The sequence below is a fragment of the Asanoa sp. NPDC049475 genome (genome assembly GCF_040676915.1).
In the GTDB taxonomy this organism is placed as follows: domain Bacteria; phylum Actinomycetota; class Actinomycetes; order Mycobacteriales; family Micromonosporaceae; genus Asanoa.
Genome location: NZ_JBFAPY010000015.1, coordinates 57,672 through 114,620 on the forward strand (window position 1 = coordinate 57,672; position 56,949 = coordinate 114,620).

Genomic DNA, 56,949 nt, shown 5'->3' on the forward strand with positions numbered 1-56,949 from the left:
CCCAGGGCCACGACGACCGCGAGGATCCAGACCAGGATCGGCACACCGAGGAAGCTGTCCGCGGCGATGCTGTTGATCGTCTGGTTGCTGGTCTGCTGGGTCTGCTTGTTGGACATCTGCGCCGCCAGACCGCGGGCGGCCACGAGCATCGCCAGGGTCGCGATGAACGGGACCAGCTTCCCGTACGAGATGAGGAAGCCGTTGACCAACCCGACCCCGAGGCCGACGGCGAGCGCGGTGAAGATCATGCCGCCCGCGCCGAACTCCTGAGTCGCGACCGTCGTGCACCAGACGCCGGCGAGAGCGATGATCGCGCCGACCGAGAGGTCGATGCCGCCGCCGATGATGACGAAGGTCATGCCGACCGCGACCACGCCGACCGTCGAACCCAGCTTGAGGATCGCCCAGACGTTGTCGATCCACCAGCCCTCACGGCCGTAGAGGTCAGGCCGGGTGATGATGCCGATCACGATCAGGCCGGCCAGCACGCCGATGAGGGCGAGGTTGCGCCGCGTCGACTCGCCGGCGTCGCTGCTCCACCAGCCGTTGCCGCCCTTGCCCTGCTCCTCCGGGCCGCCGCCCAGTGCCTCCTTGACGGCCGGCGCCGTCTGAGCGGGAAGCCCGGTCATCGCTGGTCTCCGCTCGCTCCGCTGACGGTCATGACGGCTCCCCACTTCGTGGTGACCCGCCCTGCCCGGGCGGCCTCTGCTTCTGGATGCCCTCGCCACGGCTCGGTCATGCGGGCGCACCTTCCATCAAGGACCCCGCCATGACGAGGTCGAGCACAGTCTCTTCGTCGAGCTCCTCGGCACGCGCGTGGCGCACGACCCGGCCTTCACGCATGACCACGACCCGGTCGCTGAGACCGAGGACCTCCGGAACTTCGCTGGAAACCAGCAGCACCCCGACGCCTTGCGCCGCGAGCGCGTGAATTACCTGGTAGAGCTCGGCCCGGGCGCCGACGTCGACGCCGCGGGTGGGCTCGTCGAGCAGCAACAGGTCCGTGTCGCCGAGCAGCCAGCGCCCGACCACGACCTTCTGCTGGTTGCCGCCGGAGAGGGTGCGCACCGGACGGCGTACGTCGCGGGGGCGCAGTTCGAGCCGCTCCGCGACCTTCTCCGCCTCTTCCCGCTCCTTGCCGGTGTCGGTGAAGCCGAACCTGGCGATCTTGCTGAACGTCGAGAGGGTCATGTTGCGGTAGATCGGCTCGCCGAGCAGCAGGGCCTGCGCCTTGCGCTCCTCCGGGGCCATGCCCAGACCGGCGCGTACGGCGGCACCGACCGCACCGGGCCGCAACGCCTTGCCCTTCACGTAGATCTTGCCCTGCTCGGGCTGGCGCGCGCCGAAGATGGTCTCCAGCAGCTCCGACCGGCCGGAACCGACGAGCCCGGCGATGCCCACGATCTCGCCCTTGCCGACGGTCAGCGAGATGTCCTCGAACTCGCCCTGGCGGCCGAGCCCCTCGACCCGCAGCAGTTCCTCCGGATCGGTGGGCGCGTCCACGCGCTCGGGGAAGACGTACTCGATGGTCCGTCCGGTCATCCGGCTGACCAGGTCGCGGGTCGGCGTGCTGCGGGCCGGCAGGCTCGCCGCGGTGGTCCGGCCGTCCTTGAGGACGGTGACCCGGTCGCCGATCTCGCGGATCTCCTCGAGCCGGTGCGAGATGTAGATGACGGCGATGCCCTGCGCGGTCAGCTCCCGGATGATCCGGAAGAGGTTCTCGACCTCGTCGTGGGCGAGCACGGCACTCGGCTCGTCCATGATGATCAGCCGCGCCTCGTGCGACAGCGCGCGGGCCATGCTGACCACCTGCTTGCCGGCGGCGGGCAGCGTGCGCACCATCCGGGTGGCCGCGATCTCACCGTGGCCGAGCCTGGAGAGGATCTCCTTGGTACGCCGGTTGATGGTGCCGCGCTTGACGAACCCGGCGACCTTGGGCTCGTGGCCGAGGAACGCGTTCTCGGCGATCGAGAGATCGTCGACGAGGTCGAGCTCCTGGTAGATGGTGGCGATGCCGGCCTTGTTGGCGGCCTGCGGGTTGGCGAACCGGACCTGCTCACCGAGCCACTCGACGACGCCGGAGTCGGGCTGGTGGGCACCCGAGAGCACCTTGATCAGCGTCGACTTCCCGGCACCGTTCTGACCGAGAAGACAGTGCACCTCGCCGGCGCGGACCTCGAGCTGGACACCGTCGAGGGCCCGGACGCCGGGGAAGGTCTTGACGACGTCGGTGAGCCGCAGGACGACGGGGCGCTCGGCACCGTCGTCGGTCTCCCCGGACGGGCCGACCCGATCGGGCGTCACGGCGGACACGTCCTGGTCCCCGTCCGCGGCACCCGCGACGCCCTCCTCGTCGGCAGGGGCAGTCACAGCGTCCATTTCGTCCGGTGCGGCATGCCTCGCTCGCGGGATCCTGACACTGGCCGCGCTCGGCGCCGCCGACGCGGACTCAGCCGCGTCGCCGGATCCAGCCGGGTCCGTCGCAGAGACTGCCTCGGCCTGCGAAGCGGTAGCCGCTGCCTCCGGCTCGGCCGTTCCGTTCGCGGATTTCGCGGACCGGGCGCGCGAGGAGGTGGTGCGCGGCGCACGCGCGGCGCGCTTGCGCGCGGGCGCGGTCGCGGCTTCGCCGGCTTCCGCCGACGCGCTGTCGGCCGAGGTGCCAGCGGCCGAGGTGTCGGCTTGCTGGGGGGTTGCGCCGTTGGGGGTCGGTTTCTGGTCGCCGGTGGCGCCGGATGGCGTGCCGGTTTCCGGGGCGGTGCTCTCGGTCATGACGCCTCCATGAAGGCCATGTCACTGGCCAGCACCGCCGCGCCGGTCACGCCTGCGCGGCTGCCGAGTTCGGACAGGACCACCGGTAGGTTGCCGGTGGCGAGCGGGAGCGAGCGCCGGTAGACGACGCTGCGGATCTCGGCCAGCAGGATGTGGCCGAGTTGTGCGAGGCCTCCGCCGATCACGATCATCGACGGGTTGGCGAAGCTGACCAGGCCCGCGAGGACGCCGCCGACGCGGCGGCCGCCGTCGCGGATCAGGCGGATGCAGACCACGTCGCCCTCGATGGCGCCCTCGGCGACGTCGACAGCGGTGACCGAGCCGTTGGCCGCCAGCCGTTCGGCCAGTGCGGGCGAGCCACCCGCGCGGGCGGCGGCCATCGCGTCCTTGGCGATCGCGGCGCCGCTGAACAGGGCCTCGAGACAACCGACGTTGCCGCACGAGCACATCGGACCGTGCGAGTCGACCTGGATGTGGCCGATGTCGCCGGCGCAGCCGTCGGTGCCGCGGTAGACCTCTCCCCCGAGGTAGATGCCGCAGCCGACCCCTGTGCCGATCTTGACGAAGAGGAAGTCGTCGACCGAGTGGGCGACGCCGCCGTGCCGTTCGCCGATCGCCATGATGTTGACGTCGTTGTCGACCACCGCGGGGCAGCCGTGCTCGCGGGTCAGCAGCTCGCGGACCGGGAAGCGGTCCCAGCCGGGCATGATCGGCGGCGACACCGGCACACCGTCGCGGAAGCTGACCGGCCCGGGAACGCCGATGCCGACCGCGTCGAGGCGCTCGTAGGCACCGTCCACTTTGGCCTTGTGCAGCAGCTCGTTGACCCGCAGCAGGGTGCCCTTGGGTCCGCTGCGGATGTCGGCGGGCTCCGCGTAGGCCACGACCGGCTCCAGCCGCCCGTTGACGATCTCGACGTCGATCGAGCTGGCGCCCAGGTCGACCGCGGCGAAGCGGAGGTTGGGGCTGAGCTCGACCAAAGTGGAGCGACGGCCACCGCGCGAGGCGGCCAACCCGGCCTCGGCGACGTATCCCAGCGAAACCAGGCGTTCGAGCTCGGCGAGCAACCGGGGCCGCGGCATCTCGAGGCGGTCGGCGAGCTCGGCGCGGGAGACCGCACCGTTGTCTCGCAGCAGCCGCAGCAGCCGCAGGTGCAGAGGCTCAACAGCCCGCACGGCACCCATCCTTTGGTCGACCCGTTCACACCGGCGCAACGTCCGGGTGTTGTGGACGACACAGTATGAGCTTCCGCTGTAGGTGTAAAGAGCTTCGGATCTCTTGGCGATAACTTTTGCTGGGAGCAACAAAAGCTGTCGGCCTACCTAATGAATCTTCGCGGCACTGCGGTGGAGATGCCGGTTTCGTCCGGCCAAAACGCGCTGACGTGCGGTGATGCGCTACTTACAAAGCAGAGTTGTCATGCGCCGACCGGCGATGGCGAGGCTGACCACCGTGACGAGCAGAAGATAACCGACGTCGATCAATCCGCCTAGAACTTCCTCGGAGCCGATCGATATGCCCCGGATCAGGTCGACCGCACGGTAGAGCGGGGTGACCTCGACGAGCCATCGCAGCACCGGGTGGTAGCTCTCCGCGGGCACGAACGTGCCCGAGAACAAAAACAGGGTGAACTGGACCGATCCCATCAAATCGAAGTCCTGCCAGCTACGCGCCCACGTGGTCAGCGCCATCCCGAGCGCCCCGAACGCGAAGCCGGTCAGCACGGCGGCCGGGAAGGCAAGCAGGGCCCGGCCGGCGGTCGTGAGGTCGAGCGCGACCATCACGCCGAGGAACGCGGCCGAGTAGAGGGACCCACGCACCATCGCCCAGGCCAACTCCCCGAGAGCGATCTCGAACGGCCGCACGGGAGTCGCCAGCATGCCCTCGTAGAGGCGCATGTACTTCATCTTGCCGAAGAAGTTGAACGTCGTCTCCGACAGCGCACCGGACATGGCGGCCGACGCGAGCATCGCCGGCGCGACGAACGCCGCGTAGCCGATCACCTCGCCCCCCGGCAAGGTCAGGTCACCGACCAGCGCACCGACACCGACCCCGATGGACAGCAGGTAGACCAGAGGCTCGACGAAACCGGAGATCATCACCAGCCAGTACGCGGACCGCAGCGCGGTAGCGTTGCGCTCCGCAACCGACGCGGAGCGCCGAGCGGAGCCCTCGAAGCTGACCAGCCGAGGCAACACCAGCGCGACCATCGACCCTCCCTCGTCTCGTCAGACCACCACGCGAGGCCCGAATGCAACCCGGGCCAAACCACCAAACCACCAACCACCACGCCCGCATGCAGGCGGCCGGTGCAGCAACATGCCCGGCCCAGCCACCGTCACGGGCGCCAACACTGAGCCAGGCCACGCTCAACCGGAGAACAACCCGCGCCGCCAGGTAAGCGAGAGCCACACCAGCTCGGGTCCGACCGCCAGTCGGTGGCGGCCTGGGGTGCGACATGGCCCCTCCCCCGCTCAGAGCACCAGGCGCCTGCGGAACCGGGCTCGGGCGAGCCACCACCCACCAGCGACCCAGAGCGCGAGATAGGCGACGTGCCCCGGCACCGACCAGTCCGGCGCGACGCCGAGCGTCGCCGCCCGGCACACGTCGACGCCGTGCCACAACGGCGTCGCGTAGGCCACCACGCGCAACCCGACCGGTAGCTGGTCGACCGGGAAGAACACCCCCGAGAAGAGCGACATCGGCAGCAGAGCGAAGCGGAACAGCAGCGCGAGATAGCTGTCCGTCCTGATGCTCGCCGTGAAGGCGAAGACCGGCGCCGCCACCGAAGCACCGAACAGCACGACCACCGGGAGCGTGACCAGCCCCCAGAGCGAGTGCACCGTACCGAACAACGCGGCCACGAACAGGAACGCACCCGCTGACAAGGCAACCCGGAACAGGACGAACAGCAGGTGTCCGCCGAGGATGTCACCGACCCGCAACGGCGCGGCCGCCTGGGCGAAGTAGATCTTGTGCCATTCGAAGTTGCCCAGCACCGGCCAGCTGCTCTCGCCCGCGGCCACCTGGAACGCCGTGGAGACCATCAGGCCCGGCACCAGGTAGTCCAGGTAGGGCACACCGTCGACGCCGCCCGTGACGTAGGCGCCGAGGCCCACGCCGAAGCCGAGCAGGGTGAGCACCGGCAGCAGGAACGTGCCGAACACCGTGCCCCGCCAGGTGCGGCGATAGCCGACCAGGTGGTATTCAAAAACGGCCACGGCAGGCATCAGTCGACCAGCGTCCGGCCGGTCAGGTGCAGGAAGACGTCTTCGAGCGAACTGCGCCGGACCAGCACGCTGGCCGGTTGCAGGGCACGGTCGTGCACCGTGGCCACGGCGGCATCGCCGTCGTCGACGTAGAGCAGGACCCGGTCGGGCAGCGCCTCGACCCGCGAGCCGATGCCGGCCAGCTTGTCGACGAACGCCTCCTGCGACTCGGCGGCGAACCGGAGCTCGACGACCTCGCGGGTCGAGTGCCGGGCGATCAGGTCACGCGGCGAGCCCTCGGCGACGATCCGACCGCCGTCCATCACCACGAGCCGGTCGCACAACTGCTCCGCCTCGTCCATGTAGTGGGTCGTCAGCACCAGCGTCACGCCCCGCTGCTTGAGCCGGAACAGCCGCTCCCACACCAGGTGCCGGGCCTGCGGGTCGAGACCCGTGGTCGGCTCGTCGAGCAGCACCACCTCGGGCTCGTTGATCAGCGCGCGGGCGATGGTCAACCGGCGCTTCATGCCCCCGGAGAGCGGGTCGACCTTCATGCCGGCCCGCTCACCCAGCTGCACGAAGTCGAGCAGCTCGGCCGCCCGCGCGCGGGCCACCTTGCGCGGGATGCCGAAGAACCGCGCATAGGTCGTGAGATTCTCGAGCACCGTCAGCTCGGGGTCGAGGTTGTCGGTCTGCGGGCACACGCCGAGCCGCCCCCGGATCGCCGGCCCGTCGCGCGCCGGGTCGAGGCCCAGGATGCGTAGGCGGCCCGCGGTCACCGGCGACACGCAGCCGATCATGCGCATGGTCGAGCTCTTGCCCGCCCCGTTGGGGCCGAGGAAGCCGAACGCCTCGCCGGCCCGCACCGCCAGGTCGATGCCGTCGACCGCGGTGAAGCCGCCGAACCGCTTGACCAGCCCCGTCGCCTCGATGAGAGGCCTGCCCTCAGTCACAGGGCGGACACTAACGACGGGGTACGACAAGAGACAGCGGATATCGGCATCCGCTGATGAAATTCGGTCAGAGGTCCCGAGGCGTGGTGGCGGCCTGAGCCTCCGCGACCAGCGCACCGGTCGCCGACACGACGTCCGCTGTGGACGTCTCGGTCCCGGGGTCGTAGCGCACCGACCAGGCCAGCCCGTCCCGCCCGCGAACCTTGCGCGCGACCACCCGCACCCCGCCGCCGTCGACAGCATGGTGCGAGGTGTACGAGACCGACCCGGTCACCCGAGCCCGCACCTGCTGCGGGATCTCGCGCGGCTCGAGCAGCAGCACCGACCGCGGCGGAGCGTCGGCCATGACGGAGTAGCCCTCGCGCTCCTCGACCACCGACGCCGGGGTCACCGTCAGCTCCCGACCGGACCAGACCGCCTTGTGGATCTGGTGCCAGTCGAGCCGATCCCCCTCGGGAAACCGCAGCCCACGGTCGGTGGCCACGACGTAGGTGCCCGCCGAGGCGCGCGACCAGGCGATCACCCGCTCGTCCGGATCGAGGGTCACCGCCGCGTCACCCGGCAGCTTCGGCGCTCGCCGGAACAGGTCCCACATGCTCATCGCGTCGTCCTCACAGCCCGCCGGCCGCCTGCTCGCGCAGGGCACGCGCGTGCTGCTCCAGGGAGAACAGCTCGCCGGCCAGGGCCAGGTATTGATCCTTGCTGGTCACCGGGTTGATCCGCTGCACCTTCGACTTGAGCTCGCGGATCCGGGTGTCGGTGGCGCCCCACTGCAGGCGGGCGAGCAGCACCGAGACGTAGTGCGGGTCCGGGTCGGTGTCGCGCAGCATCGGCTCGACGGCGAGCTCGCCCACCAGGGCCTTGCCGGTCAGGTCGCCGCAGGCGTCGCGTACGCGCTCGATCCACACGACCCCGCTCGTGCCCGTGACCGCGCCCCCGGCCTCGGCGATCGCGGCGCGGACGGTGCGCAGCTCGACGGTCGAGTACGCCTCCTCCCCGATCGCGTCGAACATCGGCCCGGCCAGCACCGGCACCTGAATGGCCAGCTTGAGCGCCTCACGCTCGACCCGGGCCTGCGGCGTGTCGGCGCGCCCGGCGGCGGCGTTCGCGGCGGCCGTCGCCGTGGAGGCGGGAGCGGCCGCGTTGGCCACGGCCCGCTGCACCGGCTCGATCTCCATGCCGAGGTCACCGGCGAGCTTCCGCACGTACTCGGGACGCTTCTCCCGGTCCTTGATCTTGGCCACCAGCGGCGCGGCGCGGCGCATGGCCTCGACCCGGCCGTCGACGGTGTCGAGGTCGAACTTGCCGAGGATCTGCCGCAGCGCGAAGTCGACCATGGGCTCGCGGCGGGCGACCAGGTCGCGCACGGCGAGATCGCCCTTGGCCAGGCGCAGCTCGCACGGGTCCATGTTGTCGGGGCTGACCGCGATGAACGTACGCCCGACGAAGCGTTGGTCCTCGTCGAACGCCCGCAGTGCCGCCTTCTGCCCGGCCGCGTCGCCGTCGAACGTGAAGATGATCTCCCCGGCGAACGCGTCGGTGTCCATCAGCAGCCGGCGCAGCACGCTGATGTGGTCGCCGCCGAACGCGGTGCCGCACGTCGCGACCGCGGTCTTGACGCCGGCCAGGTGGCAGGCCATCACGTCGGTGTAGCCCTCGACGATCACCGCTCGCCCCTGCCGCGCGATCTCCCGCTTGGCGTGCTCGATGCCGTAGAGCACGTGGGACTTCTTGTAGAGCGGCGTCTCGGGCGTGTTCAGGTATTTCGGGCCGTCGTCATCGTCGAACAGCTTGCGCGCGCCGAAGCCGATGATGTCGCCGGAGAGCTCGCGGATCGGCCAGACCAGCCGCCGCCGGAAGCGGTCGATCAGCGAACCGGACCGGGCCTCGCGGGCCAGCCCGGCGGTGACGAGCTCCTGCCCGGTGAACCCCTGTTGGCGCAGGTGCTTCGTCAGCGGGTCCCAGCCCTCAGGTGCGAAACCGCAGCCGAAGTCCTGCGCGGCGGCTCGGTTGAAGCCACGCTGGGCGAGGAACTCGCGGGCCAGTCGAGCGCCCGGGGTGGTCAGCTGACCGGCGTAGAACTCGGCGGCGGCGACGTGCGCGGCGACCAGCCGCTGCTTCTGCCCCTGCTGTTGCGCCCGGATCGGCGCGGGGCCGCCTTCGACGTAGCGGAGCTGGATGCCGGCCCGGGACGCGAGCCGCTCGACCGACTCGACGAACGTGAGGTGGTCGACGTCCATCAGGAACGAGATCGCGTCGCCGCCCTTGCCACAACCGTGGCAGAAAAAGACATTCCGCCCAGGCGCGACGGTGAACGAAGGGGTCTTCTCGTCATGAAACGGACAGAGCCCTTTGAGGTTGCCGCCACCCGCGCTCTTGAGCGTCACGTGCTCCGAGATGACGTCGGCGATCGCGGTCCGCTCGCGAACCAGCGCGATGTCTTCCTCGCGGATCCGGCCTGCCATGCGCTCCCCTCACCCTGTCCACCTCCATCCTGCCCTGCCGTGCGGATCTTGGTGGGGGTGGGTGTGACGCGTATCCCGAGCAGGGGGCGTGACCGTCGGGGGGTCGGTCACGTCCCCTGTGTCTCCCACCACCGCAGCCTCTTGGCGGTACGTCAGCGAGGACTTCGCGCTCGGTTGTCACAAGCCTGCCTCCGAAACGCCACCCGGACATCCGCCAGGTGGCGCATGTCTGGAAGGCCAATTGCATACGTACGCCATTTCGGGGTGCGGGCGGGTGCCCCGATGTCAGCGCGCTGGCCGTTATCTCCGCCACCCGCCGAGACGAAGCTTTGTGTCAAGCGCTGGGACCGCCGGCGCCGGAAACGGCGGAGAAGGTGTCTTCATTGAGCATTCTTGGTCGTGGTGACGAGCACCTGCACTACAGCGACAGCTCACATCGCTGGGTGGCGCCACCACACATCGAGCAGGGAGTCTGGGAGGCGAGCCTCCGCGCCCACCTGGGCCGCCACCTGCTCACCATGGGCGGACGGGACGAGGTCGACCAGATCGACCTGCCGCGCGCCTACATCCCGCGACAGCGAGGCGCCTCCAAGCCGACCCCCGAGGCGCGGGTCACCAGGTCATGCCGCGCCGGCTGACTCTGGGTCGCGGGTACGGATCGGTGCCGGCCGGGCGATGGCTCGGCCGGCGCCGCTCCACCACGGCGGGCCGCGCCTGCCAACGCTGCGGATGCGCGACCAGCCCTCCCCGACTGGGCGCCCTGCGCACCCGCCGCCGCTTCGGCGGCTGGACGTGCGCCTGCCGGCCGCCGCGCTGGCCCGGCATCCCCGGCCAACGGGACGCACCGCCGCTGTAAGTCGCACGACTCCACGGACACGGAACTGACGCCACATCGGGCCGCCTCCACCCGATGTGGCGTCTCCGCATTTGAAACCCCTTATTTCCTGCTCGGGTCCGCGGTGGTCCGGACCGTTCCTCCCGCGAGAGACCGCTTCGCTGCCAGCTCCGCGCAACCCGGCCGCGCGTGCACCAAGCAACCTCGCCCCACCCGCCGCGGGGGGCGAACCGAGCGGAGACCCCAGCGCTCGACCGATCCCCCGGCACGTCAGGTGCCGCAACACCCACCTCGGCGGCGCTAGAACCGAAGACCACAGCCCCGGCAGCGGCACCTGTGCTGCGGAGAGGGTCAGCTCACCACGTGGTTCTGGGCTCGTTGGCTTGCCTCGCGGGCCACGTCGATGCGGGAGCCGAGCTCCAGCTTCGCCAGGATGTGGGAGACGTGGGTCTGGACCGTGCGGGGAGACAGGTAGAGCTGCGCCGCGATCTGAGGGTTCGACATCCCCTGGGCGACCATGCCGGCCACCCGGACCTCGGTCGGGGTCAGGGAGTCCCAGCCGCGCCGGGCCTGGCGGTGGCGGACGCGCGGGCCGCGGCGGATGCCGTACTGGCGGAAGGCCGCTTGCGTGCGGGCCAGGTCCCACTCGGCGCCGAGCTTGGCGTAGAGGCTGTAGCTGTCGGTGAACAGGTTCCTCGCCTCGGCCAGCTCGCCCCGCTCGGCCAGCGCGAGCGCCGCCGCCTCGAGAGCCTGCGCGCGCGGCAGCGGGCGGCCGGCCGCGCGGTAGCCGTTGGCCGCTTCCAGCAAGCCGGCCGGGTGGTTGGCCATCAGGCTCTGGCAGTGCAGGGCCACCGCGCGGCGGTGGGGGATCTGCGAGTCGCCGCCGATCGCCGCCGCGCGTTCGGTGATGGTGCGTGCCGTGGCTTTATCGCCGATGGCGATCGCGAGCCGCACGGCGTCGGCCAGCAGGTCGACCGCTTCCTCCGTGTCGGGCGCTTCCGACAGGCCCTCGAGCAGGATCTTGAGTGCTTCGGTCGGCTGCTCGTCGCGCTCCATGTGCAGGCTCTTGGCCACGGCGAAGGCCCGGCAGACGCGCACGCCGTCCTTGCCGGTGATCGACTCCGCCGCGCTCAGGTGGCGGTCGCTGTCGGGGTCGCCGCGGTGCAGCTGGATCGTCGCCAGGAACGAGTGCTGGGCGCTGTCGATGACCGGGTTCTTGGGTACGTTGAGGGACTGGTCGATCTCCGTCAGCGCGGCGTCCCACTTGCCCGAGTCGAAGAGCAGCTCGCCGAGCGTGCTCTGGGCCTGGGCCAGGCGGAACACGTTGCCCGCGCGCTCGGCCAGTTGCCGCACCTGCTCGGCGATGCGGATCGCCTCTTCGTAGCGGTCGAGCGCGCCGAGGGCGTTCGCCTGGTTGATCTGGAGGATCAGGCGCAGGTCGGCCAGCGACGGGTCGCCCTCGGCCACCGCCAGGGCGCGCTCGTAGAGCGGCAGCGCGATGGTCGACTCGCCGCGCATCCCGTGGATCATCGTCTGCACGAAGAGCGCCCAGCCCATGCCCCAGCGGTCGCCGACCTCCGTGGCCGTCTCGAGGGCCTCGTCGGCGGCCAGCGCGGCGGCGTCAACCCTGCCGAGCGTGCGGTGGGCGCGGGCGATGAGGACGAGCAGCCTGGCCCGGTGGTGCGGGCCGATGCCGGGGCGCTTGAGCGCGCGCCGCAGCGGGTCGAGGGACTCCTGGGTGCGGCCGGCCAGGGCCTGGCACTGGGTCAGGGTCCACAGCAGATCGACCATGAGGTCGGGGCGCTGCACGTCGACCAAGGCGGCGGCGGCCACCTCGGCGGCGTTCTGCGGGTCGCCGACCCGGTAGAGCGCGTCGGCCAGCCGGCACGCCAGCAGGTCGTGGGCGTCGGCGCCGGCCGGTGAACCGCGCAGTGCCCACTTGAGCATCGGAATCGCGACCAACGGCGCCTGCCCGACCAGGTGCGGAGCCGCCTCCGCGAGCCAACCGACCACCCACGCGTCGACGGTGCCGCCGGCCTCGTCCTCGTCGACCGTCGGCCGGAGCTGGCGGGCGACCCGCTCGGCCGGCGCGCCGTCCTCGGCCAGCGCCCGGGCGGCGTCGCGGTGCCAGGCGGCGCGAATGGCGGCGGGCATGCTGTCGTAGAGGCAGTCCCGGATGAGCGGATGCCGGAACGACATCTCGGCGCCGTTGGCCAGGACGACCCCGGCCAGGATCGCCTCGTCGAGCACGGGCAGCAGCTCCGGGAGCCGGCGGCCGGCCACGACGGCCAGCTCGCGCACGGAGAAGTCGATGCCGAGCAGCGCGGCCACGCGCAGCACTCCGCGCGCGTCGGGTGACACGAACTCGAGGCGGTCGCTGATCGCCGCCGCGAGCGAGCTCGGGGTGGTGGTCTCCTCGGCCTCGACCGTGCCCTCGACCTCGCGCAGCGCCTCGGCCCGCACGAGCACGTCGATCAGCTCGGTCAGGTAGAGCGGGTTGCCGGCGGCGCCTCCGGCAAGGGCCAGCAACCGCGGCCCGGGCTCGCCGTCGACCAGCTCGCCCACGAACGCGGCGACCTCGTCGGGCCGGAGGTTGGACAGCCTGAAGACGCCGGGCTCGATGGTCCGGCGGAGGGCGAGCACGTCCTCGCGCCGCGGGACCGTGCGCGTCGACGCGACGAGCATGAGCGGACGTTGGTCGATGCCGCGCATCAGCCGGCCGAGCGTCATCACCGTCGCGGGGTCGGCCCACTGAAGATCGTCGACGACGAGCAGCACCGGGGTCACCGCACACAGGTCGTCGACCAGCGACAGCATCTGCTCGGCCGCCGCTGGGACCACGTCGCCGATATTGCCCACGCCGGGGTCGGCCCGCAGCGACTCGGTGATCTGGACATGCCGGTCGCTGGCCACCGCGGCGGATCCGCTGAGCCCTTCGAGCAGGGGCAGCAGGGGGAAGGCCTGGCTGAGCTCGTCGCACACCGCCCAGATGACCTCGACGCCGGCGGCGCGGGCGTCGGACGCGGCGGCGCGGAGCAGCGAGGTCTTGCCGATGCCCGGCTCGCCTTCGACGAGGACGGCGCTGCCGACGCCGGCCGCCAGCCGGGTCACGCGCTGGCGGAGGTCGTCGAGTTGGCGGGCTCGGCCAATGGGTGCCTTGGCGTTCGGCGACTCCGACACCGTTGACGTCCTTCCTCTGCGCCGGCTCCGTTCAGTCGGTTCGGCCCATTAGACGGCAATCACTAAATCATCCGTTTACGGCGATTACAGACATGAAAGTTGCAGATTGCATGCCAGAACGCACACGAAAGTATATTTAGATATCTGAATTCTGGCATCCAGGTGACAATCCGCCAGGTGGCGTAATGCCAACTGTCTGTAGTTGGGCAGTCACTGAGCGCTTGTCGAGCGGGCGATGGTGCTGCATTCTGTGTCTGACCTGGCCAGGGGTCTATCCACAGCTCAAGTAGGAGCCCGCCATGCATCCTGAGCGTAGACTCCGCGCAATCGTCGTCAAGACCCTTGCAACGGGCGCGACAATCGGAACTATTGCCGTAGCCAGCCTCGCTGGCGTATCCGCCGCTTCAGCGGCGTCTCACTTTTCCGCTGGTAAAGCAGCCCCCTCGGTGTCCATCAGCCAGATGTGGCAAGACATGTAACTGCGAACCACCCGATCCGATGGGGTCCAGCCACCGGATCGAATGGCACACAGGGTTAGCGGCCGGCGCACCCTTACCATGGGCGGCGGCAACCCCTGATCGAATCGGCGCCTGCGGAGGCCGGTCGACCTGGGGCTGCCGCCGCTCATAGCTGTGTGGGGCGGCCGGTTGGCACGAGAACCAGCCTCTACGCACATCGCCACCGAGACATCAGCCACCTGGCGGATATGAAAGTGTCAGTGCCGTGACGCGCACCCTGACCGGCCCGGAGACCAACCGGACCGTTCTGCACCGCCAGCTGCTGCTGGAGCGCTCCCGGGCCGAGCTGCCCCAGGTCCTGGAGCGCATGGCCGGCCTCCAGGCGCAGTACGCACCGGCTATCTACATCGGCCTGTGGTCCCGCGCCGAGCCCGTCGAGCGCGCCGCCGTCACCCGGCTGCTGCACGATCGCGAGATCATCCAGGGCACCCTGCTGCGCTCGACCATCCACGTCGTCAGCCGGCGCGACTACTGGCCATGGGCGCTCGCCGTCCGCGAGGACCGCCGGGTCCAGGCCCTGCGCGCGTGGCGGGGCACCCTGTCGCACGACGAGATGGAGGCGGCGGCCAGCACGCTGCGGGCCGCGCTCACGGCCGACGGCCCGCTCAAGCAGGGCGAGATCGACAAGCTCATCGGTGCTGACCGCCGACGCGGCATCGGGCTCTGGCTCGACCTCGTGCGCCAGCCGCCCAGCGGCACCTGGGAGCGGCGCCGCGCGGACCTCTACACCCTGGCCGACGAATGGGTCGGCCCGCCGGAGGGCACCGTCGAGGAGGGCCGGATCCAACTCGTCCGCCGCTACCTGACGGGGTTCGGCCCGGCCACCCGCAAGGAGATCGCGACCTGGGCCGGCCTGCCCGTCGCCACCGTCACGGCCACGCTGGCTGAGCTCGACACCACTACGTACCGGGACGAGGCCGGCACCGAGCTCGTCGACCTGGCCGGCGGGACGATCGTCGACGGCGATGCGGACGCACCTCCCCGCTTCCTGCCCAACTGGGACGCCGCGCTGCTGGTCCACGCGCGACGGTCGGGACTGCTCCCCGAGGAGTTCCGCAAACGGATCTTCCACGTACGCGCGCCGCAGTCCTTCCCCGTGTTCCTCGTCGACGGCGCGGTCGCCGGCACGTGGAAGGCTGTCGACGGCGCGCTCAGCTATGAGGAGTTCCGGCCGCTCACGGCGACCGAGCGCGAGCAGCTGCATGCGGAAGGCGAACGGCTCGCGGATTTCCACGCCTAACCCCTAAGGTCGTCGGGGTGCGAATGATCCGCGCGACCGCCGTACCCCTGCTGCTCGTGGCTCTGTTGGCCTCGGCCTGTGGCGGCGAGCCGTCGCCTGCCGGAACCGCCGCGTCCCAGACGGAGGCCACGGCCGGCCCGGAGGCGACCACCACCGCGCCGCCGGGCAAGGGTGGCATCGGTCGTGGGCCGACCCCGAAGCCGCCGGCCAAGCCGGCCAGTTTCGGCAACCCGGGCGGCAAGGCGACGATCCCGGCCGAGGGTCGCGCGGAGAACACCAGCAAACCGACCCGCACGATCGGCACGGGTACGAAAGCCAGCTGCACCTCGGCCGCCGTCGTCAAGGCGGTGGCGGCCGGCGGCATCATCACGTTCGACTGCGGCCCCGACCCGGTGACCATCACGATGACGGCGACCGCGAAGATCAAGAACGCGAACGGCCCGAAGATCGTGCTCGACGGCGGCGGCAAGGTCACGCTGAGCGGTGGAGGCAAGCGCCGCATCCTCTACATGAACACGTGCGACGAGGCGCAGGGCTTCACGACCTCACACTGCCAGGACCAGGACCACCCGCGGCTGACCGTGCAGAACCTGACGTTCACCGGCGGCAACTCGACGGGCGAGACGGTGGAGGGCGGCGGCGGAGGTGCGATCTTCGTACGCGGAGGCCGGTTCAAGGCAGTCAACACGAAGTTCACGGACAACCGCTGCGACGCCTCCGGTCCCGACCTCGGCGGCGCGGCGATCCGGGTGCTGAGCCAGTTCGACGGCCAGCCGGTGTACGTCGTCGGCAGCACCTTCACCGGCGGTGTCTGCTCGAACGGCGCGGCGCTGTCGAGCATCGGCGTCTCCTGGGTCGTCCTGAACAGCGTGTTCACGAACAACAAGGCGATCGGCAGCGGCGCGAACCCGGCCCGCTCGGGCACGCCGGGCGGAGGCAGCGGCGGCGCCATCTACCTGGACGGCAACCTGTTCACGCTGCGCATCGCCGGTTCCAAGCTGCAGGGAAACACGGCCAAGGAGGGCGGCGGCGGCGTCTTCTTCGTGAGCAACGACCGCACGGGCACGATGCGGGTGGAGAACACGACCTGGTCCGGCAACCGCAGCGCGGGTTTCGAAACGAGCGGCTTCCCGGGCATCTTCTTCCTGGGCGCCCGACCGCCGACGGTCACCGGCCCGTCGCTGAAGCGATGAGGGTCCCGTTCGACGAGGCGGCCTACGAGCAACGGGTCCGCACGGGACCGTGCTTCGTCTGCGCGACGCTGCGCGAAGACCCGGACTACCGACACCACCTCGTGTACGAGGACGAAACCTGCGCGGCGTTCCTCAACCGCTATCCGCCGTTGGTGGGCTACACGCTCGTGGTGCCCCGCGCCCACGTGACGGACGTGACGGGCGACCGCGGGTTGTTCCGGCACGTCACGGACGTGGTGCACGACGTGGCGGAGGCCTTGAAGCGGGTGGTGCCGACGGAACGGATCTATCTGATGTCCCTGGGCTCACACCAGGGCAACGCCCACGTCCACTGGCACGTCGCACCCCTCCCGCCCGGGGTGCCGTACGCGGCGCAGCAGTTCGCGGCGCTCATGAACAGCGGCGGCGTCCTGCCGGTGACCGACGAGGACCAGGCAGCCCTGGCCGAGCGGCTGCGCGCCGCACTTGCCGCCATCCGGCCGGCGTAACCACCGCGGGCCGCCGCCACCTGCTGGGAGCGCCGCGCTGGCGGCATTCGTCGATCGGGCATAACCGCGTCGCGACCGTTCGCGAGGTCGAGGGTCGCCGGAGCAGCGGCGCAGTGGTCTGCGGCAGAGCCAGTCAGCAGCTAAGGTTTCTTCCAGCTGTTCTAGCTGGGCAGTGGACTTTAACCCACAGGGCCTCCGGGAGCGCAGCCCGCTGAACAGCCAAAACGACACATTGGATCATCCATCCTGGACCTGAGGCGCTCCTCAACGTCTCGTCTGTTCGTGTTCTGTCGATGTGTCTCGCGGTCAGCCCGGATCCACGCGAGTCCGGCTGGGTCCCCCGGACAAGGCGAGTTCGTGCCCCAACTTTGAACCGTGGGGAAGCACCGCCTCGGACCTACGCTGGGTGTGCATGTGGCGTCCAGCGCTCGGCGACGTCCACTCATGCCGATCGGCGGATGTCTATGCCTGCGCGCTCTCCGGCGGTTCGACGCGCTGCTGTACTGGATGGCGACGCTGGCCGTCGGGTAGATCGGCCTGCGGCTGGTCTGATCGAGATGACTCAACGGGACCGGTGCGTCGGTTGTTCGGTATCGCCTGGATGGGAACGGATGTCGGGCGGATCAGGGTGATGCCGTAGGCGACGATCCACACGACCCAGATTAGCCAGCCGACAAGGCCGAGGAGACCGACCGTACCGGGGTCGTCGATGGTCAGAGGGCTCAGCGCGGCCGAGCCGAGTTGGAGTGCGGCGGCCAGCAGGCCGATCCCGCTGTGCCAGCGGCGGATCAGGCCGGCGCGTCGGCCGCTGATGGACAGGCCGGTCATGGCCAGTGCCAGGAAGGTGCCGTTGAAGACGAACAGCGCGTTGTGTAGTGCCCAGAGCCCGGCGATCGTGCTGCTGTCCTGCGCCGTCGTTGATGCGAGCGCGAGCCGGGTGGCCATCACGCCGGTGAAGGTGATGTTCTGCATGATCACCCCGGCGAGCCCGACCAGGGACCAGGCTGTGCCTTGCTCGCGGTCGGAACGCCACAGCACGGCGACCGCGCCGGCGCCGAACACGGTGGCCAGCACCCAGGCGATCGGTGCGAGCGCTGACGCGAGACCGACGGTGTCCTGTTGGGTGGTGAAGAACTGGACAACGTCGTTGGTCTCCGCACCGGTGTGGGGCAGGCCGGCTGGTACCAGGAAGGTGTTGATGGAGACGATCAGGATGGCGAAGCCGAGTCCAGCGAGTCCCGCGATCCGTGAGAACGTCCAGGTGCTTCGTTCGACGCCGAGTTTACGCGACATATATTCAATATAGGGTGCGGAAAGCGAAGGGGGCAAGCCATGACCGCCGAAGCAGGCAGGCGCAGGTACGAGTCGCTGCGCCGGGCGGCGCAAGCGGCAGAGACCAGGGGTGAGATCGCCAGCACAGCTCGTCGGCTGTTCCTCTCCCGGGGGTGGGCGGCCACCACGGTGCGTGACGTGGCGCGGGAGGCCGGGGTCTCGGTGCCGACCGTCTACGCGGTGTACGGGAACAAGACCGGGCTGATCCAGGCCCTGGCCGACGCAGCAGACATCGCCGCAAATCCATCGCAGTCGCTCGCCGAACTGGAAGGGGCCGAGAACGATCCGGCGCGGCAACTCGCGGCGATGGCCGGCTACGACCGGCGGCTCTTCGAGCGTGCCGGTGACATCATCGCGCTCGTACGCGAGGCGGGCCGCACCGAGCCCGCACTGGCGAGCGCCTACCGCGACGGCCGTCAGCGTGGGGACGAGACCAGGATCCAGGTGTTCTCGTCGTGGCCGGGCGGCGTTCTCCGGCAAGGACTAGACATCCGGTCGGCCGTCGATATCTATGCGGCGATCTGCAACATCGACGTCTACACCACACTGACCGGCGAACGCGGCTGGCAACCCGATCAAGTCGAGCGCTGGTGGACCGAGGCACTTGCCCGCGAACTCCTGACCTGAAGTGTCATGAGGCGCCTCATGACGGGCCGTCCTGGTACGGAAGAAGAATCCGCGGCCCGTAGCATCTTCGGGCATGCCCGGCGTGGGTGGCACAAGGCCACCCCACCGAGTCCGATACGCCTATGCGCGGCCGATGACCTCGTCAGGAATCTGCGCCTCCTGCCACGCGCGTCGGAACTGGCTCACCGGTGGCACCTCGAGCCAAACTCCGTAAACGCTGACGAACGAGCAGGCCCGTCTGCTCAAACCCGTCGGCGGCCGAGGGGCCATCTGCGACCACGCCGAACCGACGGATCGCCGGCCGGCAAAGCCATGGTCGGCGAGACGCCGGCAAATTGCGGAACGCGATCGCGCCGCATCTGGAAGCTGGCTCCAAGGTGGGTCGGGGCGGTGTCGTGGTCGGCGGCCGCGCGGCTCGCGGACGCGGCGGCGCCGCGGCCATTGACCGGGAACAGAACAAGGCCATGGAGGCCTGGGCGAAGAAGGAAGGCGAGGACATCTCCGACGGGGGCCGGACCCCGCAGGAGATCGTCAATGAGTACCAGGCGAAGGCCCGCCGCTGACCCGGCGGGCGTGGCCTGGCACACAACAACCTTGCTCCACCCGGGAGCTGCTCGGGTGGAGGGCGCCGCCGAGACGCCCTGACCTGCGACCCGGCCGCGCGGGGCGCCGAAGCACAAACCGCTGATCAGCCTGAACGGTTTGGCGCCACTGGCCGTCTCGTGTGTTCGTGTTCTGTCGACGTATTGCCTATTCAGCGGCCGTTCCGATGCGTCCGGCTGGCTACTCGCACAAAGTCGCGCGGGCTTTCGGCATCGTCCAACGGCGCCAGCCGCGGTGCCGCGATGGCGCCCTGCTCGGGCCTTTGCCCTGCTGCCGATCGGGAGTCAGGTGCCCGGGAAATACACGTCGCAGACTTTCCAGCCCTGCTCGTCGACCAGTCCGAACTGCAGCGCGTCTGGGAACTCACGCCGCTGGCCTTGCGGATTCAGGGCGCTGATGCGCACCTTCAAAGAGGCGTCAGCTCCGAGAACGACCTCATCGCTGATCCGCCAGCGCGGCTGGGCGTCCGTGCGGCTAAGTTCTCGCTGCAGGCCCTCCCACTGTGCGTAGTAGCTGGTGCCAGACAGGAAGTTCGAGCGCTTCCGCTGGCAAAGATAGAGGTTGATCTCGGTGAAGTTGCCTGCCTTCGCCGCGATGAGAAGGCGGACCACCACCTGGGCAGGACTCGGCGAGGCAGGGGCAGACCGGTGCGGTGGTGGCGGCGACGGCTCGGCAAAGACCTGCCACGCCCATGCGAGCAGCGCAACGATCACTCCGGCGCCGGCGAATAGACGCCCCACTTGGCCCACGTATCGGCATGAGGGGCCAGCCGGGGGGCGGGCGGGTCGGGAGCGACCACTGTGGGCTGTTCCTCCGTGGTTTCCTCGCCGCCGTTTCCGCCAGCGGAAGCAGCACAGTCGTCAGGACCCGCGTTGGTCGCCGCCACCATTCGCCCCTCAGTCTGCCCACAGATGGCCCCAAGCATATGACGCTCTTACACTGCTCGATGGCTCGATCGGACTCAGCTTCGCCGAAGTGTTCGCGCACCTCTGCGACGCCGCTGACCATGGTCGGACTCTGGTCACCTGCCGCTACCTCCTACCGGGCAACGGCCTGGACCTGGTCGAGGTCAAGATCGCCCCGATGACGGCCAGCGAGCTGCGACGGATGTTCCTGCGCCTGCCCCAACTGCGCGACCTAACCCTCGACGAGCGAAAGGTGCTGATCAGAACCGTCGGCGGTCACCCGCGGGTGATCGAGTCGTCGACGCGCTCCTGCGCCACGGCAAGGGAAACCTCAGATCGATCACTGCCAAACTCGAGAAGCTCGCCGATGCCGATGGCGGCGTCGACCTCGCCGCGAGCCGCGACCTGCCCGCCGCTGTCGACACAGCCGTCCTGCTCGGAAGCCGCGACATCGTCCTGACCGAACTCCTGGACCTGTGGGACGAAAACCAACGCGAGCTTCTCCTACAGGCGGCGGTCTCCACCACCCCGATGACAATCGACGACCTCGCGGTCGCTAGGTACGGCACATCGCCGACTGAGGAACAGACCGCCGAGACGCGCAAGGACGTCGGCCAGCTCACTGCTCTCACCTTGACGACGACGGTGAACGACGGCCTGGTGATGGTGCATGCCTGGGTCGCACAGGCACTTCTCAGTCACCAAGGCGCGCAGCTCGCCGAACGTCACAACCGCGCCTTCGACCTGCGCTGGCACCGCCTCACCAGCGGCCCGTGGCGATTCGACGACCTCACCGACGCCTGCCTCGCGCTGGCCGCCAACGGACGTTACGACGACCTCGTCCAGGTTGCGCGCTCCGGAGCCGACGCAGCCATCGGCGAACTCGCCGCCGCGGCTCCTCGGCCAGATCGTCCCAGCCATCCCGACGACAGACCCCGACTACCTCGTCGTCGCAGCATTAGCCACGGACGTCTCCGGAACCTGACGGGCGTACGCGAGACCTCGGGCTGTGACCACCCACCACCTGGCAGATCGCAAGCCAAGCACCATGACTCTTCGGATTAGCATGGCGCGGCCGCTGTCGTCTTGTTCTCGCGACCGTTCGTCATGCCCGGCCGCTCGAACACCATAAAAACCCTTATGGTCGTTGCCAAGCGGCAAGCGCGAAGCGGTGGATCGCACGCTGCTAGCTGCTCACCAACGGCCGCACGGCCGTCTTCAACAGCACCCGAGCAGCTGTCCGCTCATGCCGAGAAGCGGATGCGGTACGGTCGCGCCGCGAGGTCAACTGAGTTGAGGGGTTGCGGCGATGGCGTGGTTAGGCCGTTCCCGACTTTTGACATCTGCGGCCGGACCGTTCGATCGGTGGTTGACGCCTCGCTTGGAGATGTCGTGGCGCGCCAGCATCGCTCCGATCGATAAGCCGATCGCGAAGCTTGGTGGGCAGCCGTTCTGGGTCGACGAGCCCTTCTGGCCGGCGTCGCGCGGCTCCGGGGAGCCGATGACGTTCATTGGGCAGTTTCCCTTGCCGGGATCAGGCATCGGGATGGCGTACCTGTTCCTCAGCGACGAGGATGGCACCTTTGAGTTGGAGGGTGGGGAGAACGCGTTGCTCGTCCAGCCGGGTGGGCGTGTGCCGCCGTTTGTGAGCGGCGAAACCAGACGCACGGGTCCGGCATTGTGGCGGCGAGGCACGGACTGGAACGAGCGGGTGCCAGTGGAACTGCATCTCGACCTGCGCGCCCCGGACGAGTCGACGGTGTCGGCGTTCGAGCGGCTAGTCGTCCACCGAGACGCAGCGCTCCGCGGAATGTCGGTGGAGGACGACAGCGATTTTCCGGACGTCGACTGCCGTAGCTACGTCGGTGGTGAACCGCTGTTCTGGCAGCCTTGGACGCCGGTGGAGATCGATGATTCGTGGCGGTTCTTCTTCCAGTTGGACGGCGCCGAGGGCTGGGGTGAGGACGCTTTCGCGCTCAACTTTGGCGGGGGTACCGGATACGCCTTCTTGAGCGAGGATCAGCGGGAGGGTCGGTTCTTCTGGGACTGCGTCTGACCGTCCGCTCTGCCGCAGTGCGCGCCCCGTCGACCGTCCTTCACCAGGTGCCAATTCGGTTGTGGCAATGAATCGGCGGGCGCCGCGCTACCGTGCCGGGTGTGGTTGAGGGTTTCGTGTTCGTCAGTGACGACCGGCCTGGCGCGATGGCGGATGCGAAGGTGGGCAGACGGATGAGAACCCCGTCCTTGGACCCGCCGTGGATCGTGGTGGATCACCAGCTTGACTCCGTCATCGTGACACGGTGGCCGGGCCGGCTGTTTCGCGTAGCAAGCGTTCCGCCCAGCAGCGAAGAGGAACGGCTCGCTGTGGCACGGGCCGCCGAAGGCCTGCATGCGCACGCGCGCTTCACCCGGGTCTTCGCCGTGGATGTCCTGGCCGAGCTCCCCACCGGGACGCTATTCGGCCCACACGGCGACGCTGTCGTCGAGATCCTGGAATGTGCCAGGATGCTCACCGAGCCCGTCGCCCGCAAGCTGGCCGCCGCCCGAGAGCCGGACGCTGATCAGGCATACAGCCGCGGCTGGCAGCGCTGGCTGAACAGGCAGCCCAACGGCGCGCCGTACGGGAACAGCGACAACAGCCACGTACTGGCAGTGCCCGGCGCTGGTCCAAACGGTTCTCCGGTCGGTCACGGCCTGACGGTGTTGTGGACGTGCGTGACCGATAGCGCCCGGCGGTATGCCGGCTCGGCGGCGTTCGCTGCGGATACGGAAGGCGACGAGATACTTCTGGATCCCTGGTCGACAGCTGCGTCCGCGCTGCTGGACGTAGCCATGGCTGTCGGCGCACCCGACTTGGTTGATTCCGCGGATGCGGCCCGGCTCACCGCCGGTTGGCGGGCCACGACCCGCTCATGAGGGTTCGGACGTGCTCGAACAACGTTCTGGGCAAACATCACACAGTTCATTGCTCCAGACGCTAGACGCCCTTTGCCGCGATCCGCGTGCGCCGCGACTGTGATACCAGCGCCTCGACTCCAAGGCCTACACCGACATAGACCGCCGCCAGGGCGGAAAGTATCGATAACCCGCGTCCATCCTGACGGGAGCGTCTCGCCACGTGCCCTGGCTTTGGGTCCGTATCCGTTAGTCTCCGGGGGCGCCGGCGATGACGACCGTTAGCTTGAGAGGTCCGTCCGCGCGGAGTCCACCCATGTTGTGAGCGTGCATGCGTTACGGACCCGCCAGCTGGCGACGGCTCCCCGCTCTGGGACCACTGCGCTCGCTGTGGTGATGACGCCCGGGATCGAAGTCGGGGCGTGTCAGCGACGGCGTAGTCCGGCGGCGCCTCATCCGCGAAGCGACCTAGCGGGCCGCAGTCGAGTCGCGGATGATCAGCTCGGTGGCCAGCTCCACGTGGTGCGAGTCCAGTTTCTCGCCGGCCGCCAGCCGCAGTGCGGTGCGCAGGGCGACGCCGCCCATCTCGCGTAACGGTTGCCGCACCGTGGTCAGCGGCGGCGAAGAGAAGCGGGCGACCTCGGTGTCGTCGAAGCCGACCACACTCAGGTCGTCGGGCACCCGCAGCCCGCGGATCCGGGCCGCCTCGATCACGCCCGCCGCGGTCTCGTCATTGCCGGCGAACACGGCGGTCGGCCGCTCGGGTAGGTCGAGCTGCGCGGCGCCGCCCGCGATCCCGTCCTCATAGCGGGGATCGCGCGTGCGCTGGTAGTCGTCGGGCACGGGCACGCCGGCCGCCTCGAGCGCCGCCCGGTAGCCGTGCATCCGGGCCTGGTCGCGGGCCGACCGGCTTGAGCCGCCGACGTAGCCGATCCGGCGGTGGCCGAGGGCGAGCAGGTGCTGTGCCGCGGCCATTCCGCCCGCGAAGTTGGTGGAGCCGACGCTGGCCACTCGCTCCCGCCGCAGGTTGAGCGGGTCGATGACGACCAGCGGCAGGTGCACGCGGGAAAGCGCGGCCAGGTCGGTGGAGGTGAGCTCGTCGCGAACCGCGATCACCGCCCGCCGGCCCGCGGCGGCCAGGTCGCGCGCCCAGCCACGGGGATGGCTGGCGTTGGCGCCGGCCACGGTGCGCGGCCGGGTGCTGATCGCCACCCCGATGCTGGTCTCGCCGCCGGCGTCGAGGACACCCTGGATGATCTCTGTGGAGTACGCGTTGAGGTCACCCTTGAAGACCAGCTCGATCCGCGCCGTGGCCGGGCTGCCCTTGACAGCGGGCGACCGCCGGCCGATGTAGTCGTGCTGCTCCAGCAGCGACTCCACCAGCGCACGGGTCTCGGGGCCGACATCGGAGCGTCCGTTGACCACTTTGGACACGGTGGTCACCGAGACGCCGGCTAACGTGGCGACGGTGGCCAGCGTCGCGCGGCCATCCTTGGGCGGCACGGACCTTCCTTCCGTCACGGACCAGCATCACCGGTGACCGGCGCCAGGTGCACCGGAGCTCCGAAGCGCCGCACACTCGGTCGGACCGACCACGACGATTGCCACCCCGAAGGCGAGGACAGCAGCGTGCCCGTTTACTGCACAACCGCTACGTCGAGGGTCACCGCGACCATGACAGCCACCATCGCACCCGCAGGCATCCGGGCTCTGTGATCACCTCGATCATCAGGACGTTATCGCGGTGCGACACCGGGGCGTGACCACTGGGCGGTGGGGCGGCCGTTGAGACGCCACGGGTGCCCTGTGACCCGCGGCCAGCCTTCGGGCGAGTTTTCCCAGTTCTCCTGCCGGCCGTACACCGTGAGGTCCAGGGCGTGGTAGCTGGTCATCAACGCCTCCACGCCACGCCCGGTGGTCCAGTAGGTCTCGTAGACCTCGTCGCCGTCGCGCAGGTAGCACGCGATGAACCCGAAGTCGCGACCGTCGGCCAGAGTCGGGTCGGAGTCTTTCGCCGAGTACCAGGGAAACGTGTAGCCCATGAAGTCCGCGAACGGGGCACTCTCGTCGTAGGAGCCCTGACAGAACACGGCGTAGGTGACGTCCCGAGCGTGCAGGTAGTCCAGCGTCTGCATGTGACAGGTCGAGAAGGTGCACCCCTCACACTGATGCTCGTACGGTTTGCCGTCGTGCCACATGTGGAAGTAGGCGATGAGCATCCGGCGGCCCTCGAACACCTCCACCAGCGGGGTGTCCCCGCCAGGGCCCCGCACCGTCACCGTCCGCATCAAGGTCATCGGCAGCTGACGACGAGCGGCTGCGATCGCGTCTCCTTCGCGGGTATGGGCCTTCTCCCGGGCCAGCAGTTCGTCGCGCTCACGCAGCCAGGTCTCCCGGTCGACGACGGGGGGCGCGGCGGCGCTGGACGCGGGGGTTGCCGTCATGGCTATCTCCTCGTGGAGTGGCGATCGGTCACAGGTACAGACGACCGAGTCGGCGATCGTCATCGGTGACCGATGACGAATGGGGTCCGCGGTCGTCAGTACGGTTGTGAGGACCACTGCGCCCCGGGGAGATCACATGTCCGAATCGCCTGACGAGCAGGCGGTCTGGCTGCAGCGGGCCTTCGACGAGCACCGGCGTGAGCTACACGTGCACTGCTACCGCCTCGCCGGGAACGTCACCGACGCCGACGACCTGGTGCAGGAGACGTTCCTGCGTGCGTGGCGGGCTCGCGACCGCTTCGAGGGCCGGGCGTCGGCGCGCACCTGGCTCTACCGGATCGCCACGAACGTCTTCCTCGACAGCCGCAAGGCGGCCGGCCGCCGGACCGTACCGTATGGCGACCCGCTGGAGTGGTCCACCGAGCTCGGTCCCTATCCCGACGCCCTGCTGGCCGACGATCCATCAACCGGTCTCGCCGCCCGGGAGACCGTCGAGCTGGCCGTGATCGCAGCGCTCATGTACCTGCCGCCACGACAGCGGGCGGCCTTCGTGCTGCGCGACGTCCACGGCTGGACGCCGCAGGAGATCGCCGCCGCGCTCGACACCGCCGTAGCGTCCGCCAACAGCCTCCTCCAGCGGGCACGCCACACCCTCCGGCGCCGCGCTCCGTCGGACCCGAAGGACTGGCGCCGCCCGCGGCTCACCAGCGAGGACGAGGAGATCCTGCGCCGCTACGCCAACGCGAAGGACTCGGAGACGATCCGGGCACTGCTCGCCGAGGACGTACGGATCACGATGCCGCCCGAGCCTCCGGTCGTCGGGATCGACGCGGTCGCGGAGTTCCTCGGCCGACCGCTCGACTGGCGCGTGTTCCCCACCTCGGCCAACGGGCGCCCGGCACTGATCAACTATCTCCGCCGGCCCGGCAGCCAGCACTACGAGGCGCTGGTCGTCGACGTACTCCGCATCGAGAACGGGAAGATCGTAGAGAGCAACGCCTTCGTCGGTGCCCGGCACGTCGCCGCCTTCAGCATGCCCGCCACACTCGAGCCGTAGACGATTAAGTCTCAAGCCAGGTGGCCGAGTCTGCACTGGTAGCGGGATCGCCGTGCTCGGACTCGCGATGTGCGACGCCAGGTAACGGCAGGGCAAGGACGAGGGGCGTTGCGGAATCGGCGAATATCGGCTTATGTTGCGCCCCGGCGTGAGGCCAGCGCCAGTTCCAGATCGCCGCTAGCCGAACATGATCACAGCCCACCGCTGGTCTGGTCTGAGTCCGCCGAAGCATAGACCAACTCGGGGTCTGGCCGGCCGACGGCGTGCCCGTACCTTGATGCCGTGATCAACATGCCTGTAAGGCGCAGTTGCCGGTCCGCCGCAGCCGTCGTCGCTGTCGCCGCTCTCCTGCTGGGCCTCCTGGCAGCGTGTGCGCGTTCCGAACCGGTCTCCGGTGAAGGACAAGCCGGCTCTCCCGACCATTCCGTGATCGTGCACTACCCATTGCCAGGCGATGGGCCTGGAGAGGTTGACGTGGTCGAAGCGATCCACGGGCTCGAGGACCGCTTGGAGAAGGCCATCACCGAGGCCGGCGTCGGCGAGTACGACGGAAACGAGATCGGCGGCGGCGAGGCCGTCCTCTTCGCCTACGGCCCTGACGCCACCAAGCTGTTTGCCGCCATGGAGCGCGAGTTGCGCGCCTTCCCGCCCAGACCGGCATACGCCATCCTTCGGTTCGGAGCGCCGGACGATCCCGCAGCGGTCGAAAAGCGGATGGATCTATGACTGACCGCAACCGATCTGTACGCGGAGGCAACCGGGGTGCGTGTCGGCGCGGTCCTGCACGTCGTGGACGTCGATCGGGAAGAGCCGGGCGGCTCGCGCTGCCGCGGTACGCCGAGGCTGCGGCCATGAGAGGGACATTGGCCGGGGCGCAATCTCCACAAGCCTCGAACCGTTATCCCAGGACGTCGTCATCGTTCGGCTACCCGACCACATCTGAGCGTCCACCCTTCCGACTCGCCTGCGGGGCTCAACGGCCGTACACGCTGCCGTCAGTCTCATGGGAGTCATACAGGCGGCAGGCGCTAAGCCGCAGCGTGGATAGCGTTAGCGTCGTGACAGGTCACCGCTACAGTCCCGAGGACATCACAGTCATCGATTTCGACGACGCGGTGCGCCGGCGGCCAGGTATGTACTTCGGGGCGAGCATGGCAGATCCCCGTCTGGCGACTTGCGTGCTTGGTGCGGTTGTGCGTGACGCCTTTCATCCTGCGACCAGGGTTGCGGCGAGCCACGTCCCAAGTGTGGTTGTTGAGATCACCGCGGACCTTGCGTTTTCGGTTGCCGATGACCAGGCCGAGACTCTCGCCGGCCGGGACCTGCCAAAGTTCGGGTACTTCGGATCGCTGCTGACGCCTGTGCGGTTGGCCAGTGCTGCGGCCGCAGCGGTGAGCACGGAGACCACCGTCGAGGTGTGGCGAGACGGCCGGGGCTTCCGGCAGCGGCTCCTCGGGTTACGGCCGGCCGAGGAGCCCGCGCCGTTCGCGGCTCCGGGTGGATCCGGCACCCGTGTGGCGTACCTGCTCGACCCCGCGTACTTCGGTTCAGCCCTGATCACGGCCATTACCGCAGGCCTCGACCTGCATGGCCCGCAGTGCACCGAACGCGCTGGTCCTGGCATGGTCCTCGTCCGAGACCTCCGAGATCCCGATCAACCGGCCGAACATCGACTTGCCTGACCCGAACAACATCCGACGGCTCCGGGCTCCGGGTCCTGCCCGGAATGGTGGGCAATCATCGATGATCGCCTGGCGACGCGGACTCTCATCGAGGGCAACACCGTCGCAGCCGTCCACGTCAAGCGAAAGCGTGGGCTCAGGTGTTGTCGAGCACGAACGTCCGCATGAGCTCCGCGCATTCGGCCGCGTGGGTTTCCAGCAGGAAGTGGCCGCTGTCGTAGAGGTGTGCGTCCATGCGGTTGAGTACGCGGTGGTAGGCGAGGACCTCGTCGACGTCGAAGAACGGGTCGTGTCGTCCCCAGAGCACGAGGGCCGGTGGCTGGTGGGTCCGGTGGTAGTCCGCGATCGTAGCGAAGCGGGCGACGTGGCTGGCGTAGTCGGTGAACAGCGCGAACTGCGCGTCGATGTTGCCTGGTCTGGTCATGCGCTCCCAGTCGAGGTGCCACGACTCAGGGGGCAGCAGGATGCGGACGTGTTCGGGCATGCCGGCGACGTACTGGTCGCGGGTGCCGGCGAAGTTCAACCAATCCGGCAGAGCCGCGCGCGTGTGGTCGGTGGGGTCGGCCCAGTATGCCTTCGCGGTGTCCCACTGCTTGCCGAGTCCGTCCTCGTGCGCGTTTCCACTCTGGACGACAAGGCCACGGATGCGATCCGGGGCGCGGGTGGCCAGGTGGTATCCCACCGGTGCGCCGAAGTCGTGCAGGTAGACGAAGAAGCGCTCGACCCCGAGCTGTTCCAGGAGGTGCTCGATCGTCCGTGCGAGGTTCTCGAAGGTGTAGTCGTACTCGTCGACGGTCGGTGACGAGGACATGCCGAAGCCGGGAAGATCAGGCGCGATCACGTACGCGACTTCGGCCAGCGTCGGTATGACCTTCTGGAACGTGTGCGACGAGCTCGGAAACCCATGGAGCAGCAGCACGGTCGGCTGGCCTGGGTTGCCGGCCTCACGGAAGAACACCTCCAAGCCCCCGACCTCGGTCTGTCGATGGCGGATCTTCCGGATCGCCTGCATCGCACTCCAATCCTGCGCGTCGGTTGAATGTCAGCTGTCGATGGCGTCCGCCATGCGGGTGACGGCGGCTTCTAGGATCTCCGCGCTCGTGCCGAAGTTCAGACGGACGTGGCCCCTGCCCTGGGCTCCGAAGCGCGGGCCGGGTTCGAGGGCGACCCGGCCCTTCTCGAAGAAAAGGTCGCGCGGGTCCGGGTCGATCGCGGAGCAGTCCAGCCAGGCCAGGAACGTCGCCTCCGGTGGCCGCCAGGAGACCGCGGGCAGGCGGTCCGCCAGCAGGTCGCCGAGCAAGGCTCGCCGCGCGTCGAGGGTGGCGAGCAGTTGGTTCAACCACGGAATGCCGTCCCGGTACGCGGCCACGCTGGCCAGCACCCCGAAATGGCCGACGCGCCACGGGGTGTCCGGTGGCAGCCGGTCCGTCAGCGCGGCCATCGTCGGTGACGCGGTCACCAGAGTCGCGCACTTGAGGCCCGCCAGGTTCCAGGCCTTGCTCGCCGACACCAGGCTCACCGCCACCTCGGCCGCACCCGGAAGGGTCAGGATCGGGGTGAACGTCGCGCCCGGCAGGACCAGCGGCGCGTGGATCTCGTCGCTGACGACCGGCACGTTGTACGCCGTCGCCAGGCGCACGACCTCGCCGAGCTCTTCGCGGCTGTGGACCCGGCCGACCGGGTTGTGCGGGTTGCAGAGCAGGAACGCGGCCGGGTGCAGGGCGAACGCGCGCTCCAGCCCGGCCAGGTCGAGCCGCCCCGACACCAAGGGCACCTCGTGCACGCGGCCGCCCGCCTCCGGCACCCAGCCGAAGAAGGGTGGATAGACCGGCGGGCAGATCACCACCGGGTCGCCCGGGCGCACCAGCACCCGCAGCAGTTCGACCACGCCGACACCGACGTCGGCCACCGCGGTCACCGCCGCCGGGTCGATCTCCCAGCCCCACCGGTCTCCCGCGAAGCCGGCCAGCGCCTCCGCCAGCGTGGGGAGCGGTGCCGGATAGCCCGTGTCCGACCGTTCGACCGCCGAGCGCAAGGCCGCGAGAACCGGCGGGGCGAGGTCGAAGTCCATCTCGGCCACCGGCAGCGGCAGCACGTCCGACGGGTGGAAGCGCCACTTCGCGCTGTGGCGCTGGCGCAGCGTCTCGAGCGGGGCGACCGGCAGCAGGTCCATGTCGCTCAGCCTGCCAGGAAGCGCTCGATCGCCTCTACGACCAGCGCATGGTCGTCGGCCTGGGGCAGGCCCGAGACCGTCACCGTGCCCACGACGCCCACGTCGGTGATTCGGATCGGGAACGAGCCGCCGTGCGGCGCGTACAACGTCGGCTCGATGCCCTCGTCCTGGCCCAGCGTGCGGCCCGCTGCCGCCAGTCGCCGGCCCACCAGGAACGACGCGGCGTTGAAGCGGTCGACGACGCGGATCTTGCGCTCGATCCAGCGGTCGTTGTCCGGCGCGGTGCCCGGCAGCGCCGCGTGGAAGAGCTGGTGCCCGTGCCGCCGGATGTCGACCGTGATCGGCAGGCTCCGCTCGCGTCCCAACGACACGATCAAGGAGCCGAGCCGCCACGCGTCGTCGTTGTCGAAGCGGGCGAACACCAGCCGCCGCTCCTGCTCCTCGAGCTCGGCGATGAGGTCGTCCAGCGCGGTCATGATCTCTCCTTGCGTCTGGTGCGGGTCGAGATCACCGTACTAGCGTCATTCGCGAACGCCGTCCGCGTCGACGACCTCGGCGGCACCGGTGAGACCCGGGCCGCTCAGCGGTAGCGGGCCGCCAGGTCGACGGTTCGCTGGGCGGCCGCGACCATAGCGCGGTCGGCGAACCGGCCGTCCGGCAGCACGACCGTTCCCGAGTCCCGCCGCGCGGCCGCCGCCACCGCCGACAACAGCTCCGCCGCCCGGTCGACCTCGGCGTTCGACGGCCGGAAGGCGGCGACGATCACCGGCAGCTGGCGCGGATGGATCGCCGACCGGCCGAGGAAGCCGAGCCGTCGTCCGAGCGCGCAGGACGCGGCCAGCCCGTCGACGTCGGCGAGGTCGGCGAAGACCGACATCGCCGGCGGTGGCAGGCCGGCCGCGCGGGCCGCCACCACCACGCGGCCGCGCGCCCAGAGCAGTCCGTCGTCGTCGCTCACGCCCAGGTCCGACCGCAGGTCGGCCTCGCCGAGGCCGAGCGACGCGACCGCCGGGTGGGCGGACGCGATCGCGAAGGCGTGCTCCAACCCGACCGCCGACTCGACCAGCGGATGCAGCGGCACGTCGACAAGGTTCGTCACTGCCGTCACGGCGGTCGGCGACTCCACCTTGGGCAGCCGCAGCCCGTCCAGCCCCGGAAGACCGGCCACCGCAGCCACGTCGAGGTCGACGTCCTCGCTCACCCGGACCTGCACCGGCACCGGGTGCGGCGACGCGAGGAACTCCGCGACCGCCGACCGGCCGTACGCCTTGCGGCCAGGAACGACCGCGTCCTCCAGGTCCAGGATCACCGCGTCCGCGCCCGACGCCACCGCCTTGGCGAACCGGTCCGGCCGGTCACCCGGCACGTAGAGCCAGGTCAGCAACATCAGATCACCCCACGCGCCCGCAACGCGGCCAGCTCGTCGGCGGTATAGCCGAGTGCGCCCAGCACCGCGTCCGTGTCCTGGCCGTGCCGCCGACCGGCGTGCCGGATCTCCCCCGGCGTCTCCGACAGTCGGAAGGGCACGTTCTGCATGCGGACCGAGCCCAGCTCCTCGTCCGGCACCGCGAGCACCGTCCCCAGGGCGTCGTACTGCGGATCGGCCAGGACGTCCCGCACGTCGTAGACGGGCGCCACCGCGGCCTGCGCCTCCTCGAACGCCGCGACCACCTCGTCGCGGTTACGCTGCGCCACCCAGGACCCGACCGCGGCGTCGAGCTCGTCGGCGTGCGCGGCCCGCCCGCTGCCGGTCGCGAACCACGGCTCGGAGACGAGCTCCGGCCGCCCGACCAGCGCCATCACGCGCTCGGCGATGCTCTGCGCACTCGTCGAGACCGCGACCCAACGACCGTCAGCGCACCGGTACGTGTTGCGCGGCGCGTTGTTGTTCGACCGGTTGCCGAGCCGGGGCTGCACGTAGCCGAGCTGGTCGTACCACGTGATCTGCGGTCCGAGCATCGCCATGATCGGCTCGATGATGGCCAGGTCGACCACCTGCCCGGTGCCGTTGACGTCGCGGGAGCGCAGGGCCAGCATCACCGCGTACGCCGTGGCCAGCGCGGCGATCGAGTCGGCCAACCCGAACGGCGGCAGCGTCGGCGGGCCGTCCGGCTCCCCGGTGGCGGCGGCGAAGCCGCTCATCGCCTCCGCGAGCGTGCCGAAGCCGGGCCGGCGCGCGTAGGGCCCGACCTGCCCGAACCCGCTGACCCGGGCAACCACGAGCCGCGGGTTGAGGGCGTGCAGCTCGGCCGGCCCGAGGCCCCACCGCTCCAGCGTGCCGGGGCGGAAGTTCTCCACGAGCACGTCCGCGTCGGCCAGCAACCGCCGCAGCACCGCCGCGCCGTCCGGGTCGGAGAGGTTGGCGGTGACCGTGCGCTTGTTGCGGCCCAGCACCTTCCACCACAGCCCGATGCCGTCCTTGGCGGGGCCGTGGCCACGGGCGGGGTCCGGCTTCGCCGGATGCTCGACCTTGACCACGTCGGCACCGAAGTCGCCGAGGAACGCCGCCGCGAGCGGCCCGGCGAACAGCGTCGCCAGGTCGACGACCTTCACTCCGTGCAAGGGCGCGCTCGTCATGGCGTCCCCTTCGCGGGATCGACGGCCGCGAGGAAGACGTCGCCGTTGCCCAGCGCCCCGCCGCCGACAGGTGACCCCGCGGTCAGCCCGGTGACCAGCAGCCGACCGTCGGCGGCCCGGGTCGCGTAGACGTTCTCCTCGCCGAACGCGTCGGCGGCGTCGTCGCGGGCCGTGCCGTACTGGGCCACGCCCGCCTGCCGCCCCCGCGCGTCCAGCCGCAGGGTCAGCACGTCCGCGCCGCCGACCGGCAGCCCGAGCGTGCTGCTGGTGAAGCCGACGACCGCGACACCGCCGTCGGACAGCGGCACCACGTCCGCGCCCGCGTCCTGACCGCGGCCGCCCACCACCGTGCGCCACTTCTGCTTGCCGGCCTTGGTGTACGCGACGGTCAGCACGTCGCCGTCGGTGGAGCCGGTGGCCACCGCCGTGCCGTTCGCGGCGATCGCGACACCGCCGAGCAGGTCGTCGCCGGTGCCGCCGACGGCGGTCACCCAGTCGCGCGCACCGTCCGGCGTGAACCGGGCGAGCCAGCCGTCCGTGCCGCCGAGCGCCGTCGTGCCGGCCAGCGCCGCCGACGTGCTGCCGGCGACGTAGACGCCCTGGGCGTCGGCCGCCACCGCGTACGCCTTGTCCTCGCCCGGCCCGCCGAACTGCTGACTCCAGACGACCTTTCCGGCGGCGTCGAGGCGCGCCAGCACCGCGTCCTTGTCGCCGGCCGCCGAGCCGCCCGAGAACGAGCCGCTGGTGTAGCCGGCCACGTAGGCGCCGCCGTCCGGAGCCGCGGCCAGCCCGTAGAACCGGTCCGCCTTGGCCGGGTCGCCGACCTGCGTGAGCCAGGAGCGCTGGCCAGCGGCACTGAGCCGCGTCACGAAGCCGTCGTCCGCCGGGCTGCCCGCATGCGCGCCGTCCAGGTCGCCGCGCGTGTAGCCGGCCGCGAGCACACCGCCGTCGGCCGTCGGCACCACTCCGTAGAGGCGGTCGTTGGCCGGTGTGCCGAACTGGGTGGTCCAGCCGCCGACCCGGCTCACGACCGCGTCCAGCCCGCCGGCGTACGGCTGCCCGGCCACCGGACCGGACGCCGCGTACCCGACGGTCGTGGTGCCGTCGGGGTGGGCCGCGACGCCGCCCGCCCAGTCGGCGCCCGCGGTGCCGAGCACCGGTCCGGGCAGCCCGACCGGTGGGGTCGCGCTGAGGGTGGGGGCGAGGTGCTGGAGACCGTCCACGAAGGCCGGTCGCCAGACGTCCCAGTCGTGCCCACCGTCGACGACGCGGAACTCGGCGGCCACACCGTCGGCGCGCCGCACGGCGTTGTAGAGCGTCGCGGCCTCGTAGTCGAGGTCGTGTGCCGCGTCGGCCGGGTCCGGGTTGGCCCACTCGTCGTCGCCGACCGCGATGTACATCCGCACCGGTGTGTCCGCGTCCCGTCCGGACAGCAGGGCCGGGTAGTTGAGCCGCTGGTAGACCTCGTCGGAGAAGCGCTGGTCACCGTCGCCGAAGGCGCCGAACTCGCGCGCCGACGAGTCCGCCGGCGGCAGCGGCTTGTAGACGGCCGGGCTGAGCACCAGCGCGTTGGCGAACAGGTCGGAGTGTGCGAGGGCGAACCGCAGCGCACCCGCGCCGCCCATCGAGTAGCCACCGATCAGTCGCGCGCCCCGGTGGGCCGCGGTGCGGTACGTGGCGTCGACGTGCGCGACCAGGTCCTTGGTGAACGCGGTCTCCACCGGCCGGCCCGGGTCGTCGGCGCCGGTGTAGGCCGAGTCCACGTAGTAGTTGCCGCGGTCGCTCCAGGGCGCGTCCGGCAGCACCGCGATGACCGGCGGAACCTCGCCGTCGGCGATCAGCTTGTCCAGGTCGTCCTTCACGCGGGTCCAGGCCTGCATGGTGTCGCCGCGCCCGTGCAGCAGATAGAGCACCGGGTAGCGGGTGGCCGCCGCGGCGTCGTAGCCGTAGGGCAGGTAGACGGTGTAGTCGATGCTCCCGCCCAGCGCGGGCGACGGCGCGACGGCGGTGCTCAGGGTGCCGGCACGGAGCCGTTCCGCCCCGGCCGGGCCGGGCAGCGCGCCGGCCAGGCCGAGCGCGAGGAGGATGACGGCCACGCCGCCGACGATCCGCCAGGGTCTGCTCATCGGGTCACTCCTCGGTGGTCGGAAGGTCGGCCGCGCAACGGAAGCCGATCTGGTCGGAGCGGGTCATCCCGGCGCCGGTGAGCAGGAGCTTCACCGAGACGTCGGCCGGCTGGGGTCCGCCGTCGAAGTACCAGTCGGAGCCCTGCGCCTCGTACGCGGCGCCGCCCTTGAGGATCACGAAACGGGTGCGGCCGTCCGAGTGCTCGCTCTCGGTCAGGTTCCACACCAGCGGCTCGCGGCGGGCGAGCAGGCCGGCCTCGGCGGCCACCTGCCACTCGTCCTCGGTGGGAAGCCGGAGGCCGGCCCAGGCGGCGTACGCGCGCGCGTCCGCGAGGTCGACGTTGGTGACCGGCGCGTCGGCCGGACCCTGCCCGGCGGTGAAGCGCTCGGGACGGAGGGGCGTGTAGCCGGTGGCCCGCCAGAACTCGGCGTACTCGGCGTGGGTCACCTCGTGCGTGGCGATCGCGAACCGGCCAAGGTGGACACTGCGCCGCACCGTGGCGGTGTGGTGCAGGCGGGGCGGCAGCGGCTTCCACTCGTCGACGTAGGGCGCCTCGCCGTAGAGCCCGGTCTCCCGCACCCGATGCCGCACCACGAGATCCCGTCGACCGGCGTCGACCGCGACCAGCCCGGAAGGCACCCGCGCGTGCGGAGCCCACGGCGTGCGCGTGCGCACTGCGACGCGAGCCGGGAACGACGGGTCTCCGGCCGGCGCCTCGTGCGCCTCCACCGGAGCATCGGTGCGCCGCACCGCGGCGATCGCGCCGGCCGGCAGTGGGCCGCCGACCACGAAACGACCGTCACCGGCCGGCGCGACACTCAACTCGGCGCCGGTGACCAGGTCGACGAACCGCCCGGAAGGGCCGTCGACGACCAGCCACGGGCCGTCGTGGTCCCCGCCCCGGTTCACCACCGTCCACAGCGGAATGTCGTCGTGGGTCCAGCGGGACGCGTACACCTGGCCGGTCCCGGGGTGGTTCGCCAGCGGCACCCAGTCCTCGGACCGCAACCAGGCCGGGTGGCTGGTCTGCACGCGGCGCATCGCGCGCAGCACCGCGCGGTCGCGCTCGTTCCAGCCGACCCAGACGCCGAAGACGCCCTCCCAGACCAGCACGCCGACGCCGTTGAGCCAGGCGGAGTGCAGTTCGTCGAGGTGGTCGCGGTGCCAGCGGCGGGTGTGGTGCAGCACGTGCCGCCGCTCGAACCACTTGGCCCGCAGCACGCCCGGCACCTCGGAGTCGGCGAACCACTGCGCCCAGGACATCGCGTGGTCCTCGATCCGGGCCAGCGGCACGCGGCTCTCCCCTTCCAGCACCAGGCCGGGGCGGATCTTGTCGAGCGTCGCGCGCAGCTCGCCGGCACCCTCCTTCAGGGTGTCCAGGAAGACGCCGTCGACGCCGAGTGTCTCGACCAGGGCGGCGACCTCGGCCGCGTCGGTGCCCGGCTCGCGGCGGGTCCCGGTGTCCCACGGGTTGTAGTCGACGAACACCCGCACGCCGCGGTCCTGGAAGGCCCGCACGACCGACGGCAGCTCGGGCACGTCCCGGTACCAGTCGAACTGGTTGCGGTCGTCCAGACCGATCACCGGGTACGCGTGCCAGAGCACCACCCCGTCGAAGCCGCCGAAGTCCGTGGCGGCGCTGTCGAGGAACGCGTCGACGGTGAAGACCCCGCGCTCGTGGTCGTAGAGCGTCTCGTCCCACAGCCAGGCCAGGCAGACCGTGAAGCAGTCGCCGGGGATCTCGTCGTAGTGGCTGCCGGTGTAGCCGAGCCGCGCGCGGGCGCCGGCGCGCCAGCGGGTGAGCTGCGCGCGCCAGGCGGGCCAGTCGGCGGGGTCGGACGGCGCGGCGAAGATCTTCGCCTCGTCGAGCTCGGTGAGGTCCGCGTGGCCGGCCAGCGGCACCTCGGTCGGCAGGTCGATGGGCCGCGGGACGTACGGGTTGAAGCTCACGGAGTTCCTCGGTAGGTCGCGTCGTGCAGGGCGTCGATGGTGGCCCGGTCGGGCAGGGCGGAGGAGGCACCCGCGCGCTGGGCGCAGGCGGCACCGGCGGCGCAGGCCCAGCGCAAGGTGTGCGCGACCGCCGCCTCGCCGCGCTCGGCCCAGCCGACCGCGAGGGCACCGGTGAACGCGTCGCCGGCCGCGGTGGTGTCGACGGCCTCGACGCGTGGCGCGGGCACCTCCAGCCGCACACCCGTCCGGTCGGCGAAGAGCGCACCGCGGGCACCCAGCGTCATGACGACCCGGGGCACCAGCTCCAGGAGGGCGTCGACCGGCTCGGCCGACCGGGCGACGACCGCCGCCTCGTGTTCGTTGACCACCAGCAGGTCTACCAGGTCCAGCAGCTCCGGCGGCAGCGACGCGGCCGGAGCGGCGTTGAGCACCACGGTCGTGCCGGCGGCCCGGGCGGCGCCGGCGGCGGCCACCACGGTGGGCAGCGGCACCTCGAGCTGGAGCAGCAGCACGTCGGCGGCGGCGATGTCCGCCCGGTCGTCGTCGGTCAGGTCGGTGAGCGCGCCGTTGGCACCGGGGGCGACCACGATGAAGTTCTCGGCGGCCCGGTCGACCGCGATCAGCGCCACCCCGGACGGGCCGGGAACCGTGCGCAGGCCACGGACGCCGACCTCGGCCGCGACCAGGCTGTCACGCAGCCGCACGCCGAAGTCGTCGGAGCCGACCGCGCCCACGAACTCGCACGCGGCGCCGGCCCGGGCCGCCGCGACGGCCTGGTTGGCGCCCTTGCCGCCAGGCACGGTGCGGAAGTCCTCGCCGAGCATGGTCTCCCCCGGCCGGGGCAGCTGCGGCGTCGTCACGACCAGGTCCAGGTTGGCGCTGCCGACCACCACGACGCGCGCGCTCATGCCGCCACCGCCAGGGTGCGGGCGGCGAGCGCGTCGAAGCCGATGCCGTCGAAGCCGGCGATGCTGCTGGCCAGCCGGTTGTGCAGGGGGCCGACCCAGCGTTCGGGCAGCGCGGCGGCTCCGGTCAGTGCGCCGGTGACCGCGCCGACGGTGGCACCGGTCGAGTCGGTGTCCCAGCCGCCGCTGACCACGGCGCAGATCGACCGTTCGAGATCGCCGTGGCCGTAGGCGAGGGCGGCGGCCACCAGGGCCGCGTTGTTGCGCACGTGCACCCAGTGCAGGTGGCCGTGCCGGGCGTGGAGCGCGTCGACCACGGCCTCCCAGTCGTCGGAGCCGGCGCCGAGCGCCCGCGCCTCGCGGACCGTGGCCGCGAACCGGCTGCGCGGCGGCAGGACCGCCTCGGCGGCGTCCAGCACCTCGTCGACGCCGCGGGCGACCACCGCGGCGGCACCCAGGGCGGCGGCCCACAGTGCCCCGTGCACCCCGCCGCGGACGTGGCTGACCACGGCGTCCCGCCGGGCCAGCTCGGCCGCCCGGTCGGGCCGGCCCGGGTTGACCCAGCCGTAGACGTCGGTGCGGATCTGCGCGCCGATCCACTCCCGGAACGGGTTGTGCCGCCGCGCGCTGAGCGGCGGCGGGTAGCCCAGCAGCAGGTTCCGGTAGGCCACCCGCTCGGCGGTGAAGACCCGCCCGCCGGGCAGCCAGTCCAGCCACGCCTGCGCCACGTCGGCGCTGGTGAAGCCACGTCCGTGGGTCTCCAGCACACGCAGGGCGAGCAGCGCGAAGTTGAGGTCGTCGTCCTCGGGCATGCCGTCGATGTTCTCGGCGAGGCTGGTCGGCGCGCTGCGTCTGTTCCACGGATACCGCTGCGCGACCTCGGCCGGCAGCCCCCGCGCGGTGAAGTACCCGCGCAGGGGCCACCCGCCGGTGGCGGTGAGGATCTCCCGGATCCCGTCGCGGGAGATCTTCTCCACCGGCTTGCCGAGCAGGCAGCCGACCGCGCGGCCGAGCCAGGCACCGTGCACCCGGTCGACCGACGCGGCCGTCGGTAGCTCCCAGGTCGTCGGCCAGGTCGCCCGCAGGTCGGCCAGGTCGTCCGGTTCGTCGGCGGCGGCCACCGGCGGCAGGGCGTCGGCCTCCTCGATCAGCTCCACCGCGAGCGCCCGCAGGGCCGGCGACGCCGGCTCGGCCGACGCACCGCTGACCGGCGGGGTGAGATCTCCGCCGGCCGCCGCCCACCGCTGTTCGAGCGCGGTCACGTCGCGGCCCTCGTCCCGGCTGGCCGCGAGCTCGTGCGGCAGCAGATCCTCGGGCTGCACCCAGGTGATCCTCACCGGGTGCCGCCGGCGAGCTCGGCGAAGCGCTCCGCCCGCCGGGCGAACCGGGCGCGGTCACGGTCGAAGACCTCGGTGGCCACGGTCGCGAGCACGCGGGCCGGCTCCACCAGGTCGGTCTTCGAGGCGGTCGCGACCACCTCGGACCACTCGGCCGGCACCGCCTCGGCGCCACCGAGCGCACCGGCGATCGCGCCGGCCATGGTGGCGGTCGAGTCGGCGTCCCGGCCGTAGTTGACCGAGCCCAGCACCGCCGGGCGGAACTCGCCGCCGGCCACCACGAGCATGCCGATCGCGACGGGAAGCTCCTCGATGGCGTGCAGCCTGCTCGGCCGACGGGCGCCCAGACCCGGCCGGCGGTAGTCCTCGCCGACCGTGTCGAACGGCGCCACGGCGGCGCGCAGCGCGGGGATCGCCGTGCGCCAGTCGTGGTGCCCGCGGGCCTCCTTGACCACGGCGCCGATGGCCCCCCTCGTGCCGTCGCGCGCCAGGTCGAGCGCCGCCGCCACCACGTCCTCGACGCCCGCGCCGGGCGCCGCCGCCGCGGCGACCGCGGCGGCGAACACCGCCGCGGCCTCCCGGCCGTAGCTGTGCTGGTGCGCCCCGGTGAGCTCGACCGCCTCGGCGTACGCCCCGGCCGGGTCGCCCGCGTTGACGATGCCGACCGGAGCCATGTACATGGCCGCACCACAGTTGACGATGTTGCCGACCCCGGCCTCACGCGGGTCCGCGTGTGCGTGGTGCAGGCGGGTGACCAACCACCGCTCGGCGGCCGCGAGCCGATGGAAGGTCACCCCGTCCCGCTCCAGGTCGGGAATGTGCACCACCCGCTCGATCAGATCGGGCACCAGCAGATCCGCCACGTCGTACGCGTCGAGGTGGTCCCGTTTGGCCGCGTACGCGCGTACCAGGGCATGGGTCATCAATGTGTCGTCGGTGATGTGCCCGTCGCCCTTGTGGTACGGCGCCAATGGCCGCGCGGTGGCCCAGTCGGCGTGGTACGGGGGCACGATGCCCTCGACCCAGTCGCCGAAGCGGGCTCGGATCTCGTCCGGCAGCGCGGTCTCGGTGGCGCCACCCAGGGCGTCTCCGACCGCGGCGCCGACCAGGCAACCGACCGATGTGTCGAGCAAGAGTGACATTGTTACCTCAGAACCTGCTTGCCACCGTCGACCAGCTGACTCGCGAGCTGGTCCAGGGTGATCTTGTTGGCGAAGTACTGCTGGAGGGCCGGGGTGGCGTACTTGGTCTTCCACTCCGGGTAGCCGTCGGCCTGCTGGAACGGGGCGACGGTCAGGTCGGCGGCGCTGTCCGCGGCGACGTCCCAGCCTTGCTTGCCCTCGGTGAGCTTGACGAGCTCCTCGTTGGCCTGCTTGCCGGTCGGCACCAGCCAGTCGCCCTTGGCCAGCGCGGCCATGTTGGTGGGGTTGAGGAAGTAGGACAGGAACTGCGCCGCCTGCTCCTTGTGCTTCGAGTCAGCGGAGATCGACAGCGTCTGCGGGTTGGCCGCCTGGTTGGCGGACAGGCCCTTGATCGGCGGCAGCGTGACCCACTCGAAGTCCTTCGGAGCCTGCTCGACCATCTGCTGGCGCAGCGAGACCGAGCCGGGCAGCATCGCGTACTTGCCGCCGAAGAAGCCCGGCAGCGTGTCGGCGCCGCTCATGCCCAGCGCCTCCGGCGAAGCCGTCTTCGAGGTGTAGAGCATGTCGTGGATCCGCTTCGGGATCTCCTTCTCGGCGTCACCGATCTTGACCTCGGTCTTGCCGCCGTCGGTGTAGAAGAACTTGCCGTCGTAGTTGAGCGCCAGGTTCAGCACCCGGTTGGTCGGCGACTTCAGCGCCCACGCCACGCCGTACTGGCCGGACTTGGTCAGCTTCTGGGCGTTGCTCTGGAACTCGTCCCAGGTCCAACCGCCGTCGGCCGGCGGCACCGTGACACCGGCGGCGTCGAGCAGCTTCTTGTTGGCGATGACGACCTGCGACTCCAGCAGGAACGGCACGCCGGCGACCTGGCCGTCGAACGTCGTGGTGTCCCAGACGCCCTGGTCGATCTGGCCCTTCAGGTCGGCCGGGATCAGGTCCTTGAGGTCGGCCAGGTAGCCCTGCTTGCTGAACTCGCCGATCGACGAGGCCTCGTAGTGCACGATGTCCGGGGCGTCGCCGCCCTCGAACGAGGTGAGCAGCTGGTCGTGCACCGAGTTCCAGTCACCCTGGACGTACTCGACCTGGATGTCGGGGTGCTCGGAGTTCCACTTGGCGACCAGGTCCTTGTTGGCCTGCAGCGACTCCTTCTGCCAGGCGAGGCTGAGGAAGCGCAGCTTGACGGGGCCGGACGTGGCCTCGTCGTCGCCACCGTTGCCGCACGCGGCGAGCGCGCCGACACCGACGACCGCGACCGCCGCCGCGGCGGCCAGTCGACGGAATCTGATGGGGAGCATGGGGTCTTGCCTCCTTTGGGGGTGGGTAGTTCAGCCCTTGACCGCGCCGGCTAGTGACCCGGACGAGAGCCGGCGTTGCATGAACGCGAAGAAGACGAGGCTGGGCAGGGTCGCCAGCAGGGAACCGGCGGCCAGCGGGCCGAGCCGGGCGGTGCCCTCGATGCCGACGAACCGGGCCAGCGCGACGGGGAGCGTCTGCAGCTCGGGTGTCTTGATCAGCACCAGGGCGAAGAAGAACTCGTTCCAGGCCGAGATGAACGAGAACAGCGCGGTCGCGACCAGGCCCGGTGCGAGCAGGGGGAAGACCACGCGGCGCAGGGTCTGGAGCCGGGACGCGCCGTCGACCGACGCCGCCTCCTCGAGCTCGCGCGGGATGTTGCGGACGAAGCCCTGGAGCATCCAGAGCGCGAACGGGAGCGCCCAGACGACGTAGATCAGGATCAGCCCGGCGTGCGAGTTGGCCAGGCCGGCCTGCCGCAGCACCAGGAAGATCGGGATGATCAGCAGGACGAACGGGAAGAGCTGGGACAGCAGCACCCACCCCAGTGCCACCGTGCCGAGCTTGGACTTGAAGCGGGCCAGCGCGTACGACGCGGGCATGGCGACCAGCACCGTCAGCACCGCCGAGGCCAGCGAGACCTGGAGGCTGTTCCAGGCCGCCCGGCCGAGCTCCTGCTCGGTGAAGGCCTGCACGAAGTTCTGGACCGTGGGGTTGCTCGGGATCAGCGCGGGGTGCAGCTGCACCAGCTCGCGCGGCGGCTTGAAGGCCGTCGAGAGCAGCCAGACCAGCGGGAACCCGAGGAAGATCAGATATGCGGCGAGGGCCAGGTACTGCAACGCCCGACCGGTGCGGCTCGGTTTGCCCAGCATGTCAGTTCGCCTCCCGCAGCCGGCGACGGAGATAGATGGCGAGCAGGGCGACGATGATCACGACCATCACGTTGCCGAGGGCGGCGGCGTATCCGTAGTTGCCGTAGCGGAACGCCTCCTCGTACGCGAAGAGCATCGGCAGCATCGTCTTGCCGCCCGGACCGCCGGCGGTCAGCACGTAGACCAGGCCGAACGAGTTGAAGTTCCAGATGAAGTCCAGCGACGTGATCGCCACGATGACCGGCGTGAGCGCGGGCAGCGTGACGTGCCGGAACCGGTGCCACGCGCTCCCTCCGTCGACCGCCGCGGCCTCGTGCAGCTCCCTCGCGACCCCTTGGAGCCCGGCCAGCAGCACCACGGTCGTCTGCGGCATGCCGGCCCAGACACCCACGATGATCACGGCGGGCAGGGCGGTGCTGAAGTCGCCGAGCCAGTTGGTACGCAGCCCGTCGGCGCCGATCCGGTGGAAGAACTCGTTGAGCAGGCCGGCGTCCGGGTGGTAGACGAGCTTCCAGAGGATGCCGACCACGACCGGCGGCATCGCCCACGGCACGACCGACAGCACCCGGGCCACGCCTCGGAACCGCAGTTGCTGGTTGAGCAGCAGCGCGAGCCCGAGGGCGAGCACGAACTGGAGCACGGTGACGCCGAACGCCCAGATCAGGCCGATCTTGAACGAGTTCCAGAACATCTCGTCGCCGAGCAGCTGCTTGTAGTTCTCGAACCCGGTGAAGCTGATGTCGACGTTGCGCCCGGCGCGGGCGTCGGTGAAGCCGAGGTAGATGCCGCGCAGCAGCGGGAACACCGAGAGCACGAGGACCGGCAGCAGCGAGGGAAGCAGCAGCAGGTAGATGGTGGTCTTGTCGGACCGGGACCGGGCCTTCGGGACATCGTGCGTCGTCATGAGCTCACCCCTTCCCGGGACGGTTGGGCCGGGACGTTCGCTTGGGCGCTGGACGCCCGCACGGCGAGGCTGGGTTCGACCGACGCGCGGCGCGGCGGCAGAGTGGGGTCGGCGATGCGCTCCAGGAGCAGCTCGGCGGCGCGGCGACCACGCTCGGCCGATCCGAGGGAGACGCTGGAGAGCTGGGGAAACATCATCCGGGCGAGCTCGGTGTCGTCCATGCCGACCAGCGCGACGTCGGTCGGCACCTGGCGGCCCCGGGCCAGCAGGGCGTGCAGCGCGCCCGCGGCGATGAGGTCGTTGGCGCACACCAGGGCGTCCGGTTCGGCGCGGGCGAGCAGCCGTTCGGTGGCGTCCCGGCCCGCGGCGTACTGGAAGTCGCCCACCTCGACGAGGCTCTCGTCCAGCGCGATGCCGTGGGCGGCCAGCGCGGTGCGGAAACCGGCGTCACGGGCCGCACCGGGAACAGTGTCGAGCGGACCGTTGACAAAACCGATCCGCCGCCGTCCGGTCGCGACGAGATGGTCGACGGCCAGCGCGATGCCGCGCCGCGAGTCGGTGCGCACGTTGTCGACGGGCGCGTCCTCGGCGAGCTGACCAACGACGACCACCGGCACCGGACTGTCCTGGAACGCGGTCAGATGGTCGGCGGTGACGCGGATCGGCGAGATGATCATCCCGTCCACGTAGCGGTTGGCGAGCCGGCGCAGCAGGGCGGTCTCGTTGTCGATCCGGCCGCCGGTCGCGTGCACGAGCAGCTGGCGGCCCGAGCCGGCGACCACGGCCTCGATGGCCCGCATCATCTCGACGTAGACCGGGTTGCCGATGTCCTCGACCGCCAGCGCGACGAGCTCGGTGCGCTGGGACTGCAGCGAGCGGGCGATGGCGTTGGGCACGTAGCCGACCTCGGCGGCCGCTTCGCGCACCTTGCGTACGGTCTCCGGACTGCCACCGACGCCGTTCAACACCCGAGACGCGGACGCGATGGAGACGCCGGCCCGAGCAGCCACGGTGTGCACCGTCGGCCGTCCGTCCGAGGACTCCTGTAAACGTTTACGACCCACGTCCTGCACCTCCACCCGGTAGCTGTAAACGTTTCCGGGAGTTTGCGCCGTGATCAGCGAGGCGGTCAACCCCTCGTTACGAATACGTTTCCTATGGGAGCGCACCCGCCGCGATCGGTGCCGGCGTGGACACGCTCCGTCGAGCGGGCATCGAGCTTCGCAACCGTTATGGTGACCGCATGACCCGGGATGATTTGGTGGCCTACTGCCTGGCCAAGCCGGGTGCGTGGCCCGACGAGCCGTGGGAGGGCGACCAGGTCGCCAAGGTGGGCAGCAAGATCTTCGCGTTTCTCGGTGCCGGGCCGCCGCCCACCGTCGGCCTGAAGTGCGGCGCCAACCGGGAGATGGCCGACGAGTGGCTGGCCCGCTATCCCGACGCCGCCCGGGTGATGGCCTACATCGGACGGTCGGGGTGGAACACGCTCCAGGTCGGCACCGGCATCCCCGACGACGAGATCCTGGAGGCGATCGACGCCTCGTACGACGCCGTCGTGGCCAAGCTGCCTAAGCGCGAGCGCCCGATTACGTGACCGGCTCGGGCCACTCGTGGTCCGGCAGCAGTTCGCGCAGCGGTGACCAGCGCGTCGCGCCCAGCACCACCTCGGTGTCCAAATTGTCCGGGTGGAGTTGCCGGATGAACTCGCGGCAGCGGCCGCACGGCGGGAGCACGTAGATCCGGTCGTCGCGTTCGTCTCGCCAGACCGCCACGATGCGGGCGATCCGCTCCTCCCCCGCCGTGACCATCGCGGCGATCGCGCCGGCCTCGGCGCAGAAGCCGGTGCCGCACGCCGTGTCGATGCTGACGCCGACGTGGCGGTGGCCGTCGGCGGTGACCAGCGCGGCACCTACGTCGCCCACGAGCCGCCCCTGCAACCGCCGCGGTGCGACCACCGCCAGCGCCGCCGCGATCAGCTCCTCGAAGTCCATGGGTCCTCAGGGTAGGTCTCGGGCGAACGGCCATCGGCGGCCGACCGCGACGTGAGTGATCACCGAGAAGGCGAGGGCGTTGAGGCTCGCGTGCACCACGAACTCGCTCGGTTCGAGCCGGCCGAAGTCGACCGTCCGGGCGTACGCGGTCAGCACCACGTAGAGCACCGTCGCCAGCGCCGAGACCGTCAGCACCGACAGCCATTTGTCCATCACCGCGCTGATGTGTGGGCGCACCGCGTTCTCGAACAGCATCGACACCACCAGGCCCGCGGCGATGAAGGCCGCCGCGCCAGCCATGATCTTGCCTGGACTCACGGCGAGATGAACGAGGGTGTACGTGGCCCAACCACCCAGGATCACCGTCCCGTTGGCCACCAGCAGCCGCAGCCAGCGGCGCTTGATCAGGTTGAACGGCCAACCCCGCCACGTCACGTAGAGCCACGTCTGCCAGGCGCCGATCGTCACCGTCAGGGCGCCCAGCGCGGCGCCGGACATCGGGCCGGTCTGCGTGTGCAGGCCCGTGGACGCCGGCGGGTGCACGTCGACGACGAAGTAGTAGACCAGCAGCGCGGCACCCCAGGCGACGGCGGCGGCGAGCAGCCCGGCCGGCACCCGCGGCAGCCTGCGCAGCGGCCAGCCCTCGTTGACCAGGGTGAACTGCAGCATCGCGGTGAACGCGGTGCCGGCGAGCGGCAGCACCGCCGGGAAGGTCGGCAGGTGGCCCGGTCCCGGGTTCGGGTCGAACACACCGCGCGGGTCGACGCCGCCGGCTATCAGCTGGCCGAGAAAGGTCAGCCCTACGCCCAGCGCGATGATGAACAGGGTGTTGAGCCACCCCGACAGCCAGCGGGGTGCGAGCGCGGTCCCCGGCCAGTCGTTCCACCAGAACGCCACGACCGCGACCGGGACCAGCGAGAACGTGACCAGCGGGCCGATCACCACCACGGACCGGGCCGGGCCGTCGAGCGCGAACGCCAGCGCCACCGCGATCGGCACCACGAACAGCAACCCGGCCAGGCCGAGCCACGGCTGGCGGGCGACGCTCCGCGCGATGGCGGCCCGGGTGGCCGGTCTCAGCTCCGCGGTCGGAGTGCTGATGACCGGCCGCTCCGGCAACGCGGCGGTCGCACTCACCTCATCCGGCGCCGCCACCGTTCATCACAACCTCGGCCGTCATCGGCAGCTCGTTCATCCGGCGCCCGGTGGCGTGGAAGACCGCGTTGGCGATCGCCGCGGCCGCGCCGACCTGGCCGACCTCGCCGACGCCCTTGACGCCGAGCGGTCCCACCACGTCGTCCTCGACCTCCACGAACTCGACCTGGATGTCCGGGATGTCGGCGTGCACGGGCACGAGGTACTCACCCAGGTTGTTCAACGCCCACCGCCCCGACTGGCGGTCGATCTGGTTGCCCTCCAACAACGCCTGGCCGAGCCCCCACAGCATGCCCCCGAGCAGCTGGCTGCGGGCGAGCTTGGGGTTGAGCACCCGCCCCGGCGCGAACACGCCGGCCATCCGCCGCACCCGCACCAGGCCGAGGTCCTTGTCGACGGCCACCTCGGCGAACTGCGCGCCGAAGGTGAGCAGGCCGTGCGGCGTCGTGAACGGCGGCGGGGTCCAGCTGCCCAGCGCCTCCATGTCGAGAAGCCGGTTGCGCTGCAGCAGGTCCGCATAGGACTCACTGATCGACGGGTCCAGAGTGGACGTCATGCGCCCGTCCGCGACCCGCACCGAGCTCGCCGACAGCCCGTGCAACGGCGACTTGTCGTCGTTGACCGCGTGCGCGATCAGGTCGTTGCGCAACGTCGTGGCGGCGTTGTGCACCGCGGACGACGCCATCGTCGCACCCATCGAGCCCACCGCCGAGGTGGTGTTGGGCAGGTCGGTGTCGCCCGCCTCGAACCGCAGCACGTCCATGTCGACGCCGAGCCCGTCGGCGCCGACCTGGGACATCGACGTGGTCACGCCGATGCCGAACTCCTGCGCGCTGGTCTGGATGACGACGCTGCCGTCGTGGAAGATCCGGGCGCGGGCGTGCTGCACCGGCATGAAGAACGCGACCGGATAGCCGGCGCCGGCCACACCGCTGCCGATCAGGTCGTTGCCGTCCTGGCGTACGCCCGGCGTCGGGTCCCGGTCGGCCCAGCCGACCAGCTCGGCGCCGCGGCGCAGACACTCGGCCATGCCGTCGCTGGACCACGGGTTGCCGTGGTTGTCGACCGGCGGGTGGTTCATGATCCGCAGTTCGACCGGGTCCATCCCGAGCTCGTACGCGAGCCGGTCCAGCGCGGTCTCCAACGAGAACGACCCCAGCGACTCGCCCGGCGCCCGGGTGAACGTCGGCGTCATCGTGTTGCCCCGGATCAGGTTGTGCGAGCCCAGATAGTTGTCGCAGCCGTAGATCTGTGTCGAGCCGCCGGTCGCCGGCTCGGCCCAGTCGTCGAACGGCGAGGTGACCGACACCTTCAGGTGCCGGATGGCGGTGAGGCGGCCGTCGCGACCGGCGCCGAGGGTGATCCGCTGCTCCTGCTCCTCGCGGTGCCCGTTGGAGGTGAAGCTCTGCGGCCGGGTCAGCGCGAGCCGCACCGGTCGCCCGACGTGCCGGGCGGCCATCGCGGCCAGCGTCACGTGCGGCCACACCATCGCCTTGGAGCCGAACCCGCCGCCGACGAAGTGGGTGATCACCCGGACGTCGGAGAGCGGGATGCCGAGCAGCGACGCGACGGTGAGCTGGCTGGCCCGTACGCCCATCGTGGAGTCCCAGAGCGTGAGCCGGTCGCCGTCCCACTGCGCCGTGGTCACGCCGGTCTCCAGCGGGTTGTGGTGGTTCGCGGCGAAGTGGTAGGTCGCGTCGACCGTCACCTCCGCCGCGGCCAGGGCGGCGTCGACGTCACCACGCTCGTCGCGGGCGGGCATCAGGCCACCGAAGAGCGTCTGCGCCTCGTACGCCGTCGTCCGCCCGTCCTCGATCGTGGCGACCGGCGTGCTCTCCTCGTAGGTGATGTCGAGCAGTGCGGCGGCGTGCGCCGCGCGCTCCAGCGAGTCCGCGACCACGAGTGCGACGGGTTGCCCCCAGTAGTGCACGACGTCGTCCTGCATCGGGAAGAAGCTCTCCCCCGGCGCCGGCTGGCCGGCCAGCGAGGGGATCAGCTTCGGCGCGTTGGCCACCTTGGGGGTGTTCTGGTGGGTCATGATCCCATAGACGCCGCCGGCCGCACGGGCGGCGGACTCGTCGATCGACACCACCCGCCCTTTGGCCGTGTCGGCGCCGACGATGAGCCCGTACGCCAGCCCGGGCAGCACGATCTCACCGCAGTAGCGACCGGTCCCGGTGACCTTGTCGGGCCCGTCGACGCGATTAACCGGCTTGCCCAGGACGGGGCTCATGACGTGGTCACCTCGCTCAACTCGCGGACGATCGCGCGCTTGGCGAACGTCACCTTGAACGCGTTCATCGGCCGCGTGTGGGCGTCGGCCAGTTCCGCGTCGGCGGCGGCCGCGAAGTTCTCCGGTGTCGCCGGTCGGCCGATCAAGGCCTCCTCGGCCCGGTGCGCGCGCCACGGCACGGTGCCGACGCCGCCGAGTGCCAGCCGCAGTTCGGCCACGTTGCCCGCGTCGTCGACCCGCATCGCGGAGAAGACCGAGACCAGCGCGAACTCGTACGAGGCCCGGTCGCGGTGCTTGACGTAGCGCGAGACACGCGCGACCGGCAGGTCGGGCACGTCGATCGCGACGATGAGCTCGCCGTGCGCCAGCGGGTGCTCGACGCTGGGGGTGTCCTCCGGGCGCAGGAAGAACTGCTCGATCGGGATGGTCCGCGTGCCGTCCGGGCCGATCGTGCGGACCACCGCGTCGAGCGCCACCAGCGCGACCCCCACGTCCGACGGATGGGTCGCGATGCACTGCTCGGAGGTGCCCAGGATGGCGTGGCCGCGGTTGACCCCGGTCAGGGCCGAACAGCCGCTGCCGGGCTCGCGCTTGTTGCACGGCGAGCGGCCGTCCCGGAAGTAGGAGCAGCGGGTCCGCTGGCACATGTTGCCGCCCATCGAGGCCATGTTGCGCAGCTGTTCGGAGGCGCCCAGCAGCAGCGCCTGCGACATGCCGGGATAGCGCTCGACGATGCGCGGCGCGCGGGCCACGTCGCTCATGCGGGCCATCGCGCCGATGCGTACGCCGCCGCCGTCCGTGTCCTCGAGATAGGTCAGCGGAAGCTCGTTGACGTCGACGAGCAGCGTGGGCTGGACGACGCCGAGCCGCAGCAGGTCGATCTCGGTGGTGCCGCCGGCCAGGAACGCGCTGTCCGGGTTCGCGCTGACCGCGGCGACCGCGTCGTCGATCGAGCCGGCCCGGAAGAACGTGATCGGTCGCATCGTCATCAGCCCTCGTCGTCGGCGTCGCGCACCTCGCGGATCGCCGCGTGGATGTTCGGGTACGCCTGGCACCGGCAGATGTTGCCGCTCATGTGCTCGGCGATGTCCTCGTCCGTGGTGGCGTTGCCCTCGCGCAGCAGCGCGATCGCCGACATGATCTGCCCCGGCGTGCAGTAGCCGCACTGGAAGGCGTCGTGGTCGACGAACGCCTGCTGCATCGGGTGCAGCTCGCCGTCCTGCGCGATGCCCTCGATCGTGGAGACCTGGTGCCCCTCGCACGACATCGCCAGGGTCAGGCAGGACAGCACCCGGCGCCCGTCCACCCAGACCGTGCACGCGCCGCAGGTGCCCTGGTCGCAGCCCTTCTTGGTGCCGGTGAGGTCGAGATGCTCGCGCAGGGCGTCGAGCAGGCTCACGCGTGGTTCCAGCTCGATCGGGAAGGTCGAACCGTTGACGTCCAGGGTGACCGGTTCGCGCTCCGGCCCCCGCACACCCGTGACCGCGGGCGCGCTCGATTGGTTGATTGCCATCGCTCGCTCCTCGGCTCTCGCCAGAGCTTCAGCATCGCCAACCGCGCGCGCGACCTGCGGGTGATCGGGGAATCCGGCGTGCTATCCGGCCAGAAGCGTGTGGAGGGGCACGCTGGGGTCGGCGAGCCGGTCCAGGTCGACATCCTTGCCGGTGTAGCCGCCCCGCACGAGTTTCTGGATATCGTCCTGTACGTCCCATACGTTGACGTTCATCCCGGCGAGGACATGCCCGTGGCGGGTCCAGAACGCCATGAACTCGGGCGCCTTGCCGTCCACGATGGACGGGTCGCCGCGGAACACCACCCGGTCGTAGCCGCCGCGCGGGAACCAGCCGGCCAGCTCCATGCCCAGGTCGTACTGATCGGTGAAGAAATAGGGAACGCGGTCGTACGAGACGTCCTGGCCGAGCATCGATCTCGCCGCGGCCGGGCCGCTGTTCAGCGCGTTGGCCCAGTGCTCAACACGCAGGTGCTGGTGCAGCAACGGGTGGTAGGCCGACATGACGTCGCCGCACGCGTAGATGTCGGGATCGCTGGTGCACAGGGCCGCGTCGGTCACCACGCCGTCGTCGACCCGCAGCCCGGCGGCCCGGGCCAGCTCGACGTTCGGGGTGATCCCGATGGCGATCAAGGCCGCGGAGGCGGGCACCTCGACGTTGTCCTCCAGCACCGCGTGGGTGATCCGGTCGCCGATGCCGCCGAGCTCGCGCACCTGGGTCTCGAAGTGGAAGTCGACGCCGTGCGCCCGGTGCAGGTCGCGGAAGACCTCACCGACCTCGTCGCCGAGCACCTGGCGCAGCGGCCCGCGGTCGGTCTCGACCACGGTGACGTCGCAGCCGTAATGGCGGGCGGCGGCGGCGATCTCGAGCCCGATCCAACCGGCGCCGATCACCACGAGCGGCCCGCCCTCGCGCAGCGTCGCGCCGAGCGCCTCGGACTCCTCGATCGTGCGCAGGTGGTGGATCCGGGGGCCTTCGGCGCCGGGCAGGTCGAGCGTCCGGGGGGACGAGCCGGTGGCCAGCAGAAGCTTGTCGTACGCGACCTGCTCGCCGTCGTCGAGGGTCACCCGGTGCGCGGCGGGGTCCACCGCGGTGACCCGGGTGCCCGTCCGCAGCTCGATCCGCTGGTCCGCGTACCACTTCTCGTCGTGCGCGAAGGCCTTGCCCCGTTCTTCCTTGCCGAGCAGGTAGCCCTTCGACAGCGGCGGTCGTTCGTAGGGCAGCTGGTGCTCCAGGCCGATCAGCACGATCCGCCCGTCGAAGCCCTCGGCCCGCAGCGTCTCGGCTGCCCGGGAGCCTGCCAGGGACGCACCGACGATCACGAACACCCGCTCGCTCATTCGGACAGTCAACCAGAAACCACGTTCTGTCGCGTTTTACGCGGTGCGGTGTCTCCGCGATGGCTAGCGTCCTTCGGATGACACAGACCACGGAGGAGTTCGCCGACCGCCTGTTCCGCTCCGCGCTCGGCACGGCGGAGCTGCTGTCGGTCTACCTCGGCGACCGGCTCGGCTGGTACCGGGCGCTGGCCGACGGCGGCCCGGCGGACGCGGCGGCGCTGGTGGAGCGGGCCGGGGGCGTCCAGCGGTACGCACGGGAGTGGCTGGAGCAGCAGGCCTCGTGCGGCATCCTGACCACCACCGGCGACGGCCGGTTCGCACTGCCGCCCGGAGCCGCCGAGGTGCTCACCGACACCCGGAGCCTCAACTACCTCGCCCCGCTGGCCCGCACGTTCGCCGCGGCCGCGGTTCAGCTCCCGGCGCTGGTCGGTGCCTACCGGGACGGCGGCGGGGTGGCGTGGGCGACGTTCGGCACCGAGATGCGCGAGGCGCAGGCCGACGCCAACCGGCCCTGGTTCGAGCACGCGCTGCCGGCCGCGCTGGCCGGCGTCCCGGCGCTGGACGAGGTACTGAGCGCGCCGGGTGCGCGGATCGCCGACGTGGGCTGCGGAGCCGGGTGGTCGACCATCGCGCTCGCCCGCGCGTACCCCCAGGCCACGGTCCACGGTTTTGACGTCGACCCGCCGTCGGTGGCGATGGCGACCGCGAACGCGCAGGAGGCCAAGCTGCGCGACCGGGTCACCTTCCACCTGGTCGACGCCGGCGGCGGCCTGCCCGACACCGGCGACTACGACGCGGCGTTCGCTTTCGAGTGCGTGCACGACCTGCCCCACCCGGCGCGGGTGCTGGCGGCGATGCGCGGTGCGGTCCGGCCCGGCGCTCCTGTCGTGGTGATGGACGAGGCGGTGGGCGAGGCGTTCCACGCGCCGGGCGACGACGTCGAGCGGCTGATGTACGGCTTCAGCACGCTGGTCTGCCTGCCGGACAGCATGACCGACCCGGAGTCGGCGGCCACCGGCACGGTGATGCGTCCTGACACCCTGCGCGGGTACGCCCGGGAGGCCGGCTTCACCGACGTCGACGTGCTCCCGATCGAGGATTTCGGCTTCTTCCGCTTCTACCAGCTCCGGCACTAGGTATACCTAGGCCGCCGGTCGGGCGACGCTAAGGAGGGTCTTGCCCGGAAGTTAGGGAATCGCTGCCGATGTCGTGGTGTGCCGGTCCGAACAGGATGGAGTCATCACCTCGACATTGGGAGTCCGCGATGTACCAGCACCCCGAGCTGATGCTCACCCTGGCCCACGACCACCAGCGCGACCTGATCGCCGACGCCGACCGCAAGCGGCTGTTCAACCGGATCCACCGGCGCCGGTCCGACCGCTTCCGCTCCGCGCGGGCTACCAGGTGACCCGGCCGATGGTCAGCGGGTCAGCCGGTAGTGCCAGTCCACCGCGGCCGGGTCGGTCAGCGACGCCACCTGGTCGACGACCACCCGCCGCCGGGCCGGGTCGTCGGGGGCCGCCTTCCACGCCGCCGCGAACGCCGGGTCGAGCCCGCCCGGCGCACGGTCGGCCAGCACCTCGACGAGCTCCGTCAACACCGCGCGCTGCTGCTCGTAGCGGCCGTGTGCGCCCGGCCGGCGCATCACGTAACGCAGCGCGATGCCCTTGAGCAACGCGCACTGCGCGCGGACGCGGGCCGGCACGACCAGGTCGGCGGCATAGCGGCGCAGCGGGCCGGTGCCGTAGGCGGCACGCGTGGACTCGACCGCGGCCGCGACGAACCGACCGGTCAGCACGCTGGTCAGGCCCTTGAGCGCGGCCTGCGCCCGGTGGCTACCGTCGTGGTCGGCGACCGCGACCAGCGCCGGGTCGGCGAGCAGCCCGTCGAGCACCGGGGCGAGAGCGTCGGCCGGCTCCGTCGAATAGGCCTCGGCGGCGTCCCGGCAGAGCGCCGCCCGCTCGTCCGCGTCGTCGATCAGCCGGCGCACCCGCACGTAGCCGCCGTGGATGCCGTCCTCCACGTCGTGCACCGAGTAGGCGACGTCGTCGGCCCAGTCCATCACCTGGGCCTCCAGGCAGCGCCGCTCCGGCTCGGGCGCCGCGGCGCGCAGCCACCCGAAGACCGGCAGGTCGTCCGCGTACACGCCGAACTTGCGCTTCTCGGGTTTCCTGGCCCAGGGATATTTGCAGGTCGCGTCCAGCGCCGCCCGCGTCAGGTTGAGGCCGGCGCCGAGCACCTTGGCCTCCAGGCGGGTCAGCACCCGCAGCGTCTGCGCGTTGCCCTCGAACCCGCCGCACTCCCTCGCGAGCTCGTCGAGCGCGGCCTCGCCGTTGTGGCCGAACGGCGGATGACCCAGGTCGTGCGCCAGCCCGGCCACGTCGACCACGTCGGGGTCGCAGCCGAGCCGCGCGCCCATCTCGCGACCGATCTGGGCGACCTCGAGCGAGTGGGTGAGCCGGGTGCGCAGGAAGTCGTCCGTGCCCGCCATGTGCACCTGGGTCTTGGCCGCGAGCCGGCGGAACGCGGCGGAGTGCAACACCCGGGCGCGATCCCGCTCGTACGGGCCGCGTCCCTCGCCGGTGTCCTTGGGCGGCTCGGGCGCCCATCGCTCCGCGTCGCTCACATGGTCAAACTACTGCTTGGGTGCGAGCACGCAGAACTCGTTGCCCTCCGGATCGGCCAGCACGATCCAGCGCGCGCTGGGTTGCTGTCCCACGTCGACGTGCCGGGCGCCCATGTCGACCAGGCGCTCGACTTCGGCCTCCTGGTCGTCCGGGCGCAGGTCGATGTGCAGGCGGTTCTTGACCTCTTTGGTCTCCGGCACGGGCACGAACACCAGGCCGGGCAGCTCGTCGGGCAACCGCCGGATCTCCACCTCGTCGGGCTTCTCGTAGGTGATCTGGTAGTTGAGCGCCTCGGCCCACCACCGGGCGAGCCGGGCCGGGTCGCGCGCGTCGACAACCAGGTTCTCCCAGCGATTGCCCATGAGCTACCTCCGATGCGGACGCACGGACGGACGGAAACGAGAAGGTGTCCGTCAGGTTACGCCCACGATCGCCGGTGCGCCCGTTCGGTCGTCCTGAGCACTGCGCGGGGCACATGCCCATCTGCGTCCCTTTTGCAACCTCCGATCAGTCGAGAGTTGCTAGACGATCGCCGAGGGTGAGACTGCTGCGGACGATCTTCGCCCGGGAGTAGTTTCGCGGAAGCACATCGTCATGGCCGGCACCGCCGGCCCCGACCCGTTTACCCGGGATTCTCGCGCGCCCTCTGGCCGGAGCGGACGCGCGCAGGCTCCGCCCGGGTGGAGGAGCACGTGTGTCCGGCATAGACGACTGCCTACGGCAGGCGATGACCATCCCTGGCGCCATCGGGGCGAGCGTGGTCGATTACACGACCGGTTTCGCGCTCGCGTGGGCGGGCAACGCGCCCACCGGCGACCCCGACGCGTCCGCCGCCGGCTCGTCCGACGTCATCCACGCGGCGATCAATCGCGCCCCGTTCGCGTCGACGCGCCCCAACGACCTGGTCGAAGACGTGGTCATCACCACGCACGGCGGCTACCACCTCCTGCGCATGATCCGCACCGACTTCGACAGCCGGTTGCTGCTCTACGTGTGGCTCGACCGCCACGAGGGCAACCTGGCCGTCGCTCAGCGCCGGATCCGCATCCTCGCCGACGACCTCGTCGCGGCCTGACGCACCCGCACCCGTGACGCAGCACCCTCGCGCGGCCACCGTCGCCCGGGACATGTCCCCTAGATCCGGAACGCCCGGACCAATCAACTCGTCAGGAGGAGCATTGGCGAAGTCCGTACGGATCCCCCGCACGGGCTCGCCGCGGCGGGCCCTGACCCAGCTGGCCACCGCCGGCGCGACAGGCGCGCTGCACATCGGCACCGAGGACTGCATCTACCTGGTCAACGGGTCCGTCGTGTTCGCCGAGTCGGGCAGCTCCCCCAGCATCGGCGACCTGCTCACCGCGTCCGACCGGCTGGCACCGCAGACCTGGCTGGCGGCGCTGGCCACCGGGGGCGCCGTCGGCAAGGCGGACGTGCGACCTCCAGCCTGGCTCGTCCAGCAGGGACACCTCACGCACGGCGAGCTCGAGCTGTGCGTGCTCGGCGCGATCTACGACGCCGCGTACTTCGCGCTCGGCTCGGCCAGCGCGCTGCTCCGCTTCGCCGACGGTGAGACCCACGGCATGGGCGCGGTCACCTCGGTCGACCCGGCGGTGCTGACCCGCGAGGTGGCCCGGCGGCGCAAGCTGCTCGACGAGATCTACCACGAGCCGGGCGTCGACCACGCCGTCGTCGTGCCGGTCCGCCGGCCGCCGGTGCCGCGGGTCGTGCTGTCCGCCCTCCAGTGGGAGATCGTCGGCCGCGCCGACGGCACGCTCAATCCGATCGGCCTGGCCCGGGAGCTCGGTCGGGCCGGTTACGCGGTCTTGACCGAGGTGCGCCGGCTCGCCGCGGCCGGCCTCATCGCCCTGCCGGCGGGCGCCATCCCGCTGGTGGTCCGGAACGCGCCGGTCGCGCAGCGGCCGACGCCGCTCATCCCCTACACCGAGCAGGTCGAACGGTCCGACGTCGCTACCGGCCTGGCTCGCGTCGACCCGGAGGTCGCCCGGAACAAGCCCGCCGTGTCCCTGACCGACCCCGCGGCGGCGGTCGGCAGTGTCTCCACCGCCTCGGGCGGCCTGGGCAACGCCACCGTCGCGTCAGCGGGCCACGCGGCCGGCTTGGGCAACTCCGCCGCCGCGTCGGGCGGCGATGCGGCCGGCTTGGGCGATCCGGGCGCCGCGTCGGGCAGCCGCGCGGGCGGCTTGGGCAACCCGGCCGCCGCGTTGCGCAACCCTGCTGCCGCCCTTGGCAACCCCGCCGCGTCGTTGCGCACCCCAGCCGCGTCGTTGCGCGACCCGGCTGCTTCCCTGGGCGACTCGGCCATGCCCCGGCGGCGTACCCCGGTCGCGCCGGACCGCTCCGAGGCGCGGAGCGCGGCGTTCGACGAGGCCGCCCTACCCATTCGTGCGGCGGTGCCG

The 56,949-nt window shown here is 70.9% G+C and carries 52 protein-coding genes and 1 pseudogene (2 of these 53 running past the window's edge); 17 read left to right on the forward strand and 36 right to left on the reverse strand.

The window, feature by feature from the left end; all coding sequences use genetic code 11:
• The 8 genes from AB0J88_RS38775 to dnaG all read right to left on the reverse strand — a co-directional run.
• On the reverse strand, positions 1-629 hold the 5' portion of the coding sequence (locus tag AB0J88_RS38775; RefSeq protein WP_364360640.1) for an ABC transporter permease. Its footprint begins 457 nt before the window's first position; only the first 629 of its 1,086 coding nucleotides appear in the window; the start codon lies at positions 627-629; its stop codon lies off the left edge, out of view.
• Positions 630-735: 106 nt separating this feature from the next.
• A complete protein-coding gene (locus AB0J88_RS38780; RefSeq protein WP_364360730.1) occupies positions 736-2,304 on the reverse strand; it encodes a sugar ABC transporter ATP-binding protein in 1,569 nt (522 codons plus the stop codon).
• Between the two features lie 461 nt (positions 2,305-2,765).
• Positions 2,766-3,953, reverse strand: a complete 1,188-nt coding sequence (locus AB0J88_RS38785) for an ROK family protein (RefSeq protein ID WP_364360638.1) — start codon at positions 3,951-3,953, stop codon at positions 2,766-2,768.
• A 213-nt stretch (positions 3,954-4,166) separates the two neighbouring features.
• Positions 4,167-4,979 carry an ABC transporter permease gene (locus AB0J88_RS38790; RefSeq protein WP_364360636.1) on the reverse strand — a complete coding sequence of 271 codons (813 nt, stop codon included), beginning with the start codon at positions 4,977-4,979 and terminating at the stop codon, positions 4,167-4,169.
• A gap of 264 nt (positions 4,980-5,243) precedes the next feature.
• On the reverse strand, positions 5,244-5,999 hold the full coding sequence (locus AB0J88_RS38795; protein WP_364360634.1) for an ABC transporter permease: 756 nt from the start codon (positions 5,997-5,999) through the stop codon (positions 5,244-5,246).
• The gene (locus tag AB0J88_RS38800; protein WP_364360632.1) at positions 5,999-6,931 is read right to left on the reverse strand and encodes an ABC transporter ATP-binding protein; all 933 of its coding nucleotides are present in this window, start codon (positions 6,929-6,931) and stop codon (positions 5,999-6,001) included. Before AB0J88_RS38800 ends, AB0J88_RS38795 begins: the two co-directional genes overlap by 1 nt.
• Before the next feature lie 67 nt (positions 6,932-6,998).
• Positions 6,999-7,532, reverse strand: coding sequence for a hypothetical protein (locus AB0J88_RS38805; RefSeq protein WP_364360630.1), 534 nt, complete (start codon positions 7,530-7,532; stop codon positions 6,999-7,001).
• A 10-nt stretch (positions 7,533-7,542) separates the two neighbouring features.
• Positions 7,543-9,396: a DNA primase gene (dnaG, locus tag AB0J88_RS38810; protein WP_364360628.1), complete on the reverse strand. Its 1,854-nt coding sequence runs from the start codon at positions 9,394-9,396 to the stop codon at positions 7,543-7,545.
• Between the two features lie 383 nt (positions 9,397-9,779).
• On the opposite strand from dnaG, the gene AB0J88_RS38815 reads away from it, so the two are divergent.
• Positions 9,780-10,034 (forward strand): hypothetical protein, encoded by a 255-nt coding sequence (locus AB0J88_RS38815; protein WP_089249094.1) that lies wholly within the window; start codon positions 9,780-9,782, stop codon positions 10,032-10,034.
• Positions 10,035-10,582: 548 nt separating this feature from the next.
• On the opposite strand, the gene AB0J88_RS38820 is transcribed toward AB0J88_RS38815, so the two are convergent.
• Complete coding sequence (locus AB0J88_RS38820; RefSeq protein WP_364360626.1) at positions 10,583-13,411, reverse strand: AAA family ATPase; 2,829 nt, start codon at positions 13,409-13,411, stop codon at positions 10,583-10,585.
• 723 nt (positions 13,412-14,134) lie between these two features.
• Here AB0J88_RS38820 and AB0J88_RS38825 point away from each other — a divergent pair.
• The 3 genes from AB0J88_RS38825 to AB0J88_RS38835 are packed head-to-tail and all read left to right on the forward strand — an operon-like array spanning position 14,135 to position 16,850.
• Positions 14,135-15,169 (forward strand): winged helix DNA-binding domain-containing protein, encoded by a 1,035-nt coding sequence (locus AB0J88_RS38825; RefSeq protein ID WP_364360624.1) that lies wholly within the window; start codon positions 14,135-14,137, stop codon positions 15,167-15,169.
• 23 nt (positions 15,170-15,192) lie between these two features.
• A complete protein-coding gene (locus AB0J88_RS38830; RefSeq protein WP_364360728.1) occupies positions 15,193-16,362 on the forward strand; it encodes a hypothetical protein in 1,170 nt (389 codons plus the stop codon).
• Positions 16,359-16,850, forward strand: a complete 492-nt coding sequence (locus tag AB0J88_RS38835; RefSeq protein WP_364360622.1) for an HIT family protein — start codon at positions 16,359-16,361, stop codon at positions 16,848-16,850. The genes AB0J88_RS38830 and AB0J88_RS38835 overlap by 4 nt, the downstream gene beginning before the upstream one ends.
• 462 nt (positions 16,851-17,312) lie before the next feature.
• Here AB0J88_RS38835 and AB0J88_RS38840 read toward each other — a convergent pair whose 3' ends face one another.
• Positions 17,313-18,179 (reverse strand): hypothetical protein, encoded by an 867-nt coding sequence (locus AB0J88_RS38840; RefSeq protein WP_364360620.1) that lies wholly within the window; start codon positions 18,177-18,179, stop codon positions 17,313-17,315.
• A gap of 3 nt (positions 18,180-18,182) precedes the next feature.
• Between AB0J88_RS38840 and AB0J88_RS38845 the strand changes: the two genes are divergently transcribed.
• Complete coding sequence (locus AB0J88_RS38845; protein ID WP_364360618.1) at positions 18,183-18,809, forward strand: helix-turn-helix domain-containing protein; 627 nt, start codon at positions 18,183-18,185, stop codon at positions 18,807-18,809.
• Between the two features lie 323 nt (positions 18,810-19,132).
• Positions 19,133-19,372, forward strand: a pseudogene (locus AB0J88_RS38850) (histone-like nucleoid-structuring protein Lsr2); the annotation flags it as partial.
• Positions 19,373-19,696: 324 nt separating this feature from the next.
• On the opposite strand, the gene AB0J88_RS38855 reads toward AB0J88_RS38850, so the two are convergent.
• Entirely contained in the window at positions 19,697-20,152 is a 456-nt protein-coding gene (locus AB0J88_RS38855) for a hypothetical protein (RefSeq protein ID WP_364360616.1), read from the reverse strand.
• Positions 20,153-20,593: 441 nt separating this feature from the next.
• The gene (locus tag AB0J88_RS38860; protein ID WP_364360614.1) at positions 20,594-20,809 is read right to left on the reverse strand and encodes a hypothetical protein; all 216 of its coding nucleotides are present in this window, start codon (positions 20,807-20,809) and stop codon (positions 20,594-20,596) included.
• Between the two features lie 39 nt (positions 20,810-20,848).
• Here AB0J88_RS38860 and AB0J88_RS38865 point away from each other — a divergent pair, with 39 nt between their 5' ends.
• The 3 genes from AB0J88_RS38865 to AB0J88_RS38875 all read left to right on the forward strand — a co-directional run bounded on the left by AB0J88_RS38865 (position 20,849) and on the right by AB0J88_RS38875 (position 23,233).
• Positions 20,849-21,382 (forward strand): hypothetical protein, encoded by a 534-nt coding sequence (locus AB0J88_RS38865; protein ID WP_364360612.1) that lies wholly within the window; start codon positions 20,849-20,851, stop codon positions 21,380-21,382.
• A 322-nt stretch (positions 21,383-21,704) separates the two neighbouring features.
• Positions 21,705-22,373 (forward strand): hypothetical protein, encoded by a 669-nt coding sequence (locus AB0J88_RS38870; RefSeq protein ID WP_364360726.1) that lies wholly within the window; start codon positions 21,705-21,707, stop codon positions 22,371-22,373.
• A 101-nt stretch (positions 22,374-22,474) separates the two neighbouring features.
• On the forward strand, positions 22,475-23,233 hold the full coding sequence (locus tag AB0J88_RS38875; RefSeq protein ID WP_364360610.1) for a hypothetical protein: 759 nt from the start codon (positions 22,475-22,477) through the stop codon (positions 23,231-23,233).
• Positions 23,234-23,680: 447 nt separating this feature from the next.
• Here AB0J88_RS38875 and AB0J88_RS38880 read toward each other — a convergent pair whose 3' ends face one another.
• Entirely contained in the window at positions 23,681-24,715 is a 1,035-nt protein-coding gene (locus AB0J88_RS38880; protein ID WP_364360608.1) for a substrate-binding domain-containing protein, read from the reverse strand.
• Positions 24,716-24,948: 233 nt separating this feature from the next.
• Positions 24,949-25,656, reverse strand: a complete 708-nt coding sequence (locus AB0J88_RS38885; RefSeq protein WP_364360606.1) for a DUF899 family protein — start codon at positions 25,654-25,656, stop codon at positions 24,949-24,951.
• 136 nt (positions 25,657-25,792) lie between these two features.
• Here AB0J88_RS38885 and AB0J88_RS38890 point away from each other — a divergent pair, with 136 nt between their 5' ends.
• The 3 genes from AB0J88_RS38890 (at position 25,793) to AB0J88_RS38900 (ending at position 28,395) form a co-directional block, all read left to right on the forward strand.
• Positions 25,793-26,713, forward strand: coding sequence for an RNA polymerase subunit sigma-70 (locus AB0J88_RS38890; protein ID WP_364360604.1), 921 nt, complete (start codon positions 25,793-25,795; stop codon positions 26,711-26,713).
• Positions 26,714-27,187: 474 nt separating this feature from the next.
• Positions 27,188-27,439: a hypothetical protein gene (locus AB0J88_RS38895; RefSeq protein ID WP_364360602.1), complete on the forward strand. Its 252-nt coding sequence runs from the start codon at positions 27,188-27,190 to the stop codon at positions 27,437-27,439.
• Positions 27,440-27,771: 332 nt separating this feature from the next.
• Positions 27,772-28,395: a hypothetical protein gene (locus tag AB0J88_RS38900; RefSeq protein ID WP_364360600.1), complete on the forward strand. Its 624-nt coding sequence runs from the start codon at positions 27,772-27,774 to the stop codon at positions 28,393-28,395.
• Positions 28,396-28,531: 136 nt separating this feature from the next.
• Here AB0J88_RS38900 and AB0J88_RS38905 read toward each other — a convergent pair whose 3' ends face one another.
• The 14 genes from AB0J88_RS38905 to AB0J88_RS38970 all read right to left on the reverse strand — a co-directional run bounded on the left by AB0J88_RS38905 (position 28,532) and on the right by AB0J88_RS38970 (position 44,685).
• The gene (locus AB0J88_RS38905; RefSeq protein ID WP_364360598.1) at positions 28,532-29,407 is read right to left on the reverse strand and encodes an alpha/beta hydrolase; all 876 of its coding nucleotides are present in this window, start codon (positions 29,405-29,407) and stop codon (positions 28,532-28,534) included.
• A gap of 30 nt (positions 29,408-29,437) precedes the next feature.
• Entirely contained in the window at positions 29,438-30,568 is a 1,131-nt protein-coding gene (locus AB0J88_RS38910) for an aminotransferase class I/II-fold pyridoxal phosphate-dependent enzyme (protein WP_364360596.1), read from the reverse strand.
• A gap of 5 nt (positions 30,569-30,573) precedes the next feature.
• Positions 30,574-31,044: a heme-degrading domain-containing protein gene (locus tag AB0J88_RS38915; protein ID WP_364360594.1), complete on the reverse strand. Its 471-nt coding sequence runs from the start codon at positions 31,042-31,044 to the stop codon at positions 30,574-30,576.
• A 104-nt stretch (positions 31,045-31,148) separates the two neighbouring features.
• Positions 31,149-31,955, reverse strand: a complete 807-nt coding sequence (locus AB0J88_RS38920; protein WP_364360592.1) for a CoA ester lyase — start codon at positions 31,953-31,955, stop codon at positions 31,149-31,151.
• Positions 31,955-33,145: a CoA transferase gene (locus AB0J88_RS38925; protein ID WP_364360590.1), complete on the reverse strand. Its 1,191-nt coding sequence runs from the start codon at positions 33,143-33,145 to the stop codon at positions 31,955-31,957. The genes AB0J88_RS38920 and AB0J88_RS38925 overlap by 1 nt, the downstream gene beginning before the upstream one ends.
• The gene (locus tag AB0J88_RS38930) at positions 33,142-35,271 is read right to left on the reverse strand and encodes an alpha/beta hydrolase-fold protein (protein WP_364360588.1); all 2,130 of its coding nucleotides are present in this window, start codon (positions 35,269-35,271) and stop codon (positions 33,142-33,144) included. The genes AB0J88_RS38925 and AB0J88_RS38930 overlap by 4 nt, the downstream gene beginning before the upstream one ends.
• 4 nt (positions 35,272-35,275) lie before the next feature.
• Positions 35,276-37,222 carry an SUMF1/EgtB/PvdO family nonheme iron enzyme gene (locus AB0J88_RS38935; protein ID WP_364360586.1) on the reverse strand — a complete coding sequence of 649 codons (1,947 nt, stop codon included), beginning with the start codon at positions 37,220-37,222 and terminating at the stop codon, positions 35,276-35,278.
• Positions 37,219-38,130 carry a PfkB family carbohydrate kinase gene (locus AB0J88_RS38940; protein WP_364360584.1) on the reverse strand — a complete coding sequence of 304 codons (912 nt, stop codon included), beginning with the start codon at positions 38,128-38,130 and terminating at the stop codon, positions 37,219-37,221. The genes AB0J88_RS38935 and AB0J88_RS38940 overlap by 4 nt, the downstream gene beginning before the upstream one ends.
• The gene (locus tag AB0J88_RS38945; protein WP_364360582.1) at positions 38,127-39,449 is read right to left on the reverse strand and encodes an ADP-ribosylglycohydrolase family protein; all 1,323 of its coding nucleotides are present in this window, start codon (positions 39,447-39,449) and stop codon (positions 38,127-38,129) included. Before AB0J88_RS38945 ends, AB0J88_RS38940 begins: the two co-directional genes overlap by 4 nt.
• Before the next feature lie 11 nt (positions 39,450-39,460).
• Entirely contained in the window at positions 39,461-40,606 is a 1,146-nt protein-coding gene (locus AB0J88_RS38950; protein ID WP_364360580.1) for an ADP-ribosylglycohydrolase family protein, read from the reverse strand.
• A 2-nt stretch (positions 40,607-40,608) separates the two neighbouring features.
• On the reverse strand, positions 40,609-41,901 hold the full coding sequence (locus AB0J88_RS38955; RefSeq protein WP_364360578.1) for a sugar ABC transporter substrate-binding protein: 1,293 nt from the start codon (positions 41,899-41,901) through the stop codon (positions 40,609-40,611).
• A gap of 30 nt (positions 41,902-41,931) precedes the next feature.
• Positions 41,932-42,771, reverse strand: coding sequence for a carbohydrate ABC transporter permease (locus tag AB0J88_RS38960; protein WP_364360576.1), 840 nt, complete (start codon positions 42,769-42,771; stop codon positions 41,932-41,934).
• Between the two features lies 1 nt (position 42,772).
• Positions 42,773-43,675, reverse strand: coding sequence for a sugar ABC transporter permease (locus AB0J88_RS38965; protein ID WP_364360574.1), 903 nt, complete (start codon positions 43,673-43,675; stop codon positions 42,773-42,775).
• Positions 43,672-44,685 carry a LacI family DNA-binding transcriptional regulator gene (locus AB0J88_RS38970; RefSeq protein ID WP_364360572.1) on the reverse strand — a complete coding sequence of 338 codons (1,014 nt, stop codon included), beginning with the start codon at positions 44,683-44,685 and terminating at the stop codon, positions 43,672-43,674. Before AB0J88_RS38970 ends, AB0J88_RS38965 begins: the two co-directional genes overlap by 4 nt.
• A 233-nt stretch (positions 44,686-44,918) precedes the next feature.
• Between AB0J88_RS38970 and AB0J88_RS38975 the strand changes: the two genes are divergently transcribed.
• Positions 44,919-45,269: an MmcQ/YjbR family DNA-binding protein gene (locus AB0J88_RS38975; protein WP_364360570.1), complete on the forward strand. Its 351-nt coding sequence runs from the start codon at positions 44,919-44,921 to the stop codon at positions 45,267-45,269.
• Here the strand turns inward: AB0J88_RS38975 and AB0J88_RS38980 are convergent.
• The 6 genes from AB0J88_RS38980 to AB0J88_RS39005 form a co-directional block, all read right to left on the reverse strand.
• Positions 45,262-45,666, reverse strand: a complete 405-nt coding sequence (locus AB0J88_RS38980; protein WP_364360568.1) for a cytidine deaminase — start codon at positions 45,664-45,666, stop codon at positions 45,262-45,264. The two genes, AB0J88_RS38975 and AB0J88_RS38980, sit on opposite strands and share 8 nt — an antisense overlap.
• Before the next feature lie 6 nt (positions 45,667-45,672).
• Positions 45,673-46,821 (reverse strand): hypothetical protein, encoded by a 1,149-nt coding sequence (locus tag AB0J88_RS38985; protein WP_364360566.1) that lies wholly within the window; start codon positions 46,819-46,821, stop codon positions 45,673-45,675.
• Positions 46,805-49,054, reverse strand: coding sequence for a xanthine dehydrogenase family protein molybdopterin-binding subunit (locus AB0J88_RS38990; protein WP_364360564.1), 2,250 nt, complete (start codon positions 49,052-49,054; stop codon positions 46,805-46,807). Before AB0J88_RS38990 ends, AB0J88_RS38985 begins: the two co-directional genes overlap by 17 nt.
• Positions 49,051-50,043 carry a xanthine dehydrogenase family protein subunit M gene (locus AB0J88_RS38995; RefSeq protein ID WP_364360562.1) on the reverse strand — a complete coding sequence of 331 codons (993 nt, stop codon included), beginning with the start codon at positions 50,041-50,043 and terminating at the stop codon, positions 49,051-49,053. Before AB0J88_RS38995 ends, AB0J88_RS38990 begins: the two co-directional genes overlap by 4 nt.
• Positions 50,043-50,567 carry a (2Fe-2S)-binding protein gene (locus AB0J88_RS39000; RefSeq protein ID WP_364360560.1) on the reverse strand — a complete coding sequence of 175 codons (525 nt, stop codon included), beginning with the start codon at positions 50,565-50,567 and terminating at the stop codon, positions 50,043-50,045. Before AB0J88_RS39000 ends, AB0J88_RS38995 begins: the two co-directional genes overlap by 1 nt.
• A gap of 81 nt (positions 50,568-50,648) precedes the next feature.
• Entirely contained in the window at positions 50,649-51,905 is a 1,257-nt protein-coding gene (locus tag AB0J88_RS39005; protein WP_364360558.1) for an FAD-dependent oxidoreductase, read from the reverse strand.
• Positions 51,906-51,982: 77 nt separating this feature from the next.
• Between AB0J88_RS39005 and AB0J88_RS39010 the strand changes: the two genes are divergently transcribed.
• Together AB0J88_RS39010 and AB0J88_RS39015 are read left to right on the forward strand one after the other, a co-directional pair.
• The gene (locus tag AB0J88_RS39010) at positions 51,983-53,041 is read left to right on the forward strand and encodes a methyltransferase domain-containing protein (protein ID WP_364360556.1); all 1,059 of its coding nucleotides are present in this window, start codon (positions 51,983-51,985) and stop codon (positions 53,039-53,041) included.
• 128 nt (positions 53,042-53,169) lie between these two features.
• Complete coding sequence (locus tag AB0J88_RS39015; RefSeq protein ID WP_364360554.1) at positions 53,170-53,313, forward strand: hypothetical protein; 144 nt, start codon at positions 53,170-53,172, stop codon at positions 53,311-53,313.
• A 12-nt stretch (positions 53,314-53,325) separates the two neighbouring features.
• On the opposite strand, the gene AB0J88_RS39020 is transcribed toward AB0J88_RS39015, so the two are convergent.
• Both AB0J88_RS39020 and AB0J88_RS39025 read right to left on the reverse strand, forming a co-directional pair.
• On the reverse strand, positions 53,326-54,531 hold the full coding sequence (locus AB0J88_RS39020) for a deoxyguanosinetriphosphate triphosphohydrolase (RefSeq protein WP_364360552.1): 1,206 nt from the start codon (positions 54,529-54,531) through the stop codon (positions 53,326-53,328).
• Positions 54,532-54,540: 9 nt separating this feature from the next.
• Positions 54,541-54,894 carry a VOC family protein gene (locus AB0J88_RS39025; RefSeq protein WP_364360550.1) on the reverse strand — a complete coding sequence of 118 codons (354 nt, stop codon included), beginning with the start codon at positions 54,892-54,894 and terminating at the stop codon, positions 54,541-54,543.
• Positions 54,895-55,226: 332 nt separating this feature from the next.
• On the opposite strand from AB0J88_RS39025, the gene AB0J88_RS39030 reads away from it, so the two are divergent.
• The gene (locus AB0J88_RS39030; RefSeq protein ID WP_089249152.1) at positions 55,227-55,607 is read left to right on the forward strand and encodes a hypothetical protein; all 381 of its coding nucleotides are present in this window, start codon (positions 55,227-55,229) and stop codon (positions 55,605-55,607) included.
• 103 nt (positions 55,608-55,710) lie between these two features.
• A protein-coding gene (locus AB0J88_RS39035) for a hypothetical protein (protein WP_364360548.1) crosses the window boundary here: on the forward strand, positions 55,711-56,949 show its 5' portion. The gene runs 156 nt beyond the window's last position; the window shows 1,239 of its 1,395 coding nt (coding positions 1-1,239); its start codon is at positions 55,711-55,713; the stop codon falls past the right edge of the window.

Excerpts from the sequence above, each read along its gene's own strand:
- AB0J88_RS38845 (WP_364360618.1), top strand. The coding sequence starts at position 18,183 with ATGACCGCCGAAGCAGGCAGGCGCAGGTACGAGTCGCTGCGCCGGGCG.
- AB0J88_RS38930 (WP_364360588.1), bottom strand. The coding sequence starts at position 35,271 with ATGAGCAGACCCTGGCGGATCGTCGGCGGCGTGGCCGTCATCCTCCTC.
- AB0J88_RS38960 (WP_364360576.1), bottom strand. The coding sequence starts at position 42,771 with ATGCTGGGCAAACCGAGCCGCACCGGTCGGGCGTTGCAGTACCTGGCC.
- AB0J88_RS38980 (WP_364360568.1), bottom strand. The coding sequence starts at position 45,666 with ATGGACTTCGAGGAGCTGATCGCGGCGGCGCTGGCGGTGGTCGCACCG.
- AB0J88_RS38940 (WP_364360584.1), bottom strand. The coding sequence starts at position 38,130 with ATGAGCGCGCGCGTCGTGGTGGTCGGCAGCGCCAACCTGGACCTGGTC.
- AB0J88_RS38910 (WP_364360596.1), bottom strand. The coding sequence starts at position 30,568 with ATGGACCTGCTGCCGGTCGCCCCGCTCGAGACGCTGCGCCAGCGCCAC.
- AB0J88_RS39015 (WP_364360554.1), top strand. The coding sequence starts at position 53,170 with ATGTACCAGCACCCCGAGCTGATGCTCACCCTGGCCCACGACCACCAG.
- dnaG (WP_364360628.1), bottom strand. The coding sequence starts at position 9,396 with ATGGCAGGCCGGATCCGCGAGGAAGACATCGCGCTGGTTCGCGAGCGG.
- AB0J88_RS38965 (WP_364360574.1), bottom strand. The coding sequence starts at position 43,675 with ATGACGACGCACGATGTCCCGAAGGCCCGGTCCCGGTCCGACAAGACC.
- AB0J88_RS39005 (WP_364360558.1), bottom strand. The coding sequence starts at position 51,905 with ATGAGCGAGCGGGTGTTCGTGATCGTCGGTGCGTCCCTGGCAGGCTCC.
- AB0J88_RS38795 (WP_364360634.1), bottom strand. The coding sequence starts at position 5,999 with ATGCCTGCCGTGGCCGTTTTTGAATACCACCTGGTCGGCTATCGCCGC.
- AB0J88_RS38955 (WP_364360578.1), bottom strand. The coding sequence starts at position 41,901 with ATGCTCCCCATCAGATTCCGTCGACTGGCCGCCGCGGCGGCGGTCGCG.
- AB0J88_RS38995 (WP_364360562.1), bottom strand. The coding sequence starts at position 50,043 with ATGACGATGCGACCGATCACGTTCTTCCGGGCCGGCTCGATCGACGAC.
- AB0J88_RS38805 (WP_364360630.1), bottom strand. The coding sequence starts at position 7,532 with ATGAGCATGTGGGACCTGTTCCGGCGAGCGCCGAAGCTGCCGGGTGAC.
- AB0J88_RS38915 (WP_364360594.1), bottom strand. The coding sequence starts at position 31,044 with ATGACCGCGCTGGACGACCTCATCGCCGAGCTCGAGGAGCAGGAGCGG.
- AB0J88_RS38890 (WP_364360604.1), top strand. The coding sequence starts at position 25,793 with ATGTCCGAATCGCCTGACGAGCAGGCGGTCTGGCTGCAGCGGGCCTTC.
- AB0J88_RS38830 (WP_364360728.1), top strand. The coding sequence starts at position 15,193 with ATGATCCGCGCGACCGCCGTACCCCTGCTGCTCGTGGCTCTGTTGGCC.
- AB0J88_RS38920 (WP_364360592.1), bottom strand. The coding sequence starts at position 31,955 with ATGTTGCTGACCTGGCTCTACGTGCCGGGTGACCGGCCGGACCGGTTC.
- AB0J88_RS38870 (WP_364360726.1), top strand. The coding sequence starts at position 21,705 with ATGTCGTGGCGCGCCAGCATCGCTCCGATCGATAAGCCGATCGCGAAG.
- AB0J88_RS38885 (WP_364360606.1), bottom strand. The coding sequence starts at position 25,656 with ATGACGGCAACCCCCGCGTCCAGCGCCGCCGCGCCCCCCGTCGTCGAC.
- AB0J88_RS38905 (WP_364360598.1), bottom strand. The coding sequence starts at position 29,407 with ATGCAGGCGATCCGGAAGATCCGCCATCGACAGACCGAGGTCGGGGGC.
- AB0J88_RS38785 (WP_364360638.1), bottom strand. The coding sequence starts at position 3,953 with ATGGGTGCCGTGCGGGCTGTTGAGCCTCTGCACCTGCGGCTGCTGCGG.
- AB0J88_RS38950 (WP_364360580.1), bottom strand. The coding sequence starts at position 40,606 with ATGTCACTCTTGCTCGACACATCGGTCGGTTGCCTGGTCGGCGCCGCG.
- AB0J88_RS39025 (WP_364360550.1), bottom strand. The coding sequence starts at position 54,894 with ATGGGCAATCGCTGGGAGAACCTGGTTGTCGACGCGCGCGACCCGGCC.
- AB0J88_RS38835 (WP_364360622.1), top strand. The coding sequence starts at position 16,359 with ATGAGGGTCCCGTTCGACGAGGCGGCCTACGAGCAACGGGTCCGCACG.
- AB0J88_RS39000 (WP_364360560.1), bottom strand. The coding sequence starts at position 50,567 with ATGGCAATCAACCAATCGAGCGCGCCCGCGGTCACGGGTGTGCGGGGG.
- AB0J88_RS38925 (WP_364360590.1), bottom strand. The coding sequence starts at position 33,145 with ATGACGAGCGCGCCCTTGCACGGAGTGAAGGTCGTCGACCTGGCGACG.
- AB0J88_RS38990 (WP_364360564.1), bottom strand. The coding sequence starts at position 49,054 with ATGAGCCCCGTCCTGGGCAAGCCGGTTAATCGCGTCGACGGGCCCGAC.
- AB0J88_RS38975 (WP_364360570.1), top strand. The coding sequence starts at position 44,919 with ATGACCCGGGATGATTTGGTGGCCTACTGCCTGGCCAAGCCGGGTGCG.
- AB0J88_RS39010 (WP_364360556.1), top strand. The coding sequence starts at position 51,983 with ATGACACAGACCACGGAGGAGTTCGCCGACCGCCTGTTCCGCTCCGCG.
- AB0J88_RS38865 (WP_364360612.1), top strand. The coding sequence starts at position 20,849 with ATGACAATCGACGACCTCGCGGTCGCTAGGTACGGCACATCGCCGACT.
- AB0J88_RS38790 (WP_364360636.1), bottom strand. The coding sequence starts at position 4,979 with ATGGTCGCGCTGGTGTTGCCTCGGCTGGTCAGCTTCGAGGGCTCCGCT.